The 55,675-nt window shown below is 71.9% G+C and carries 51 protein-coding genes, 9 tRNA genes, 1 other RNA gene and 1 pseudogene (2 of these 62 only partly in view); 24 read left to right on the plus strand and 38 right to left on the minus strand.

The annotated features are described in order from the left end of the window. Positions 1-260: the 3' portion of an AIPR family protein gene (locus SCK26_RS19450; protein WP_318202574.1), read on the plus strand. 1,894 nt of this gene lie to the left of the window's left edge; 260 of the gene's 2,154 nt are visible here — the last part of the coding sequence; its start codon lies beyond the left edge, outside the window; its stop codon occupies positions 258-260. A gap of 334 nt (positions 261-594) precedes the next feature. Here the strand turns inward: SCK26_RS19450 and SCK26_RS19455 are convergent. After that, positions 595-682 (minus strand) — tRNA-Ser (locus SCK26_RS19455). 119 nt (positions 683-801) lie between these two features. Between SCK26_RS19455 and ffs the strand changes: the two genes are divergently transcribed. From ffs to SCK26_RS19485, 6 genes are all read left to right on the plus strand, one after another. Then, positions 802-900, plus strand: an RNA gene (gene ffs, locus SCK26_RS19460) — signal recognition particle sRNA small type. Between the two features lie 67 nt (positions 901-967). Beyond that, a complete protein-coding gene (locus SCK26_RS19465) occupies positions 968-3,262 on the plus strand; it encodes a DNA polymerase III subunit gamma and tau (RefSeq protein WP_318202575.1) in 2,295 nt (764 codons plus the stop codon). 82 nt (positions 3,263-3,344) lie between these two features. Next, the gene (purD, locus tag SCK26_RS19470; RefSeq protein ID WP_318202576.1) at positions 3,345-4,604 is read left to right on the plus strand and encodes a phosphoribosylamine--glycine ligase; all 1,260 of its coding nucleotides are present in this window, start codon (positions 3,345-3,347) and stop codon (positions 4,602-4,604) included. A gap of 278 nt (positions 4,605-4,882) precedes the next feature. Continuing rightward, positions 4,883-7,108 (plus strand): hypothetical protein, encoded by a 2,226-nt coding sequence (locus SCK26_RS19475; protein WP_318202577.1) that lies wholly within the window; start codon positions 4,883-4,885, stop codon positions 7,106-7,108. A gap of 257 nt (positions 7,109-7,365) precedes the next feature. Beyond that, complete coding sequence (locus SCK26_RS19480; protein WP_318202578.1) at positions 7,366-8,862, plus strand: N,N-dimethylformamidase beta subunit family domain-containing protein; 1,497 nt, start codon at positions 7,366-7,368, stop codon at positions 8,860-8,862. Positions 8,863-8,932: 70 nt separating this feature from the next. Beyond that, positions 8,933-9,832 (plus strand): phosphoribosylaminoimidazolesuccinocarboxamide synthase, encoded by a 900-nt coding sequence (locus tag SCK26_RS19485; RefSeq protein WP_318202579.1) that lies wholly within the window; start codon positions 8,933-8,935, stop codon positions 9,830-9,832. Positions 9,833-9,897: 65 nt separating this feature from the next. Here the strand turns inward: SCK26_RS19485 and SCK26_RS19490 are convergent. The 8 genes from SCK26_RS19490 to SCK26_RS19525 all read right to left on the minus strand — a co-directional run bounded on the left by SCK26_RS19490 (position 9,898) and on the right by SCK26_RS19525 (position 14,438). Beyond that, a tRNA-Gly gene (locus SCK26_RS19490) sits at positions 9,898-9,973 on the minus strand. Positions 9,974-9,996: 23 nt separating this feature from the next. Further along, a complete protein-coding gene (locus SCK26_RS19495; protein ID WP_318202580.1) occupies positions 9,997-10,611 on the minus strand; it encodes a response regulator transcription factor in 615 nt (204 codons plus the stop codon). Next, positions 10,608-11,867 (minus strand): sensor histidine kinase, encoded by a 1,260-nt coding sequence (locus SCK26_RS19500; protein ID WP_318202581.1) that lies wholly within the window; start codon positions 11,865-11,867, stop codon positions 10,608-10,610. The genes SCK26_RS19495 and SCK26_RS19500 overlap by 4 nt, the downstream gene beginning before the upstream one ends. 16 nt (positions 11,868-11,883) lie before the next feature. Continuing rightward, positions 11,884-12,663 carry an ABC transporter permease gene (locus SCK26_RS19505; RefSeq protein WP_318202582.1) on the minus strand — a complete coding sequence of 260 codons (780 nt, stop codon included), beginning with the start codon at positions 12,661-12,663 and terminating at the stop codon, positions 11,884-11,886. Then, positions 12,660-13,604 (minus strand): ABC transporter ATP-binding protein, encoded by a 945-nt coding sequence (locus SCK26_RS19510; RefSeq protein ID WP_318202583.1) that lies wholly within the window; start codon positions 13,602-13,604, stop codon positions 12,660-12,662. Before SCK26_RS19510 ends, SCK26_RS19505 begins: the two co-directional genes overlap by 4 nt. A 126-nt stretch (positions 13,605-13,730) precedes the next feature. Beyond that, positions 13,731-13,803, minus strand: a tRNA-Gly gene (locus SCK26_RS19515). Between the two features lie 80 nt (positions 13,804-13,883). Further along, positions 13,884-13,955 (minus strand) — tRNA-Gly (locus SCK26_RS19520). A 165-nt stretch (positions 13,956-14,120) separates the two neighbouring features. Then, a complete protein-coding gene (locus tag SCK26_RS19525) occupies positions 14,121-14,438 on the minus strand; it encodes a histone-like nucleoid-structuring protein Lsr2 (protein ID WP_318202584.1) in 318 nt (105 codons plus the stop codon). 311 nt (positions 14,439-14,749) lie between these two features. On the opposite strand from SCK26_RS19525, the gene purS reads away from it, so the two are divergent. The 3 genes from purS to purL are packed head-to-tail and all read left to right on the plus strand — an operon-like array spanning position 14,750 to position 17,945. Further along, the gene (purS, locus tag SCK26_RS19530) at positions 14,750-15,013 is read left to right on the plus strand and encodes a phosphoribosylformylglycinamidine synthase subunit PurS (RefSeq protein WP_014673609.1); all 264 of its coding nucleotides are present in this window, start codon (positions 14,750-14,752) and stop codon (positions 15,011-15,013) included. After that, positions 15,010-15,690, plus strand: a complete 681-nt coding sequence (gene purQ / locus SCK26_RS19535; protein ID WP_318202585.1) for a phosphoribosylformylglycinamidine synthase subunit PurQ — start codon at positions 15,010-15,012, stop codon at positions 15,688-15,690. Before purS ends, purQ begins: the two co-directional genes overlap by 4 nt. Next, entirely contained in the window at positions 15,687-17,945 is a 2,259-nt protein-coding gene (purL, locus tag SCK26_RS19540) for a phosphoribosylformylglycinamidine synthase subunit PurL (protein ID WP_318202586.1), read from the plus strand. The genes purQ and purL overlap by 4 nt, the downstream gene beginning before the upstream one ends. Before the next feature lie 61 nt (positions 17,946-18,006). On the opposite strand, the pseudogene SCK26_RS19545 reads toward purL, so the two are convergent. Beyond that, positions 18,007-18,368: pseudogene (locus SCK26_RS19545) on the minus strand (Uma2 family endonuclease); the annotation flags it as partial. Between the two features lie 77 nt (positions 18,369-18,445). Here SCK26_RS19545 and SCK26_RS19550 point away from each other — a divergent pair. From SCK26_RS19550 to purM, 4 genes are all read left to right on the plus strand, one after another. After that, positions 18,446-19,243 (plus strand): maleylpyruvate isomerase family mycothiol-dependent enzyme, encoded by a 798-nt coding sequence (locus SCK26_RS19550; RefSeq protein ID WP_318202587.1) that lies wholly within the window; start codon positions 18,446-18,448, stop codon positions 19,241-19,243. Between the two features lie 35 nt (positions 19,244-19,278). Continuing rightward, the gene (locus SCK26_RS19555; protein WP_318202588.1) at positions 19,279-19,728 is read left to right on the plus strand and encodes an META domain-containing protein; all 450 of its coding nucleotides are present in this window, start codon (positions 19,279-19,281) and stop codon (positions 19,726-19,728) included. Between the two features lie 202 nt (positions 19,729-19,930). Beyond that, positions 19,931-21,460, plus strand: coding sequence for an amidophosphoribosyltransferase (purF, locus tag SCK26_RS19560; protein WP_318202589.1), 1,530 nt, complete (start codon positions 19,931-19,933; stop codon positions 21,458-21,460). Between the two features lie 42 nt (positions 21,461-21,502). Further along, on the plus strand, positions 21,503-22,567 hold the full coding sequence (gene purM / locus SCK26_RS19565) for a phosphoribosylformylglycinamidine cyclo-ligase (protein ID WP_318202590.1): 1,065 nt from the start codon (positions 21,503-21,505) through the stop codon (positions 22,565-22,567). A 99-nt stretch (positions 22,568-22,666) separates the two neighbouring features. On the opposite strand, the gene SCK26_RS19570 is transcribed toward purM, so the two are convergent. Further along, positions 22,667-22,912 carry a DUF3073 domain-containing protein gene (locus SCK26_RS19570; protein ID WP_318202591.1) on the minus strand — a complete coding sequence of 82 codons (246 nt, stop codon included), beginning with the start codon at positions 22,910-22,912 and terminating at the stop codon, positions 22,667-22,669. A 290-nt stretch (positions 22,913-23,202) separates the two neighbouring features. After that, positions 23,203-24,309 carry a Leu/Phe/Val dehydrogenase gene (locus SCK26_RS19575; RefSeq protein WP_318202592.1) on the minus strand — a complete coding sequence of 369 codons (1,107 nt, stop codon included), beginning with the start codon at positions 24,307-24,309 and terminating at the stop codon, positions 23,203-23,205. A 199-nt stretch (positions 24,310-24,508) separates the two neighbouring features. On the opposite strand from SCK26_RS19575, the gene SCK26_RS19580 reads away from it, so the two are divergent. Together SCK26_RS19580 and bldC are read left to right on the plus strand one after the other, a co-directional pair. Continuing rightward, on the plus strand, positions 24,509-25,351 hold the full coding sequence (locus SCK26_RS19580) for a hypothetical protein (protein WP_318202593.1): 843 nt from the start codon (positions 24,509-24,511) through the stop codon (positions 25,349-25,351). 519 nt (positions 25,352-25,870) lie between these two features. Beyond that, complete coding sequence (gene bldC / locus SCK26_RS19585; RefSeq protein WP_003949541.1) at positions 25,871-26,077, plus strand: developmental transcriptional regulator BldC; 207 nt, start codon at positions 25,871-25,873, stop codon at positions 26,075-26,077. Between the two features lie 460 nt (positions 26,078-26,537). Here the strand turns inward: bldC and SCK26_RS19590 are convergent, their stop codons facing one another. From SCK26_RS19590 to hrpA, 3 genes are all read right to left on the minus strand, one after another. Next, the gene (locus SCK26_RS19590; protein WP_318202594.1) at positions 26,538-26,729 is read right to left on the minus strand and encodes a DUF6274 family protein; all 192 of its coding nucleotides are present in this window, start codon (positions 26,727-26,729) and stop codon (positions 26,538-26,540) included. A 187-nt stretch (positions 26,730-26,916) separates the two neighbouring features. Beyond that, positions 26,917-26,991, minus strand: a tRNA-Asp gene (locus tag SCK26_RS19595). A 93-nt stretch (positions 26,992-27,084) separates the two neighbouring features. After that, complete coding sequence (gene hrpA / locus SCK26_RS19600) at positions 27,085-31,029, minus strand: ATP-dependent RNA helicase HrpA (RefSeq protein WP_318202595.1); 3,945 nt, start codon at positions 31,027-31,029, stop codon at positions 27,085-27,087. A 116-nt stretch (positions 31,030-31,145) separates the two neighbouring features. On the opposite strand from hrpA, the gene SCK26_RS19605 reads away from it, so the two are divergent. Beyond that, the gene (locus SCK26_RS19605; RefSeq protein WP_318202596.1) at positions 31,146-32,180 is read left to right on the plus strand and encodes an ABC transporter permease; all 1,035 of its coding nucleotides are present in this window, start codon (positions 31,146-31,148) and stop codon (positions 32,178-32,180) included. Here the strand turns inward: SCK26_RS19605 and SCK26_RS19610 are convergent. The 6 genes from SCK26_RS19610 to SCK26_RS19635 form a co-directional block, all read right to left on the minus strand. Further along, positions 32,177-32,497, minus strand: coding sequence for a hypothetical protein (locus tag SCK26_RS19610; RefSeq protein WP_318202597.1), 321 nt, complete (start codon positions 32,495-32,497; stop codon positions 32,177-32,179). The two genes, SCK26_RS19605 and SCK26_RS19610, sit on opposite strands and share 4 nt — an antisense overlap. Before the next feature lie 74 nt (positions 32,498-32,571). Next, positions 32,572-33,297, minus strand: coding sequence for a histone deacetylase (locus SCK26_RS19615; protein WP_318202598.1), 726 nt, complete (start codon positions 33,295-33,297; stop codon positions 32,572-32,574). A 97-nt stretch (positions 33,298-33,394) separates the two neighbouring features. Then, positions 33,395-33,468, minus strand: a tRNA-Phe gene (locus SCK26_RS19620). 24 nt (positions 33,469-33,492) lie between these two features. Beyond that, positions 33,493-33,567, minus strand: a tRNA-Asp gene (locus SCK26_RS19625). Positions 33,568-33,603: 36 nt separating this feature from the next. Next, positions 33,604-33,676, minus strand: a tRNA-Glu gene (locus SCK26_RS19630). Positions 33,677-33,756: 80 nt separating this feature from the next. Further along, on the minus strand, positions 33,757-35,307 hold the full coding sequence (locus tag SCK26_RS19635; RefSeq protein WP_318202599.1) for a metallophosphoesterase: 1,551 nt from the start codon (positions 35,305-35,307) through the stop codon (positions 33,757-33,759). 60 nt (positions 35,308-35,367) lie between these two features. On the opposite strand from SCK26_RS19635, the gene SCK26_RS19640 reads away from it, so the two are divergent. The 6 genes from SCK26_RS19640 to SCK26_RS19665 all read left to right on the plus strand — a co-directional run bounded on the left by SCK26_RS19640 (position 35,368) and on the right by SCK26_RS19665 (position 41,103). Further along, positions 35,368-35,718, plus strand: a complete 351-nt coding sequence (locus SCK26_RS19640) for a metallopeptidase family protein (RefSeq protein WP_318202600.1) — start codon at positions 35,368-35,370, stop codon at positions 35,716-35,718. A gap of 169 nt (positions 35,719-35,887) precedes the next feature. Further along, positions 35,888-36,424: a hypothetical protein gene (locus SCK26_RS19645; protein ID WP_318202601.1), complete on the plus strand. Its 537-nt coding sequence runs from the start codon at positions 35,888-35,890 to the stop codon at positions 36,422-36,424. Positions 36,425-36,670: 246 nt separating this feature from the next. Then, the gene (locus SCK26_RS19650) at positions 36,671-38,812 is read left to right on the plus strand and encodes a DEAD/DEAH box helicase (protein WP_318202602.1); all 2,142 of its coding nucleotides are present in this window, start codon (positions 36,671-36,673) and stop codon (positions 38,810-38,812) included. A 107-nt stretch (positions 38,813-38,919) separates the two neighbouring features. Then, on the plus strand, positions 38,920-40,437 hold the full coding sequence (locus SCK26_RS19655; RefSeq protein ID WP_318202603.1) for an amino acid permease: 1,518 nt from the start codon (positions 38,920-38,922) through the stop codon (positions 40,435-40,437). A gap of 99 nt (positions 40,438-40,536) precedes the next feature. Next, positions 40,537-40,609, plus strand: a tRNA-Lys gene (locus SCK26_RS19660). 308 nt (positions 40,610-40,917) lie between these two features. Next, complete coding sequence (locus SCK26_RS19665) at positions 40,918-41,103, plus strand: helix-turn-helix transcriptional regulator (RefSeq protein ID WP_318202604.1); 186 nt, start codon at positions 40,918-40,920, stop codon at positions 41,101-41,103. Positions 41,104-41,232: 129 nt separating this feature from the next. Here the strand turns inward: SCK26_RS19665 and SCK26_RS19670 are convergent, their stop codons facing one another. From SCK26_RS19670 to SCK26_RS19690, 5 genes are all read right to left on the minus strand, one after another. Beyond that, positions 41,233-41,931 carry a hypothetical protein gene (locus SCK26_RS19670; RefSeq protein ID WP_318202605.1) on the minus strand — a complete coding sequence of 233 codons (699 nt, stop codon included), beginning with the start codon at positions 41,929-41,931 and terminating at the stop codon, positions 41,233-41,235. Further along, the gene (locus SCK26_RS19675) at positions 41,928-42,401 is read right to left on the minus strand and encodes a hypothetical protein (RefSeq protein ID WP_318202606.1); all 474 of its coding nucleotides are present in this window, start codon (positions 42,399-42,401) and stop codon (positions 41,928-41,930) included. Before SCK26_RS19675 ends, SCK26_RS19670 begins: the two co-directional genes overlap by 4 nt. Further along, positions 42,398-42,736: a hypothetical protein gene (locus SCK26_RS19680; protein WP_318202607.1), complete on the minus strand. Its 339-nt coding sequence runs from the start codon at positions 42,734-42,736 to the stop codon at positions 42,398-42,400. Before SCK26_RS19680 ends, SCK26_RS19675 begins: the two co-directional genes overlap by 4 nt. Further along, entirely contained in the window at positions 42,733-43,143 is a 411-nt protein-coding gene (locus SCK26_RS19685) for an ATP-binding protein (RefSeq protein WP_318202608.1), read from the minus strand. The genes SCK26_RS19680 and SCK26_RS19685 overlap by 4 nt, the downstream gene beginning before the upstream one ends. Before the next feature lie 102 nt (positions 43,144-43,245). Beyond that, a complete protein-coding gene (locus SCK26_RS19690; RefSeq protein WP_318202609.1) occupies positions 43,246-44,448 on the minus strand; it encodes a helix-turn-helix domain-containing protein in 1,203 nt (400 codons plus the stop codon). Positions 44,449-44,529: 81 nt separating this feature from the next. Between SCK26_RS19690 and SCK26_RS19695 the strand changes: the two genes are divergently transcribed. Continuing rightward, positions 44,530-45,198 carry an HAD family hydrolase gene (locus tag SCK26_RS19695; RefSeq protein WP_318202610.1) on the plus strand — a complete coding sequence of 223 codons (669 nt, stop codon included), beginning with the start codon at positions 44,530-44,532 and terminating at the stop codon, positions 45,196-45,198. 42 nt (positions 45,199-45,240) lie between these two features. Here SCK26_RS19695 and SCK26_RS19700 read toward each other — a convergent pair whose 3' ends face one another. From SCK26_RS19700 to SCK26_RS19755, 12 genes are all read right to left on the minus strand, one after another. Beyond that, positions 45,241-45,615, minus strand: coding sequence for a hypothetical protein (locus SCK26_RS19700; RefSeq protein WP_268694011.1), 375 nt, complete (start codon positions 45,613-45,615; stop codon positions 45,241-45,243). After that, positions 45,612-46,043 carry a hypothetical protein gene (locus tag SCK26_RS19705; RefSeq protein ID WP_318202611.1) on the minus strand — a complete coding sequence of 144 codons (432 nt, stop codon included), beginning with the start codon at positions 46,041-46,043 and terminating at the stop codon, positions 45,612-45,614. The genes SCK26_RS19700 and SCK26_RS19705 overlap by 4 nt, the downstream gene beginning before the upstream one ends. Then, positions 46,043-46,309, minus strand: coding sequence for a hypothetical protein (locus SCK26_RS19710; protein WP_318202612.1), 267 nt, complete (start codon positions 46,307-46,309; stop codon positions 46,043-46,045). The genes SCK26_RS19705 and SCK26_RS19710 overlap by 1 nt, the downstream gene beginning before the upstream one ends. 20 nt (positions 46,310-46,329) lie before the next feature. Further along, entirely contained in the window at positions 46,330-47,136 is an 807-nt protein-coding gene (locus SCK26_RS19715) for a peptidoglycan-binding protein (protein WP_318202613.1), read from the minus strand. Beyond that, a complete protein-coding gene (locus tag SCK26_RS19720; protein WP_318202614.1) occupies positions 47,133-47,348 on the minus strand; it encodes a hypothetical protein in 216 nt (71 codons plus the stop codon). Before SCK26_RS19720 ends, SCK26_RS19715 begins: the two co-directional genes overlap by 4 nt. 62 nt (positions 47,349-47,410) lie before the next feature. Further along, positions 47,411-47,836, minus strand: a complete 426-nt coding sequence (locus SCK26_RS19725; RefSeq protein ID WP_318202615.1) for a hypothetical protein — start codon at positions 47,834-47,836, stop codon at positions 47,411-47,413. 10 nt (positions 47,837-47,846) lie between these two features. Next, positions 47,847-51,041 (minus strand): hypothetical protein, encoded by a 3,195-nt coding sequence (locus SCK26_RS19730; RefSeq protein WP_318202616.1) that lies wholly within the window; start codon positions 51,039-51,041, stop codon positions 47,847-47,849. Between the two features lie 16 nt (positions 51,042-51,057). Next, positions 51,058-53,991, minus strand: coding sequence for a phage tail tape measure protein (locus tag SCK26_RS19735; RefSeq protein WP_318202617.1), 2,934 nt, complete (start codon positions 53,989-53,991; stop codon positions 51,058-51,060). Positions 53,992-54,170: 179 nt separating this feature from the next. Next, entirely contained in the window at positions 54,171-54,581 is a 411-nt protein-coding gene (locus SCK26_RS19740) for a hypothetical protein (RefSeq protein WP_318202618.1), read from the minus strand. A gap of 8 nt (positions 54,582-54,589) precedes the next feature. Then, positions 54,590-55,099: a hypothetical protein gene (locus tag SCK26_RS19745; protein WP_318202619.1), complete on the minus strand. Its 510-nt coding sequence runs from the start codon at positions 55,097-55,099 to the stop codon at positions 54,590-54,592. Beyond that, positions 55,099-55,509: a phage tail tube protein gene (locus SCK26_RS19750; RefSeq protein WP_318202620.1), complete on the minus strand. Its 411-nt coding sequence runs from the start codon at positions 55,507-55,509 to the stop codon at positions 55,099-55,101. Before SCK26_RS19750 ends, SCK26_RS19745 begins: the two co-directional genes overlap by 1 nt. A 61-nt stretch (positions 55,510-55,570) precedes the next feature. After that, positions 55,571-55,675, minus strand: partial view of a hypothetical protein gene (locus tag SCK26_RS19755; RefSeq protein ID WP_318202621.1) — the 3' portion only. 633 nt of this gene lie beyond the right edge of the window; 105 of the gene's 738 nt are visible here — the last part of the coding sequence; its start codon lies off the right edge, out of view; its stop codon occupies positions 55,571-55,573.

Consider the following 55,675-nt stretch of genomic DNA (forward strand, 5'->3'; position numbering starts at 1 on the left):
TGGAGGAGGTCCCCGCCCGAGGCAGGGCACGGTGGACGAATCAACCACCGGCGGTGAACCCGCTCATCTGGGAGATCGACGGCGAACGCTACTCGCCGAGCAACCTGGTCACCACGATGATGATCGCCGCCGGCTACTCACCGCCGTCCGGCGTCCGCGGCACCACCCGGTGGTCGGTTGAGGATCGCGGCACCCTGTCCGACATCGCGGAGGAGATCGGCAACACACCGGACGAGCATTCCGACGGCCGTCTCTGGTGAAGCAGCGGATGGCGGTCCGGCACCGGCGGCAACGGTCAAGTCCGTTGTCGCCCGGGCCCTGGACCACGCTCCACGCCCGTTTCCGCGGATGGGCCTTCGACCGTGCCGCGGGGACCGATCGCGAGTGGGAACCGGGGGAGCGGTCCGGAGGCTCTCTCGGCACAGGGGTGTGACAGGGGTCACGTCCGCGAGGGCGTCCGGAGGGTCGGTGACGCGCTTCGAGTGCCGCGCCGTTTCGGTGCGGAAGCCCGCCGGAACGGCATCCGGGACGGGCAACGTCGAAGGGCCCCACCGCACGCGGTGGGGCCCTTCGACATCGTGCCCGGTGAGGCACTGGCGGAGGATACGAGATTCGAACTCGTGAGGGGTTGCCCCCAACACGCTTTCCAAGCGTGCGCCCTAGGCCTCTAGGCGAATCCTCCGCCGGAAACATTACATGACCGAGGGGAGTGCTCGCGAACTCGTTCCCGCAGGCCGTCCCCGGGTGCGAGGGGCCGGGCGATCGGGTTCGGTCCGGGGGCCGCCATCGGGTACTGTGGGGCACAGCCCCTCACGCGGCGCTATCTGACTGAACTCCCCCAGGGCCGGAAGGCAGCAAGGGTAGGTCGGCTCTGGCGGGTGCGTGGGGGGCGCTTGCGTTCCCGGGGCCGTGGGTCCGCTTCCGCGGGCGGAGCTTGTTGTCAGTGCGCCCCATTAACCTCGTATGCGTGTCGTCTCTCGCGCTGTACCGCCGCTATCGCCCGGAGACCTTTGCCGAGGTCATCGGGCAGGAGCATGTCACCGACCCGCTGCAGCAGGCGCTGCGGAACAACCGGGTCAATCACGCGTACCTGTTCAGCGGCCCCCGCGGATGCGGCAAGACGACGAGCGCGCGCATCCTCGCCCGCTGTCTGAACTGTGAGCAAGGTCCCACGCCGACCCCCTGCGGGGAGTGTCAGTCGTGCCGCGACCTGGCCCGCAACGGACCGGGTTCCATCGACGTCATCGAGATCGACGCGGCCTCTCACGGTGGTGTGGACGACGCCCGTGAGCTGCGCGAGAAGGCCTTCTTCGGCCCCGCGAGCAGCCGCTACAAGATCTACATCATCGACGAGGCCCACATGGTCACGTCGGCCGGCTTCAACGCGCTGCTGAAGGTCGTCGAGGAGCCGCCGGAGCACCTGAAGTTCATCTTCGCCACCACCGAGCCCGAGAAGGTCATCGGGACCATCCGGTCGCGCACCCACCACTACCCCTTCCGGCTCGTCCCCCCGGGCACCCTGCGCGAGTACCTCGGCGAGGTCTGCCAGAAGGAGGACATCCCGGTCGAGGACGGCGTGCTGCCGCTCGTCGTGCGCGCCGGTGCCGGTTCCGTGCGTGACTCCATGTCCGTCATGGACCAGCTCCTCGCCGGCGCCGGCGAGGACGGCGTGACGTACGCCATGGCGACCTCCCTCCTCGGCTACACCGACGGCTCCCTCCTCGACTCCGTCGTGGAGGCCTTCGCCACCGGTGACGGCGCCGCCGCCTTCGAGGTCGTCGACCGGGTCATCGAGGGGGGCAACGATCCGCGCCGGTTCGTCGCCGACCTGCTGGAGCGGCTGCGCGACCTGGTGATCCTCGCCGCCGTGCCGGACGCCGTGGAGAAGGGCCTCTTCGACGCCCCGGCCGACGTGCTGGAGCGGATGCGGGCCCAGGCCGAGACGTTCGGCGCCGCCGAGCTGAGCCGCGCCGCCGACCTCGTCAACGAGGGCCTGACCGAGATGCGCGGCGCCACCTCGCCCCGCCTCCAGCTGGAACTGATCTGCGCCCGCGTCCTGCTCCCCGCCGCCTACGGCGACGAGCGGTCCCTCATGGCCCGCCTCGACCGCCTGGAGCGCGGCATCGGCTTCTCCGGCGGGGCCGGCCTGCCCGCCATGGGGTACGTCCCCGGTCCCGAAACCCACGGAGGTGTCCCGGCGGCAGCGGCCGGCGCGGGCGCGGTGTCCGTGCCGGCCGGCGGAGGCCCGGCGGCGGCCCGCGCGGCCGTCCGGGGCCCCGGTGCCGGGACCGGTCCCGGTGCGCCCGGCGGTTCGGCCGAGGCCGTTCCCGCCGCCCCCGCCGCACCGGCGCCCCCGCCTGCCCCCGCCCCCGCTGCCCCGGCGGCGGCCCCCGCCCCGGCACCCCCGGCCCCCGCCCCCGCGGAGCAGAGCCCTGCCGCCCCGGCCGCTCCCGCCCCCGGCGCCTGGCCCACCGCCGCCCCCCTCGGCGGTGGCCGGCGCCCCGGCGGCTGGCCCACGGCCGCCGCCCCGGCGAGCGGGCGGCCCGGTCAGGGACAGGGCCCCGGTCAGCCGCAGCAACCCCAGCAGCAGCCGGGACCCGCGGCCCCCGCTCCCGCGCCCCAGGCCCCGGCGCCCGCCCCCGCCGGCGGTCTCGACCCCCGCGCGCTGTGGCCGAACATCCTGGAGGCCGTCAAGAACCGCCGTCGCTTCACCTGGATCCTGCTCAGCCAGAACGCCCAGGTGACCGGCTTCGACGGCACCACCCTCCAGCTCGGCTTCGTCAACGCCGGCGCCCGGGACAACTTCTCCGGAAGCGGCAGCGAGGACGTGCTGCGGCAGGCGCTGGCCGAGCAGTTCAACGTCCAGTGGAAGATCGAGGCGGTCGTCGACCCGTCCGGCGGCGGCACCCCGCAGTCCCCGGCCGCCGCGTCCGGCCCCGCCGGAGGCGGCGGCTACGGCGGCTCGCCCGCCGGCGGCTACGGCGGTGCTCCAGGCGGTGGCTACGGCGCCCCGGCCGCCCCCCGCCCGGCGGCGCCCCGGACCGCCCCGCAGGCCGCCACCGCCACCGGGCCCGGCGGCGCGGCCGCGTCCGGCCCCGCACCGGCGCCCCGGCCGGCCGCCCCGGAGCCGCCGCCCGTCGCCCTCGAGGACGACATCCCCGAGGACGACGACCCGGATCTGAACGAGTCGGCCCTCTCCGGTCACGAGCTGATCGTGCGGGAGCTGGGAGCCACGGTCGTGGAGGAGTTCTCCAACGAGTAGCCCGGGGACGGCGGGTCTTTTGGAGGAAGCTCCGACAAACCCGGCGCCCGGGCTTCGGCAACCTTGCCATTAGGCTGACCCCGTGAAGGTCCTCGTCATCGGCGGCGGCGCCCGCGAACACGCCCTGTGCCGCTCCCTGTCCCTCGACCCCGACGTCACCGCGCTGTACTGCGCTCCCGGCAACGCCGGCATCGCCGAGGTGGCCGAGCTGCACCAGGTCGACGCGCTCGACGGCGCGGCCGTGGCCGCGCTGGCCACCCGCCTCGGTGCCGAGCTGGTCGTCGTCGGCCCGGAGGCCCCGCTGGTCGCCGGCGTCGCCGACGCCGTCCGCGCGGCTGGCATCCCGGTGTTCGGCCCCTCCGGGGAGGCCGCCCGGCTGGAAGGGTCCAAGGCCTTCGCCAAGGACGTCATGGCCGCGGCCGGAGTGCCGACCGCCCGCTCCTACGTCTGCTCCGGTGCCGACGAGGTCGCCGAGGCCCTGGACGCCTTCGGCGCCCCCTACGTCGTCAAGGACGACGGCCTCGCCGCCGGCAAGGGCGTGGTCGTCACCTCCGACCGCGAGGCCGCCGAGGCGCACGCGGCCGGCTGCGGGCAGGTGGTGATCGAGGAGTTCCTCGACGGCCCCGAGGTGTCCCTCTTCGCCGTCACCGACGGAGAGACCGTCGTACCGCTCCAGCCCGCCCAGGACTTCAAGCGCGCCCTGGACGGCGACGAGGGCCCGAACACCGGTGGCATGGGCGCGTACTCGCCGCTGCCGTGGGCCGACCCGAAGCTGGTCGACGAGGTGCTCCAGACCGTGCTCCAGCCGACGGTGGACGAGATGCGCCGCCGGGGCACGCCCTTCTCCGGGCTGCTCTACGCCGGTCTCGCGATCACCTCGCGCGGGGTGAGGGTCATCGAGTTCAACGCCCGCTTCGGCGACCCGGAGACCCAGGTCGTGCTGGCCCGCCTGAAGACGCCGCTGGCCGGCGTGCTGATGGCCGCCGCCACCGGGAACCTGGCCGACCTGGCGCCGCTGCGCTGGAGCGAGGAGGCGGCGGTCACCGTCGTCGTCGCCTCGCACAACTACCCGGACACCCCGCGCACCGGCGACCCGATCACCGGGCTGGACGCGGTCGCCGCCGAGGACGCCCCGCACGCGTACGTGCTGCACGCCGGTACGAAGCGGGACGGCGACGCGGTCGTCAGCGCCGGCGGACGCGTGCTGTCCGTCACGGCCACCGGCAAGGACCTGACCGAGGCGCGCGAGCGGGCGTACCGGGCGGTGGGCCGGATCGGGCTGGACGGCTCGCAGCACCGCACGGACATCGCGGCGAAGGTGGCGCAGTCCGCTGGCGCCTGAGCCATTGACCTTCTGACCTGCACGTACGCGATCAGGCCCCGGATCTGTGATCCGGGGCCTGATCCTTGCTGTCCGTCACCCAGCTCTGACCAAAGCCATTCCATCGGGTGAGCAATCGGCTATCCGGCTGACGGGGACCCGGGCCCCAACTAGGGTGCCGCGCAAGCGTTCCGGCACTTGGCCCACCGGCATTGCGATGTCAGTGGCGGGTGCCACAGTGGGGGAGTGAGCACCACCAGGACAGCACGCGAGCGGCAGGGAGGGGGCGAGGTCGGCACGTGACCGGAATCGGTGTGGAGGCGGGCGCGCTGGCCGCGCGCTCCCGGGCCCTCGCCGTGCTGCGGGTCCGGGGCCGGGCGCTGGGCGTGGCGCTGCTGCCCGCGGGCGCCGCGGTGATCCTGCTGACCGGCGGCTCCACCGGCCATCTCGTCGGCCCGGGCTGGGACGCCGCCCGCTGGGCCGTGGGTGCGCTCGCGGTGCTGGTGCTGCCGGCCGCGGCGGGCGTCGGCCTGGTCGTGGCCCGGGCCCGCCCCGCCACCAGCCCCACGGTCCCGATCCCGGAGGAGTCCGCCCCGGATCTGTACCGGATGGTGCGCGACCTCGCCGACCGCCTGGACGTGCCGGCCCCGTCGGCCATAGCGCTCACCCCGGACTGCGACAGCTGGCTGGAGGACCGGGCGCACTCGGCGCACGGCCCGCCCCCGCGTCCGGCACCCGGCCGGCCGGGGGGCTCCCGGACCCCGGCGCCGCCGGTCCTCGTCATCGGCTCCCCGTTCCTGTGGTGGATGCGCGTGGGCGAACTGCGCGCGGTCCTCGCCCCGGTCATCGCGGGTACGGGCCCCTCGGCGCACCCCGACATAGCGGCCGCCCGCCGCTTCGTGCGCGGGCTGGACGCGGCCGTGGCGGTCGCCTCGGCACCGGGCCGCCTGCCGCCGGTCCGCGGTCTGTGCGCGGCCGTCGGCTGGGTGGCGCGGCTGCTGCTGCGCGGCTGCCGGGAGCACGCGACGCTGATGGAGCGCGGGGTCGCGGCGGCGGCGGCCGAACGCGCCCAGGCGGTCGACTACGGCCTGCGCATCGTCGCCCAGGAGCAGGTCGGGCTCGCCTACGCCGGCTGGGACCGGCTGCTGACCAGGGTGGCGCTGCCCGCCTGGCGCATGGGCCGCTGGCCGTCCCGGCTGGACGCGGGCGTGGTGGCGGCGCTCACCGAGCTGTCCCGCCGCGACCGGCTCGCCGAGGGCTTCGCCTCCCGGCTCGGCGAGCGGCCGGCCTGCGACCTGCTGGAGGAGCCCGGCACGGTGGACGAGGCCGCGTCCCTGCTCGCCGCCCGCCTCTTCCACGGCGGCCCCGCCGAGCCGTGTACCGACTGGGCGCCGGTCGACTGGCAGGCGTACCCGGAGGAGGTCGTGGACCGCACCTGGCGCGTCGACGCGGCCCGTCTGCACCGGGCCCTGGACTCCCTGGGCGTCCGCCCCGCCCCGGCCCCCGGCACCCGCGACCCGGGCGGCCCCACCCTGGCCCGGGTCCTGCACCACCTCACCACCGCCTCCGAAGCCGACGACGACCCGGCGCCACGGCCCGGAGCCGACGGAGAACCGGCGCAAGAGGCCACCCAGCCGAAGCCGACCAGCCCAGAGCCCCAGACCGCCCCGCAGACGGCCGACGACAGCCCAGAGCCCCAGACCGCCCCGCAGACGGCGGACGTCAGGCCGAGGCCCCAGAGCGGCCCACAGGCCCCCGACGGCAAGCCTTCCGCACCGTCCACGGCCGGCGAGGTCCCGGCCCGCACGGACACGACCCCGGCCCCCGCCACCACCGAAAGCCCTTCCGAGCACGCCATCCCGCAGACACCCGCCAACGGGCACCCAGCACAGGCACCCAACAGTGGGCCCCCGGCCCAGGCAGCCCACTGCGAGCCCCCTCCGCAGGGACCCGTAGTCGAGCCCCCCGAACCCCCCCTCCCGCAATCCGTCAACGACGAGGACTCCTCGCAAGGGCCGTCCGTCCTCGGCGACGTCACTCGCTCGGGTGGTACGGGTGAGCGCGAGGTAGACGTCGAGGTCGAGGGTGAGGCGGAGCCCGGCACCCCCCGCAGCGCCGCCCTGGCCGCCCTCCTCACCGCCGAGCTGGCCCGCGAGGAGGCCCGCGCGCAGCAGGCGCAGAAGGCCCGCAAAGGCGCCGCCGGCGCTCACCAGGGCCCCGACGGCGCCGGGTGGGCCCCCGGTGACTACGGCCTGCCCCCGTTCCCGCTCCAGCCCCACCGCACCGCCCGCGAACTCCTCGCCGACCACGTCACGGCGATGGTGTGCTGCGCCGCCGTGGACACCGCGGGCGCGGTCCCCGCCCTGGACTGGCTCGACGGCCCCTCCCTGCTGCTGGACGGCGAACGGGCCGCCGACCTCGCGCCCAAGGTGCTCACCCTGATCGAGGACGGCGACCCGCGCCCCCTGCGCGACTGGCTCACCGCGTTCGGGATACGCCCCGAGAAGCCCGTACGGCTCGTGTGATCCTGCTGCGGCCGGTCACCGCGGCCGCACCCCGGCAAGCCGCCTCCGTTCCCTCCCCCGTAGCGGAAACGCGACTTCCACTTCAGGTCAATTCGCAACGAGTAGTGACTAACCCCGTGCGTAATGTGATGTGCTGGGACCGACCACGCCTTTGGCAATGGCGCGCGACATACGACAGCGCGGCCGAGCACGGCGGAGTACCACCGCTCAGCGGACACCACCGAGACAGACACGGGGGATGAGGGAGGGGAGCGACCATGGCCTCGGACCACATTCGCCGCTGGGAGTCCGGAGCACTCGCGCATGGCGTCACGGATCCCTTCGGCCAGGGCCCGGTGCCCTGGCTGCGCGGCAGCGAGCCGTACATCGACGACTACGGCAAGGTGATGCCCTGGTACGTCGACGCCTGCCCGCAGGCCGCCGAGGGAACCGGCCGCCGCGCCCCCGCTCCCCGCACCTCCTCCTCCGGCCCCCGCTCGGCCGACGACGTGCACCGCCAGATCAAGGGCTTCACCTCCAGCGGCGCGGTCACGCCCGGCGAGGCGATCGACTTCCACATCACGGTCGACCCGCCGCAGGAGTTCTTCGTCGACATCTACCGCATCGGCCACTACGGCGGCGACGGCGCGGCGAAGATCACCACCAGCCCCCGCCTGTCCGGCATCGTCCAGCCCCCGCCGCTGACCGCCGACCGCACCGTCTCCTGCCACCACTGGTGGCTGTCCTGGCGCCTCCAGGTGCCCTCCTACTGGAGCATCGGCGCCTATGTGGCCGTCCTGACCACCGCCGACGGCTACCGCTCCCACGTGCCCTTCACGGTCCGCGACAGCCACCCCGCCGATCTGCTCCTGCTGCTGCCCGACGTCACCTGGCAGGCCTACAACCTCTATCCGGAGGACGGCCACACCGGCGCCAGCCTGTACCACGCCTGGGACGAGCACGGCCGGCTCCTCGGCGAGTCCGACGCGGCCACCACGGTCTCCTTCGACCGGCCGTACGCGGGCGCGGGCCTGCCCCTGCACGTCGGCCACGCCTACGACTTCATCCGCTGGGCCGAGCGCTACGGCTACGACCTCGCCTATGCCGACGCCCGCGATCTGCACGCCGGCCGGATCGACCCGACCCGTTACCGGGGCCTGGTCTTCCCGGGCCACGACGAGTACTGGTCGGTGCCGATGCGCCGGGCCGTCGAAGAGGCCCGCGACCGGGGCACCTCGCTGGTCTTCCTGTCCGCCAACACCATGTACTGGCAGGTGGAGCTGGGCCCGTCGCCGTCCGGTGTCCCGGACCGGCTGCTGACCTGCCGCAAACGCAAGGGGCCGGGCCGGCCGGTGCTCTGGCGCGAGATCGACCGGCCCGAACAGGAACTGGTCGGCATCCAGTACGCGGGCCAGGTGCCCGAGCCGCGCCCGCTGATCGTCCGCAACGGCGGCCACTGGCTGTGGGAGGCGACCGGCGCGCACGAGGGCGACGAGATCAAGGACCTGGTCGCCGGCGAGGCGGACCGCTACTTCCCGCGCACCGCGCTGCCCGAGCACGACGAGCGGATCCTGCTCGCCCACTCCCCCTACACCGACGCCGACGGCGTCCTGCGCCACCAGGAGACGTCCCTCTACCGCGCCCCTTCCGGCGCCTGGGTGTTCGCCTCCGGGACCTTCGCCTGGTCCCCGGCCCTGGACCGTCCGGGCCACGTGGACACCCGGGTCCAGCGCGCCACGGCGAACCTGCTGGACCGCATCTGCAAACGCGACTGACCCCCGGGCGCGCCCGGTCCGCCCCGTACGGGAGAATCGGGGGCATTGGACAGAGCCACGGGGAGGAACCGTGTCCGGATTCGTAGAAAAGCCCGAGCCGATCGAGGTTCCGGGCCTGGTGCACCTGCACACCGGAAAGGTGCGCGACCTGTACCAGAACGAGGCGGGCGACCTCGTGATGGTCGCCAGCGACCGCATGTCCGCCTACGACTGGGTGCTGCCCACCGAGATCCCCGACAAGGGCCGGGTCCTCACCCAGCTCTCCCTGTGGTGGTTCGACCAGCTGCGCGACCTGGCCGCGAACCACGTCATCGGCACCGAGGTGCCCGAGGGCGCCCCGGCCGACTGGGCGGGCCGGACGCTGGTGTGCAAGTCCCTGAAGATGGTCCCGGTGGAGTGCGTGGCCCGCGGCTACCTCACCGGTTCCGGCCTCGCCGAGTACCGGGAGTCCCGTACGGTCTGCGGCCTCGCCCTCCCCGAAGGCCTCGTGGACGGCTCCGAGCTGCCCGCCCCGATCTTCACCCCGGCCACCAAGGCCGCGGTGGGCGAGCACGACGAGAACGTCTCCTACGAGGAGGTGGCCCGCCAGGTCGGCGCGGAGACCGCCGCCCAGCTGCGCCAGGCCACGCTCGCCGTGTACGCGCGGGCCCGGGACATCGCCCGGGACCGGGGGATCATCCTGGCCGACACCAAGTTCGAGTTCGGCTTCGACGGCGACACGCTCGTCCTCGCCGACGAGGTCCTCACCCCGGACTCCTCCCGCTTCTGGCCGGCCGACACCTGGCAGCCGGGCCGCGCCCAGCCGTCGTACGACAAGCAGTTCGTGCGCGACTGGCTGACCTCGCCGGCCTCCGGCTGGGACCGCCGGAGCGAGCAGCCTCCGCCGCCGCTGCCGGACGAGGTCGTGGCCGCGACCCGGCAGAAGTACGTGGAGGCGTACGAGCGGCTGACCGGCACCGGCTGGTCGTAGCCGAAACCCCCGGCGAGAGCCGGGGGTACGCGAAAAGCCCCCGGCGGGAACCGGGGGCTTCTTCATGGAGCGGACGACGAGGCTCGAACTCGCGACCTCAACCTTGGCAAGGTTGCGCTCTACCAACTGAGCTACGTCCGCGTTGCGCCGTGGCGCGAGAGCAACTATACCCAACCTCGCTCGCGGGCGAGACGCACCGCCGCGTGGCGGTTCTCGGCACCGAGCTTGGTGACGGCCGAGGAGAGGTAGTTGCGCACGGTCCCCGGCGACAGCGCGGCCCGCTCGGCGATCTCCGCGACCGGTGCCCCGTCGGCGGCCAGCTCCAGGACCTCGGCCTCCCGCGCGGTCAGCGGGGAGTCCCCGGCGGAGATCGCGTCGGCGGCCAACTCGGGATCCACGTAACGGTTTCCCGCGTGCACGGTGCGGATGATCTCGGCGAGCCGCCGGGCGCTGACCGTCTTCGGGACGAACCCGCGCACACCGGCCGCGAGCGCCCGTTTCAGATGCCCGGGACGGCCGTGCCCGGTGACGATCAGCACCCGGCAGCCGGGCAGTTCGGTACGCAGCGATGTGGCGACCTTCACACCGTCGGCGCCCGGCATCTGCAGATCCAGGACGGCGACGTCGGGCGCGTGCGCCCGCGCCATGGCCAGGGCCTCCGGCCCGGTCGCCGCCTCCGCGACGACCAGCAGATCGTCCTCCAGGGACAGCAGCGCGGCCAGCGCGCCCCGGATCAGATGCTCGTCGTCGGCGAGCAACAGCCGTACCGGTGCGCTCATGAGGTGACTCCTTTCACAGTGGTCAGCGGTACGTCCGCGACCAGCCGGAACCGGTCCCGTCCGGAGCCGACGTGGCCCGCCTCCAAGGTCCCGCCCACGGCGGCCAGCCGCTCCCGCAGCCCGGCCAGTCCCGAGCCGCCGCCGCTGCCGCCGCCGCTTCCGCCGGCCGCCACGGCTCCGTCGTTCTCCACCGTCAGCACCGCCCGCCCCTCACGCACCGTCAGCCCCACCTCGCACCGGCCGGGGTCCCCGTGCCGGAGCACGTTGGTGGCCGCCTCGCGCACCACCCAGCCGAGCGCGGACTGCACCTCGGCGGGCAGTCCGCCGGTCTCCGCGCGGACCTCGCAGTCGATCCCGGCCGCCGCCAGCACGCCCTGCGCACCGGCGAGTTCGGCGCCGAGGTCGGCCTCCCGGTAGCCGCGTACGACGGCGCGCACCTCCCGCTGGGTCTCCTGCGCGATGCGCTGCACCTCGATCATCTGCTCCACCGCCTCCGGCCGGCCCCGCCGGGCCAGCTGGACGGCCAGCTCACTCTTGAGGGAGATCACCGACAGGTTCCGGCCCAGCACGTCGTGCAGGTCCCGGCCGAACCGCAGCCGTTCCTCGGCGACGGCGAGCCGGGCCTCCACCTCGCGGGCGCGCTCCGCCTCCCACAGCACGGACAGCGTCCAGGCCCCGCACCGGCAGGCGAGCTGGGCGAACAGCACCATGAAGGCGGTGACCAGAGCGGTCCCGAGCAGCCCGGCGGCGGAGCGGTCGGCGAGCCCGAGAGCGGCCACCAGCGGCACCGAGAGCACGGCCGCGCCGCGCAGGAAGACCCGTACCGGGACGGTGAGGCCGTACAGCAGCGCGAACGGCAGCAGGACCGCGCCGAGCGCCAGCCGGGCCGTCCCCCGGCCGGCCCCGCCCACCGCGGCGAGCGCCACGATCAGCGCCACGGCGAGGCCCAGCAGGACGGCCGGGACGCGGTGGGCGCCGGCCGGCAGCCGGGCACGCCCCAGGTAGTGGTCGAGGGCGGGCCGGGTGAGCCGGGTCGCGGCGGCGCACTGGAGGGCCGCCACCAGCATCAGCGGGACGCCGAGGAAGGCCGCGGGCCGGCGGTGGACGAGTTCGGCGGCCAGCGGCAGCACCAGCCAGCTCAGGACGAAGAACCAGGTGGTGACGTACCAGGTGACGACCGTGTACAGCTCCACCCGGTCCGCCTTGCCACGCTCCCGCCAGTGCCGCTGCTGCCACCGCCGTATCGGCCCCACCACGCACACCCCCCGTTCCTCAGCGCCGGGGCTCCCACCGGAACCACCGCCGTACGGCGACCACCGCCACCACGGTCCAGGCCAGCGCGGTCGCGAGCGCGCCGAACGCCTCGTAGGCGCTCAACTGGCCGGTCCAGCCGCCCCGGACGAGCCGGAGGGCGGCGGACAGCGGGAGCAGCTCGCAGACGGCGCCGAGCGGCTCCGGCATCACCTCGGTGGGGACCATGATCCCCGAGCCGATCATCGAGCCGAAGACCACGGGCAGCGCGGTGACCTGACCGCTCTCCACGGTCCGGGTGACGGACGCGGTGAGCGCGGCCAGCGCGGCGCTCAGCACCAGCCCGGCCAGCAGCCCCAGCAGGGTCAGGTACGGCGCCTTCGGCGCCCCGGCGCGCAGCAGCGCCGCGCACCCGGCGCACAGCACCAGCGCCTGCGCGAGGCCCACGGTCATGGCGGGCAGGGCGGTGCCGGTGAGGATCTCGGTGTCGGTCAACTCGCCGGTGCGCAGCCGCTTCAGGACCAGTTCCTCGCGGCGGGCCACGTAGGCGTTGACGAGCGAGCTGTAGACGGCGAAGAGGAACGAGAAGCCGATGCCGGCCGTGAGCAGGGCCGCGCCGACGCTGATGCCCTGCTTCTCCAGGTCCAGGTGGTCCAGGGCCGGCCGCACGCTGAACGGCAGCACCAGCGGCACGACGAGCGCGGTGAACACGACCCCGCGGTTGCGGCCGAGGAGGGACAGCTCGGCCCGGGCCAGCGCCCGCAGCCGCCGCACGGAGGGCGCGGTGAGGGACGTGCTCATGCCGCCGCCACCTCCGCCCGCTCCCGGGCGATCCCGAGGAATGCCTCCTCCAGCGAGGCCGAGCGCACGTCCAGCGCGCGCAGTTCGACACCGGCCCGCTCGGCCCAGGCGAGGACGGCGGTGGCGGTCCGCTGGAGTTCGCGGGTGCGCAGCCGGACGGTCCGGCCGTCGTACTCGTGGTCGCAGACGCCGAGGGCGGCCAGGGGCGGCAGATCGCCGGGGAGGTGGCCCGGCGGCAGTTCGAAGGACATCCGGGACGGGCGGCCGGCGGTGACCTCGGCCGGTGTCCCCGAGGCGGCGATCCGGCCCTCGTGCAGGATGGCGAGCCGGTCGGCCAGCTCCTCGGCCTCTTCCAGGTAGTGCGTGGTGAGCAGCACGGTGGTGCCCTGGTCCCGCAGCGCGCGCACCAGTGCCCAGGTGTCCCGGCGGCCCTCGGCGTCCAGTCCGGTGGTCGGCTCGTCGAGGAAGAGCACCTCCGGGTCGCCGAGCAGGGCGAGCGCCAGGTCGAGGCGCCGGCGCTCCCCGCCGGACAGCTGCTTGACCCGTACCGCGTGCTTGTCCTGGAGTCCCACCCGTTCCAGCACCTCGGCCGGGGGCCGGGCGCCGGTGGTGCAGTCGGCCCACATCCGGGCGGTCTCCGCGACGGTCAGTTCGGCGGGGAAGCCGCCTTCCTGGAGCATCACGCCGGTGCGCGGCCGTACGGCGGCCCGCTCGCGGCAGGGGTCGTGGCCGAGGACCCGGATCCGGCCGCCGGCCGGTGCGGCCAGTCCCTCCAGCAGCTCGACCGTCGATGTCTTCCCGGCGCCGTTGGTGCCCAGCAGGGCGAAGATCTCCCCGCGTGCCACGGAGAAGCTGATTCCGCGTACGGCTTCGAACCCGCCCCCGTAGACACGCCTGAGGTCGGTGACCTCGATCACGTGCTCGTGTCCGTCGATGTCCATGGCACCAGCGTCTTCGCGGCGCGCGGCCGGCGGCAGTGCGCGATGTCATCGCCGCGCATGACAAATGTCAGAACCGTGCCGGAGAACGAAAAGACCCCGGTCCGATGGACCGGGGTCTCATTCCCGAGCGGACGACGAGGCTCGAACTCGCGACCTCAACCTTGGCAAGGTTGCGCTCTACCAACTGAGCTACGTCCGCACTGCTCCCGATCGGCTCTCACCGACCGGTGCGGGCACCAGCCTACCCGATCCACAGCAGTGGTCGTGCCGGCGGTGCAGAGCGGGTGACAGGAATTGCACACTGCGCCTTCCCCCTGGAAGGGGGATGTTCTGCTACTGAACTACACCCGCGTGTCCTCGGGATCCGGCCTGTCGGCCTCGCCCCTCGGCGTGTCCCAGACATTAGCCGATCGGCGGGGGGGTTGCGCAAGTCGGCTCCCGCCCGGGTCCCGTATGTCCCAAGTGCACGGCTCCCAGGGGTCCCTGACGGTCCCTGGGAGCCGCCCCTTCGCGGGCTCACTGGGCGGCGGTGAACGCCTCGTAGACCTTCTTCGGGATGCGTCCGCGGGCCGGGACGTCCATCTTGTTGGCCTGGGCCCAGGCGCGGACGGCCGCCGGGTCGGGGGCGACCTCCGTCTGCTTGTACGCCTTGCCGGAGCGCGACCGCTTGCGGCCGGCCTCGACGTACGGTGCGAGCGCCTTGCGCAGTTTCTCGGCGTTGGTTTCGTTCAGGTCGATCTCGTACGACTTGCCGTCGAGTCCGAAGGCGATCGTTTCCGCCGCTTCCGAGCCGTCGATGTCGTCAAAGAGAGTGACCACGACCTTTTGCGCCACGAATATCGGTCCCTTCGTGCGGCACGTCGTTACAGCTCAACGCCGACGACGTGCCGAGTATCGGCTATTGCCAATTCATTTGTACAGTGCCCGGCAATGAAATGTGAAGCCCGACTAAATCCGCCCGCGTGTCCGGGTGCAATAGGCGTGGGCGGGGGGCCCGTGGAACTTTCCCAGATCTTTTCGCGGGCACGCGGCTTCGACACCCGATCGTGATGCGCCTCACGTACTTTCCTCCAACTCTACCCGCGTAGAAATTTTGTGCGGGTAGTCTGAAGGAACCTGCTCAGCACCACACACCGGGAGTGCCAGTGGCACGCGTCGTAGTCGACGTCATGCTCAAGCCGGAGATCCTCGACCCCCAGGGCCAGGCGGTCCAGCGTGCGCTGCCCCGCCTGGGATTCGAAGGGATCTCGGACGTACGTCAGGGAAAGCGTTTCGAACTGGAAGTCGACGGGCCGGTCGACGAGGCCGCCCTCGCCCGCATCCGTGATCTCGCGGAATCCTTCCTCGCCAACACCGTGATCGAGGACTTCACGGTCCGGGTCGACGAAGTCGCGGAGGCGGCCAAGTGACCGCTCGTATTGGCGTCGTCACTTTCCCGGGCAGCCTGGACGACCGGGACACCCAGCGCGCGATCCGCCTCGCGGGCGCCGAGCCGGTCGCCCTGTGGCACAAGGACAAGGACCTCAAGCAGGTCGACGCCGTGGTCCTGCCCGGCGGCTTCTCCTACGGCGACTATCTGCGGGCCGGTGCCATCTCCCGGTTCTCGCCGGTGATGGACTCCGTGATCGAGCAGGCGAAGGCCGGGCTGCCGGTCCTCGGCATCTGCAACGGCTTCCAGGTCCTCACCGAGGCCCACCTCCTCCCGGGCGGGATGCTCGGCAACGACCACCTCCACTTCATCTGCCGCGACCAGAAGCTGCGGGTGGAGAACGCGGAGACGGCCTGGACCGGCGACTACCGCGCCGGTCAGGAGATCCACATCCCGCTGAAGAACATGGACGGCCGGTACGTCGCCGACGAGTACACGCTCGACAAGCTGGAGGCCGAGGGCCGCGTCGTCTTCCGGTACCTCGACTTCAATCCGAACGGCTCGCTGCGGGACATCGCCGGCATCACCAACGAGGCCGGGAACGTCGTCGGCCTCATGCCGCACCCCGAGCACGCCGTCGAGCCGCTGATCGGTACCGGCCGTACCGACGGGCTCCCGTTCTTCACCTCGATCCTCAAGAAGCTGGTGGGCGCATGAGCCGGACGCCTCTGGACACGGTCGAGCACGCGGCCGCGACCCCCGACGTCGAGCTGCCCTGGGCCGAACTCGGCCTGAAGAAAGACGAGTACGAGCGGGTGGTGGAGATCCTCGGCCGCCGCCCGACCGGCGCCGAGCTGGCCATGTACTCGGTCATGTGGTCCGAGCACTGCTCGTACAAGTCCTCCAAGGTCCACCTGCGCCAGTTCGGCGAGAAGGCGCCGCAGAGCGACGCGCTGCTGGTGGGCATCGGCGAGAACGCCGGCGTGGTCGACGTCGGCCAGGGTTACGCCGTGACGTTCAAGGTCGAGTCGCACAACCACCCGTCGTACGTCGAGCCCTACCAGGGCGCGGCCACCGGCGTCGGCGGCATCGTCCGCGACATCATCGCGATGGGCGCCCGCCCGGTCGCGGTCGTGGACCCGCTGCGCTTCGGCGCCGCCGACCACCCCGACACCAAGCGCGTCCTGCCGGGCGTGGTCGCGGGCATCGGCGGCTACGGCAACTGCCTGGGCCTGCCCAACATCGGCGGCGAGGTCGTCTTCGACGCCTGCTACCAGGGCAACCCGCTGGTCAACGCCGGTGCCATCGGTGTGATGCGGCACGAGGACATCCACCTGGCCAAGGCGTCCGGCGCGGGCAACAAGGTCATCCTCTACGGCGCCCGGACCGGCGGCGACGGCATCGGCGGCGCCTCCATCCTGGCCTCCGAGACCTTCGACGACGCCAAGCCCTCCAAGCGTCCCGCCGTCCAGGTCGGCGACCCCTTCCAGGAGAAGCTGCTCATCGAGTGCACCCTGGAGGCGTTCCGGGAGAAGCTGGTCGTCGGCATCCAGGACCTCGGCGCGGCCGGCCTGTCCTGCGCGACGAGCGAGCTGGCGTCGAACGGCTCCGGCGGCATGCGCGTGACGCTGGACGACGTGCCGCTGCGCGACTCGACCCTGTCTCCTGAGGAGATCCTCATGAGCGAGTCGCAGGAGCGCATGTGCGCGGTCGTGGAGCCGGACAAGGTCGACCGCTTCCTGGAGATCTGCGAGAAGTGGGACGTCATCGCCACCGTCATCGGTGAGGTGACCGACGGCGACCGGCTGGAGATCTTCTGGCACGGCGAGAAGATCGTGGACGTCGACCCGCGCACGGTCGCGCACGACGGCCCGGTCTACGAACGTCCCTACGCCCGCCCCGACTGGCAGGACGCCCTCCAGGCGGACGACGCCAACAAGCTGCCCCGCCCGGAGACGAGCGAGGAGCTGAGGGACCAGGTCCTGAAGCTGGTGGCGTCGCCGAACCAGGCGTCGAAGAAGTGGGTCACGCAGCAGTACGACCACTTCGTGCAGGGCAACACCGTGCTGGCGCAGCCGGAGGACTCCGGCATGATCCGTGTCGACGACGAGACCGGTCTCGGTGTCGCGATCGCGACGGACGGCAACGGCCGGTACGCCAAGCTGGACCCGTACACGGGCGCGCAGCTGGCCCTCGCCGAGGCGTACCGGAACGTCGCCACCACGGGTGCCAAGCCGCTGGCGGTCTCCGACTGCCTGAACTTCGGCTCGCCCGAGGACCCGGCGGTGATGTGGCAGTTCGCCGAGGCGGTACGCGGTCTGGCGGACGGCTGCCGGCAGCTGGGCACCCCGGTGACCGGCGGCAACGTCTCGCTGTACAACCAGACCGGCGAGGCGGCGATCCACCCGACCCCGGTCGTCGCCGTCCTCGGCGTGATCGACGACGTGGCCCGCCGCACCCCGGTCGCCTTCCAGGAGGAGGGCCAGCTGATCTACCTCCTCGGCGACACCCGCGAGGAGTTCGGCGGCTCGGCCTGGTCCCAGGTGATCCACGACCACCTCGGCGGCCTGCCTCCGGCGGTGGACCTGGAGCGGGAGCGGCTGCTGGCCGAGATCCTGATCTCCGCCTCCCGCGACGGCATGATCGACTCCGCGCACGACCTGTCCGACGGCGGTCTGATCCAGGCGGTCGTGGAGTCGGCGCTGCTCGGCGGCATCGGCGCCCGCCTGGTCGTCCCCGACGGCCTGGACGCCTTCACCTTCCTCCTCTCGGAGTCGGCCGGCCGCGCCGTCGTCGCCGTCCCGCGCTCGGAGGAGATCCGCTTCACCGACATGTGCGGCGCCCGCGGCCTGCCGGCCACCCGCATCGGCGTGGTGGACGGCGACGCGGTGGAGATCCAGGGCGAGTTCTCCCTCTCCCTGGAGGACCTCCGCAGGGCCCACGAGGAGACGATCCCGGCGCTGCTGGCGTAAGCGGTCGTACGACAGGAGGGTCCCGGCCGGACGAGTGTGTCCGGGCGGGACCCTTGTGTTCTCAGCGCACGTAGTCCTCGAGGATCTCCGTGTCCAGTTCGATGCCCATCGCACGGGGCAGAACCACCGTCTCACCGAACTTCGCGGTGTGGACGTCCCGCCGGTCGGTGTCCGAGTCGTACGAGGTGACCTCGACGAGCATGAGCACACCGGCCGGGTCGGCCCACTCGCCGTGCCCCGCGAAGTGGGCCTCGGGAGCGATCACCGCGTCGGGCTTCGCCCTGCCTTCGCGGTACGCCTCCCCCGGAGTCCCTGGCCCTGATACAGGTCGAGGTCGGGCCTCGCCTGCATACAGCGTCGGGCGAGCCAGGACACGATGGTGTGGTGATCCCCCTTCCAGGCACAGGCCAGTGTTGTCCGGCCCCGGCGCCGCGAGGCGGGTTTCGGCGTCGGCCACCCGCACGAGTGATCGACGGCGGAGGTCCGCATAGGCTCGGCGCATGCCAACAGCCAGGAAGCGTGCGCGTGTTTACGACCCCGCCAGGACGCGGGCCGCCGTCTTCGCCCAGCTCGGCAACGTACGGGAGGCCGTGCGCGGGCTGGACGAGGAGCGGCTCGGGCTGCCCAGCCGGCTCGGGGAGTGGACCGTGCGGGAGCTGGTCGCGCACATCGGGATGGGCGTCACCGCCGTGCTGCGGGCCGCCGCCCTGCCGGCGCCGCCCAAGCAGGACGTCCAGGTGGTCGACTGGACCTTCGCCGCCTCCGCCAACGCCGCCGCGATCGACGGCTTCACGCGCAGGCTCGCCGGGGAGCACCCGGACCTCGACGCCTACCTCGCCGAGGCCGAGGACGGCCTGCGCGCCCTGCTCGGCGAACACCCCGCCGGCCGGCTGCTGGAGACCAGCGCGGGCGCCATGCCGCTGGACGACTACCTGGTCACCCGTGTCGTCGAACTCGTCGTCCACACCGACGACCTGAACGCAGCCGTCCCGGGCCTCGCCGTGCCGTACGACCGGCAGGCCCTGGCCGCTACCACCCGGCTGCTCGCCGACGCGCTCGCGGTCAAGGCGCCCGGCGGCTCCACCGAGGTGCGCGTGCCGCCGTATGCCGTCGTGCAGTGCGTGGCGGGCCCCCGGCACACCCGTGGCACCCCGCCCAACGTCGTGGAGACCGACCCGCTGACCTGGATCCGGCTCGCCACCGGCCGTCTGGCCTGGGCGGACGCGGTGGCCGGCGCGCGGGTCGCCGCCAGCGGGGAGCGGGCCGATCTCGGCGGGCTGCTGCCGCTGCTCGGATAGCGGAACCGGAGGCCGTCCGCCTTCGTCCAAACCGTATGAAACGGCACAAGAAGTGGCTCGGGCTGCTGATGGTTCCCCTGATGGCCGGCTGTGGTGCCGGGAAGGCGGACAGTGGTGCGATGGGCGTGAGCGCGTCGGTGACCGGCGTGGAGTGGCGGGTCGAGAGCGTCACGGCCGGCGGTGACACCCTCGGCGCCCCCGCCGGCGGCTCCCCGCGCCTGACGATCGGCACCGACGGCAGCGCGTCCGGCGACCTCGGCTGCAACCGGTTCAGCGCCCGCGTCAGCGTGCACGGGGACCGGATCACCTTCGGGGCGCTGCGCACCACCAAGATGGCCTGCGATCCCGCGCGGACGCGCTTCGAGCGCGCGCTCACCCGGGTGCTCGACCGGCAGACGGTCACCGGTACGGTCGAGCACGGCAAGCTCACCCTCACCAGCGGTCACGGTGACCTCGTGCGGCTCGGCCGCGGCGCGCCCGAATGATGTGCGACACCTCACTCATCGCGGCGGCGAATCGTTCGTATTCGCCTCGCGGCAGCCCGGCCCGGAAACCGCCCGATCGCCGAAAAACGCCAGGTGACCTGCGCAAACGTAGAAAGCACCAAGGTGATCGGAAGGGCCGGTCCGGTCGAGGGCACGTATCCCCAATTCGGACCAGTGGTCGACCTCGCCTACACTCGGTGGCGTGCCACGTGGTGACGGTCGACTCAATCACGATCTGCTTCCCGGCGAAAAGGGCCCCCAGGACGCTTGCGGCGTCTTCGGCGTCTGGGCTCCGGGTGAAGAGGTCGCAAAGCTCACGTACTTCGGGCTCTACGCCCTCCAGCACCGGGGTCAGGAATCCGCGGGAATCGCGGTCAGCAACGGCTCCCAGATCCTCGTCTTCAAGGACATGGGCCTGGTATCCCAGGTCTTCGACGAAACCTCGCTCGGTTCGCTCCAGGGTCACATCGCGGTCGGACACGCCCGCTACTCGACCACCGGCGCCTCCGTGTGGGAGAACGCCCAGCCGACGTTCCGTGCCACCGGGCACGGCTCGATCGCGCTCGGCCACAACGGCAACCTGGTCAACACGGCGCAGCTCGCCGAGATGGTCGCCGAACTACCCAACGACAACAACAGCCGCTCCACCCGGGTCGCGGCCACCAACGACACCGACCTGCTGACGGCCCTGCTGGCCGCCCAGGTCGACGAGGACGGCAAGCCGCTGACCATCGAGGAGGCGGCCCACACGGTCCTCCCGAAGGTGCGGGGCGCCTTCTCGCTCGTCTTCATGGACGAGCACACCCTCTACGCCGCCCGTGACCCGCAGGGCATCCGCCCGCTGGTCCTCGGCCGCCTGGAGCGCGGCTGGGTGGTCGCCTCCGAGTCCGCCGCCCTGGACATCTGCGGCGCGAGCTACGTGCGCGAGATCGAGCCGGGCGAGTTCGTCGCCATCGACGAGAACGGCCTGCGCAGCTCTCGATTCGCGGAAGCGAAGCCCAAGGGCTGTGTCTTCGAGTACGTGTACCTGGCCCGCCCGGACACCGACATCGCCGGCCGCAACGTGTACCTCTCCCGGGTGGAGATGGGCCGCCGGCTGGCCAAGGAGGCCCCGGCCGAGGCCGATCTCGTCATAGCGACCCCGGAATCCGGCACCCCGGCCGCCATCGGCTACGCGGAGGCCTCCGGCATCCCCTTCGGCGCCGGTCTGGTCAAGAACGCCTACGTCGGCCGGACCTTCATCCAGCCCTCGCAGACCATCCGCCAGCTGGGCATCCGGCTGAAGCTGAACCCGCTGAAGGAAGTCATCAAGGGCAAGCGCCTGGTCGTCGTCGACGACTCGATCGTGCGCGGCAACACCCAGCGCGCCCTGGTCCGCATGCTCCGCGAGGCGGGCGCCGCCGAGGTGCACATCCGCATCTCCTCGCCGCCCGTGAAGTGGCCCTGCTTCTTCGGCATCGACTTCGCCACCCGCGCGGAACTGATCGCCAACGGCATGAGCATCGAGGAGATCGGCACCAGCCTCGGCGCCGACTCCCTCGCCTACATCTCCATCGACGGCATGATCGAGGCGACCACGATCGCCAAGCCCAACCTGTGCCGCGCCTGCTTCGACGGCGAGTACCCGATGGAGCTGCCGGACCCCGAGCTGCTCGGCAAGCAGCTGCTGGAGACCGAGCTGGCCGCCGGTCCCGCCGCCACGGCCGCGGCCGACGCGATCCGTCGCCCGTAACACCCCCGCACCCCGCAGTACGACACGAAAGCTCTCACAGCCATGTCTGAGACAACCGGTGCCAGCTACGCAGCGGCGGGCGTCGACATCGAGGCGGGCGACCGCGCAGTCGAGCTCATGAAGGAGTGGGTGAAGAAGACCCGGCGCCCGGAGGTGCTGGGCGGCCTCGGCGGCTTCGCCGGGCTCTTCGACGCCTCCGCCCTCAAGCGCTACGAGCGCCCGCTGCTGGCCTCCGCCACGGACGGCGTCGGCACGAAGGTGGACATCGCCCGCCGCATGGGTGTCTACGACACCATCGGCCACGACCTGGTCGCCATGGTCATGGACGACATCGTGGTGTGCGGTGCCGAGCCGCTGTTCATGACCGACTACATCTGCGTCGGCAAGGTCCACCCCGAGCGGGTCGCGGCCATCGTCAAGGGCATCGCGGAAGGCTGTGTGCTGGCCGGCTGCGCCCTGGTGGGCGGCGAGACGGCCGAACACCCGGGTCTGCTGGGCGAGGACGACTTCGACGTCGCCGGGGCCGGTACGGGCGTCGTGGAGGCCGACCGGCTGCTCGGCGCCGATCGCATCCGCACGGGTGACACGGTGATCGCCATGGCGTCCTCCGGGCTTCACTCGAACGGGTACTCCCTGGTCCGCCACGTCCTGCTGGACCGCGCCGGGCTGGCCCTGGAGTCGGAGATCGCGGAGCTGGGCCGCAGCCTCGGCGAGGAACTGCTGGAGCCGACGAAGATCTACTCACTGGACTGCCTGGCGCTCACCCGCACCGCCGAGGTGCACGCGTTCAGCCACATCACCGGCGGCGGTCTCGCGGCGAACCTGGCCCGGGTGATCCCGGACGGCCTGCACGCGGTCGTCGACCGCTCCACCTGGACCCCGGGCGCGATCTTCGACCTGGTCGGCAAGACCGGCAGCGTCGAGCGCCTGGAGCTGGAGAAGACCCTCAACATGGGCGTCGGCATGATGGCGATCGTCCCGCAGGAGTCGGCCGAGGTGGCCCTCACGACCCTGGCCGACCGCGGGGTCGACGCCTGGGTGGCCGGCGAGATCACCGAGCGCGGCGACAAGACGACGGGCGCCGAACTGATCGGTGACTACGCGTAAGGCCGGGACGCGGGGCCCCGGCCCCGCGACGGCAGCACAAAACCCGGTCCGGTGCCAAGGCCCCGGACCGGGAAAGCGCAATAAAGCCCGCTGCAAGCGTTACGCGCCGCGACGGTGCTGCTGAGGACCGTCGTCCTCGTCGTCGTCGTCCTCATAGAGGTCGGCGTACCGTGCATACAGGTCGTCGTCGTGCTCATCGTCCTCGAATCGGTCGCCGTTCGGCGACTGGTTCGACGTCGATGCGCCCAGCTCCTCGGCCAGGCGTGAGAGGTCCGTCCCACCGCTGTTGTACTTCAGCTGGCGGGCGACCTTCGTCTGCTTGGCCTTGGCCCGGCCGCGCCCCATGGCTCGACCCCCTCAACGACGGGGCTCGACGGCCCCAGAGTCTGACACGCGTTCATGATCTGGAACGGACTCTCCATGGAGAGGCCGGTCCGTAGGGCTTCCACGGTACCTGAGCCCGCGCCCATACGGTACGTCGCCCGCAGCACGCGCGTGTGCCCAGGACCTTCGAGGCGCCCTGTCCTCGCTGGTCAGTGGCGATTTTAACCACTTATCGGGGAACGACCCGCCGGGGGAAGTGAGAGTTCTCTCGAAGTTCCCGCCGACGGGTACCGCTCATATGTGCGAACGACCTAGCGCGCGGCGCTGTTCGCGCGGGCGTCGGCCATCCGCTGTTCGGCGATCCGGTCGGCCGCGGCGGCCGGCGGGATCCCGTCTTCCTTCGCACGTGCGAATATGGCCAGCGTGGTGTCGAAGATCTCCGACGCCTTCGCCTTGCACCGGTCGAAGTCGAACCCGTGCAGCTCGTCGGCCACCTGGATGACCCCGCCGGCGTTCACCACGTAGTCCGGCGCGTAGAGGATCCCGCGGTCGGCGAGGTCCTTCTCCACACCCGGGTGGGCGAGCTGGTTGTTGGCCGCGCCGCACACCACCTTGGCGGTGATCAGCGGGACGGTGAGGTCGTTCAGCGCGCCGCCGAGGGCGCAGGGGGCGTAGATGTCCAGGCCCTCCACGCGGATCAGCTCCTCGGTGCCGGCCACGGCCGTCACGCCCTCCGGGTACTGGTCGAGGATCCGCCGCACGGCGTCCGGGCGCACGTCGGTGATCACGACCTCGGCGCCCTCCTCGCGCAGATGCCGCACCAGCTGGTGACCGACCTTGCCGACACCGGCGATGCCGACCTTGCGGCCGCGCAGCGAGGGGTCGCCCCACAGGTGCTGGGCGGAGGCGCGCATGCCTTGGTAGACACCGAAGGAGGTGAGCACCGAGGAGTCGCCGGCCCCGCCGTTCTCCGGGGAGCGGCCGGTGGTCCAGCGGCACTCGCGGGCCACGACGTCCATGTCGGTGACGTAGGTGCCGACATCGCAGGCGGTGACGTAGCGACCGCCGAGGGAGGCGACCATCCGCCCGTAGGCGAGCAGCAGCTCCTCGGTCTTGTCGCGCTCGGGGTCGCCGATGATCACGGCCTTGCCGCCGCCGTGGCCGAGACCGGCCATGGCGTTCTTGTACGACATCCCGCGCGCGAGGTTGAGGGCGTCGGCGACGGCCTCGGCCTCGGTCGCGTACGGGTAGAAGCGCGTGCCGCCGAGGGCGGGGCCGAGGGCGGAGGAGTGGATGGCGATCACGGCCTTGAGGCCGCTGGCGCGGTCCTGGCAGAGCACGACCTGCTCATGACCGCCCTGGTCCGAGTGGAACAGGGTGTGCAGCACATCGGCAGGCGCGCCGGTTACGTCGGTCACTGTGGTGACTCCTGTGTACTAGCGGCGAGTGGGGTCGGTCCCCGTACGGGTGGCGGGGAGTCGTGGCATGAGCGTAGAGCCTCGGCCCCGTCACCATCCGCTCAGTGTTCAGGATCACTCGCACGGAGCCCTGGCGCACGCATGACCGTGGCACGATTTGCAGTGGTTTCGAGCCGGGCCCGATGGGGAGGGAGCAGGCGTGCCCAAGGTGTCCTCCGTGGTCGTCCCCTATGCCGCCTACCTGCGTGTGTACGAGCCGCTGGGCGCCTTCCCGGAGCCCGAGCGCGACCACTGGGCGCGCTACGCCCGCCGCTCCGACCGCCCCTCCTACCAGGACGAACTGCGCCGATCGCTGGCCGACTTGGTGGCCGTCCCGCCGATCGCGGTGCCGGTGCACGAGAGCGGGGACGCCTTCGTGCTGGAGGTCGACGGGGTCGTCTGCGTCTGCCCGTGGCGGACCCGGCTGCGCGGCTGGCAGGCCCTGGACGGGCTCGCGGAGGAGCTGCCCCCGCCGGTGCTGGACGCGGTGCTGCCGCCGGTGGTGCGCCGGCAGGCGGCCCTGGACTACGAGCGCTGGCTCGCCCGCAACCCCGATGCCCGCCCGTGGATCCGCACGGCGACCTGGCAGGTGCCGCTGAACTGGTTCGTGCTGGTCGCGGACGACGAGCGGCGGTACGACAAGGGCACCGCCGACGTGCCGCCGGTGCTGCGCTACCGCACTCCGATGGTGCAGGCACGGCGCCGGGTCGCGCGGGCGCTGCGCACGCTGCGGGACACCGTGGAGGAGGGCCCGCTGGTCGAGGGGGTGGTGGACGTGGGCCGCTGGCTGGAGGAGTTCCATCCGCGCTCGCTGGTGGAGCTGGACTACGGCGGGCTGGTGCACGTGCTGCCGGCGGGCGAGCTGGAGGGCGACCACTCGGCGGCGGACGTGGCGGCCGGTATCGAGGCGCTGCGCCGGGGCGACGGCACGGCCGCCGGAGAGGCGTACGGGCGGCTGGTGGAGCGCTGGCGGGCGGTCCGGGACCGGCGCTCCGCGAACTGAGTGACGTGCGTCACGGTCAAAGGGGCACCGGAGGACGTACGTTCTACCTCGCTTGACCACCTGACGGGACGTTGGACTCGATCTGGACTTTTGTCCCAAGGGTGATGGACAGCACTTACAAGGCCCTTGCCCTGGAAGCCACCCCTCGTGCCAAAATAGGACAAGGAGTCCGGGGAGGGCTCCCTCCGTCCAACTATGCTCCACTGTGGCCGGAATCTCAGCATTGCACGCTTTGGGGGGTCCGGTGACTCCTGAACGCCACTGTGACTGATCGTCACAGTGGCGTGACTGTCCGCTATGGCATGGTCCATCGGCTTCCGTCGCTGATGAACACCTGGGAGGGCAATTCCATCGGTTTGGCCGACGCGGCTGGACAGATGGTGTAGTTGTAGTGCCGAGGACAAGCCGTTCGTCCTATAACCGACTCGACTCGCGTCCGCCATTTCGGGCAACGCGGGTCAAGGTGCAGAATTTAGAGGAAAGAACCGAGAAGGTTCGGTTCTCCCGAGGAGGCCGCTCATGACCGCTCGCACCCCTGATGCCGAGCCGCTGCTGACCCCCGCTGAGGTCGCCACCATGTTCCGCGTCGACCCCAAGACGGTCACGCGGTGGGCGAAGGCCGGCAAGCTCACGTCCATCCGCACGCTCGGTGGGCACCGCCGCTACCGCGAGGCGGAGGTCCGGGCGTTGCTGGCGGGCATCCCGCAGCAGCGCAGCGAGGCCTGAACACCGCGTAACCGGGCAAGACGGACGGTCCCCCAACCGTCCGAGGCGCCCGAAACCTTGGCTCCACACGACGCGGGACCTGCCCCAACAGGTCCCATGCCCAAGCCGAAGAGAACGTCATAGGCACACAGCACAGGGTGCGTCGTCGATCGCGCTGGACTCCGCCGGGTCCAGCGCGATCTTTTTTGTGCGCGGAGCGCGAGCGGGAACGGGCGCTGTGAGCGTCCTTGTCGGAGTCTGGGGAGGCCTGTCGGAACGGCCGGGTGCGACCCCGGGTCATAGTGCAATTGCACATATTAAATTGACCCGTTGTAGGCAGGGGGTAAGTTCCCCCGTTTCCCCAACTCGTGCGGTGACTCCCGTCACACGACAAGCCGCTTGCCGCTCGCGGCACGCATGGGTTAAAGAGCCGCGCCGACTCCAGGGGCCCATGCACGCAAGGGTGTTGGGCCCGACGGGGTCACGCGCGCCGGCGGCCGTCGCCCTCGGCGGCCTCCTGCTCGCCTGCCTGGCCCCGCGGGCCGGCGGCCATCGCCAGCCGCAGCAGGTGGTGGCAGACGGGACAGTGGCGGGTGAGATGCCGGTAGGACGTGGCAGCCGCCAGATGGGCCCTCAGAAGCGCCCGCGTCTCGTGCCTGACCGACGTCGTCATACGCCACCTCCGGGGGCCGCACAGGAGGAACGGGCCCTGCTCCCTGGGTACCGGTGGAAAGAGGTGCCGTCAAGGCCGCACGCCGCCGCCGGAAGAGTGAAGAGCCGTTCGGCGCAGGGCACTTGAAGGCGGGTGCAGGCATGAGAAAGGCCCGCGTCCCTTGCGGGACGCGGGCCTCGACTCGATGCGGTCCTGACGGGATTTGAACCCGCGGCCTCCACCTTGACAGGGTGGCGAGCACTCCAAACTGCTCCACAGGACCTTGCTCGCGGCGCTTGTTCGTGCGTTGCGCTGCGAGAAGGACTGTACAGGAGGGTGAGGGTCCCGGTCGAACTCACCCTCCGTGCCCGGTCGGCTACGGCACTGCCGCGTCGATCGCCTTCACGATCCGCTTGTCCGACACCGGGTACGCCGTGCCCAGCGCGTGGGCGAAATAGCTGACCCGCAGCTCCTCGATCATCCAGCGGATGTCCAGCACCTGCTGCGGCACCGGCCGGCCCTGGGGCAACTGCTCCAGCAGCCAGGCGTACTCGTCCTGCATCTCGTGGACCTTCTCCATGCGCGTGGTGTCCCGCTGCACGTTGGCCGGCATCTGCTGCAGGCGCCGGTCGGCGGCCACCAGATAGCGCATCAGGTCGGGCAGGCGGCGTATCCCCGCCCAGGTGACGAAGCCGGGCTTCACGAGGGCGTCCAGCTGCTTGCGGACGTCCGTCAGGTTGGCGAGCAGGGCGGGGCTGCGTACGGCCTTCAGGCGCCGTTCACAGGCCTGCCAGGCGGCCAGCACCTGCTGCACCTGGGCGACCGTGCGGACCGTGGTGTCCACGATCTCCGCGCGCACCTTGTCGTACAGCTTCCGGTACGACTCCTCGTCCCACGCCGGACCGCCGAAGTCCGCGATCAGCTTGTCCGCCGCCGCCATCGCGCAGTCGTCGAACAGGGCCTGGATGGAGCCGTGCGGATTCGCGGACAGGGCCAGCTTCTGCTGGTTCGTCAGCTTCTCGGACGCGAACTTCGCCGGGTTGACCGGGATGTTGCGCAGGATCAGCCGGCGGGTGCCCTTCCACATGGCCTCCGCCTGCTCCGCCTCGGTGTCGAAGAGCCGGACCGAGACCGTGTCGCCGTCGTCCACCAGCGCCGGGTACGCCCGCACCGGCTGCCCGGCCCGGCGCGTCTCGAAGACCCGGGTCAGCGCGCCGATGGTCCAGTCGGTGAGGCCCTTGCGCTCCAGGGACTCGCCGCCCTCGCGGGACGCGGTCGCCGCGGCGGCCTGGGACAGGGCCTTGCGCGCCTTCGGCTTCAGCCGGAGCTTCAGCGCCTCGAGGTCCTTGTCCTCGGCGAGCTTGCGGCGCCGCTCGTCGACGATCCGGAAGGTGATCTTCAGGTGGTCGGGGAGCTTCGTCCAGTCGAAGTCGTCCGCCTCGAAGGGCACGCCGACCATGCGCTTCAGCTCGCGGGCCATGGTGACGGTCAGCGGCTCCTGGAGGGGCACCGCCTTGTCCAGGAACGCCCTGGCGTAGTTCGGCGCCGGGACGTAGTTGCGGCGGATCGGCTTGGGCAGCGAGCGGATCAGCTCCGTCACCACCTCCTCGCGCAGGCCCGGGATCTGCCAGTCAAAGCCCTCGTCCGTGACCTGGTTGAGCACCTGGAGCGGGATGTGCACCGTCACGCCGTCGGCGTCCGCGCCGGGCTCGAACTGGTAGGTGACCCGGAACTTCAGGTTGCCCTGGCGCCAGGTGTCCGGGTAGTCGGACTTGGTGACCGCCTCCGCGGACTCCCGGATGAGCATCTCCCGCTCGAAGTCCAGGAAGTCGGGCTGCTCGTGCCGCTTGTGCTTCCACCAGGAGTCGAAGTGGGCGCCGGAGACGACGTGTTCGGGCACCCGCTGGTCGTAGAAGTCGAACAGCGTCTCGTCGTCCACGACGATGTCCCGCCGCCGGGCGCGGTGCTCCAGCTCCTCGACCTCGCTGAGCAGCCTGCGGTTGTCGGCGAAGAACTTGTGGTGCGTGCGCCAGTCGCCCTCCACCAGCGCGTTGCGGATGAACAGCTCGCGGGAGACCGCGGGGTCGATCCGGCCGTAGTTCACCTTGCGCTGGGCGACGATCGGGACGCCGTACAGCGTGACCTTCTCGTACGCCATCACGGCCGCCTGGTCCTTCTCCCAGTGCGGTTCGCTGTACGTGCGCTTCAGCAGGTGTCCGGCCAGCGGTTCGACCCACTCGGGCTCGATCCTGGCGTTGACCCGGGCCCAGAGCCTGGACGTCTCCACCAGCTCGGCCGACATCAGGAACCGGGGCTGCTTCTTGAACAGCGCCGAGCCCGGGAAGATGGCGAACTTGGCGCTGCGGGCGCCCAGGTACTCGTTCTTGTTGCCGTCCTTGACGTCCTTCATCCCGATGTGGGAGAGCAGGCCGGCGAGGAGGGAGACATGGACGCGGTCGGCCGGTGCGTCCTCCTCGGCGAGGTGGATGCCCATCTGCTTGGCGACCGTGCGCAGCTGGGTGTAGATGTCCTGCCATTCGCGGATGCGCAGGAAGTTCAGGTACTCCTGCTTGCACATCCGGCGGAAGGACGACGAACCCCGCTCCTTCTGCTGCTCGCGGATGTACCGCCACAGGTTCAGATAGGCCAGGAAGTCGCTGGTCTCGTCCTTGAAGCGGGCGTGCTGCTGGTCGGCCTGGGCCTGCTTGTCGGCCGGGCGTTCGCGCGGGTCCTGGATGGACAGCGCGGCGGCGATGACCATGACCTCGCGGGCACAGCCGTTCTTGTCGGCCTCCAGGACCATCCGGGCCAGCCGCGGGTCGACCGGCAGCTGGGCCAGCTTGCGGCCGGTGTCCGTGAGCCGCTTGCGGGGGTCCTTCCGGTCCGGGTCCAGCGCGCCCAGCTCCTGGAGCAGCTGCACGCCGTCGCGGATGTTGCGGTGGTCCGGCGGGTCGATGAAGGGGAACTTCTCGATGTCGCCGAGGCCGGCCGCGGTCATCTGCAGGATGACGGAGGCGAGGTTCGTCCGCAGGATCTCCGCGTCCGTGAACTCCGGGCGGGCGAGGAAGTCCTCCTCGGAGTACAGGCGGATGCAGATGCCGTCGGAGGTACGGCCGCAGCGGCCCTTGCGCTGGTTGGCGCTGGCCTGGGAGACCGGCTCGATGGGCAGTCGCTGGACCTTGGTGCGGTGGCTGTAGCGGCTGATCCGGGCGAAGCCGGGGTCGATGACGTACTTGATGCCCGGGACGGTCAGGGAGGTCTCGGCGACGTTGGTGGCCAGAACGATCCTGCGCCCGGTGTGCTGCTGGAAGACGCGGTGCTGCTCGGCGTGCGAGAGCCGGGCGTAGAGGGGGAGCACCTCCGTGGATCTGTACTTCTTCTTCTCCAGCGCGTCCGCGGTGTCCCGGATCTCCCGCTCGCCGGAGAGGAAGACGAGGATGTCGCCCGGCCCCTCGGCCATCAGTTCCTCGACGGCGTCGGTGATGGCGGTGATCTGGTCGCGGTCGGCGTCGTCGGAGTCCTCCTCCAGGAGGGGCCGGTAGCGCACCTCCACGGGATACGTCCGCCCGCTCACCTCGATGATCGGGGCGTCGCCGAAGTGCCGGGAGAAGCGCTCGGGGTCGATGGTCGCCGAGGTGATGACGACCTTCAGGTCCGGGCGCTTGGGCAGCAGCTGGGCCAGGTAGCCCAGCAGGAAGTCGATGTTCAGGGACCGCTCGTGGGCCTCGTCGATGATGATCGTGTCGTAGGCGCGCAGCTCGCGGTCGGTCTGGATCTCGGCGAGCAGGATGCCGTCCGTCATCAGCTTGACGAAGGTGGCCTCCGGGTCGACCTGGTCGGTGAAGCGGACCTTCCAGCCGACGGCCTCGCCGAGCGGGGTCCTCAGCTCCTCCGCGACCCGCTCCGCGACGGTCCGGGCGGCGATCCGGCGCGGCTGGGTGTGCCCGATCATGCCGCGCACGCCCCGGCCCAGCTCCATGCAGATCTTGGGGATCTGCGTGGTCTTGCCGGAGCCGGTCTCACCGGCCACGATGACGACCTGGTGCTCGCGGATGGCGTCCGCGATCGCGTCCTTCTTCTGGCTGACCGGCAGCTGCTCGGGGTAGGTGACGGCCGGCACGCGGGAGCGGCGCTCGGCCATCCGGTCCGCGGCGCGGTCGATCTCGGTCTCGATCTCGGCGAGCACGGCGGCGCGGGCCTCCGGCTTGCGGATCTTGCGCGCGCCCTCCAGCCGCCGGCCGATCCGGTGCGCGTCGCGCAGCGTCAGCTCGGTCAGGCGGGGGGCGAGGGTGCCGAGGGCGGGGGCGGGATGCGTAGACATACGCGATCCAGGATCTCACCTAGGGCGAAAAACACGCGAACGATTTGACCGCGGGCGGCCCGGCGCCCGCGGTCACCGACGGGCACCCCTCACGACGAGATGCCAAAGTAACCGTTATGCCCGATATGCAACGCTGGGCGGCGTTCAAGGCATCCCCCTTCCTGCCCGCCACGGTCCTCGTCCTCATCCTCGCCGCCGCGGCCGGTCTCTTCGCCGGCTCGTACACGTACGCCATGGCCAACCCGACCCCGCACGGCATTCCGACGGCGGTCACCGGCCACTACGACGAGCCGGCCGCCCGGCGCTTCATCGACGGCATGGAGGAGGCGCTGGACGCCTCGATGCGGCTGCGCCCCTACGGCAGCCGTCAGGACGCGGTACGGGCCGTGGACGAGCAGAGGGTGTTCGCGGTGCTCGACGCGCCCGCCGGCGGCCGGACGATCTCCCTGGACGTGTCCGGGGCGTCCGGTGCGACGGTCGCCCAGGTGCTCGGGCAGGCGGCGGAGCAGGTGGGCAGGGCCACCGGCACCACCGTGGTGGTCCGCGACCTCAAGCCGCTGCAGCGGGGCGACCCGCGGGGACTGGCCATCTTCTACATCACCCTGGCCGCCGTGATCATCGGCTTCGTCGGCGCCATCCAGCTCAGCGTGCACGCCCGGGAGCTGAACCCGCTGGAGCGGATCGCCTACACCGTCGCCTACTCCGTGCTGGGCGGGTTCACGATCGCCGCGGTGGTCGACTGGTGGCTGGGCGCGGTCAGGCTGCCGTTCGTCGAGTCGTGGGCCATCCTCGCCTTCACGATGTTCACGTCCGGCATGGTGTTCACGATGTTCAACACCCTGTTCGGCCGGTGGGCCATGCTGCCGACGTGGGGCCTGATGGTGCTGCTGGGCAACCCGTCGTCCGGCGGTGCCGTCTCCTGGCCGCTGCTGCCGTCCCTGCTCGGCACGATCGGCCGCTGGCTGCCGCCCGGCGCCTCGGTGAACGCCCAGCACACCGCGGTGTACTTCCGGGGCCACCAGCACGCCGTCCCGTTCCTGGTGCTGGCGGGCTGGGCGGTCGTCTCCTGCGCGGTCTTCCTGATCTGGCGCCACCGCCACCCGGGCGGGCGTCCGGTCCGGCCGGCCGAGGAGGACCTGGAGACGGCCTAGGAGGCACCCTGGACGGGCGGGGCCGCCGGGGCGGCCTCGGCGTGCCTGCGGGCCATGCCGTCGCCGAGCGCGATCGACCTGGCGGTGTTGGAGACGGCCTTGATCCCCAGGTAGGCCGTGGTCATGCCGCTGACGGCGGTGAACGCGGCGGTGAGGACGCCGACGATCACCGCCTTGTCCCCGTCGAGCCGCCACACGCCGATGATCGCGACCGCGGCGATCGCGAGATTGCTGAAGACGACCGCGAACAGCCCGTACCGGGCCCGGACCTTCTCCAGGTCGGTGTCCCGCCCGGCTCTGTCCTCGTTCCGGCTCACGTTCTCCCCCCGTCCCCGCGCACCACGCGCGGCGAGGCCGAACGTAGCGCCGACCGGGCGCGGTGCCAAGGCGGTCACCGCGCGTCCGGCCGGTCCGGTCCGGGCCGGTGGCTCCCGGGCGGCCGGTGCGCGTCCGGGCCGCCGGCGAGGAGGGCGGCGACGGCCCCGGGCGACCAGTGGCCGTCGGCGCCGGGGCAGGAGGCGACGTAGGAGGCGACCGCGTCGGTGTCCCAGGCCCCGGCGGAGAGCAGGCCCGTGGCCAGGAAGCGGACGTAGGCGGCGGAGGGGACGACCCACGGCACGTCGTTCACGCCCCACGGCGCGGTGAAGGTCAGCACCGGCAGGCCTTCCACCTGACCGGCGCACACCAGGGTCTCGTAGCGCCCCTCGCCGAGGACGGCACGTCCTCGCGTGAGCACCTCCACCAGGTCCAGGTTGCCGTCCGGCGCCCGGTACATCTCCTGCGCCGCGATGTCGGCGAACTGCCCGCTGGTCACCAGATGCGCCCGGGCCAGCACCCGCCCGTCCGCCTCCGGGTCGTAGAAGGCGCGCCCGCCTCCCCAGACGGCGGACTCGGTGGCGAAGTACATCGCGCCGGTCAGCTCCACCGGGATCGACCGGGCCGGCATGGCCGGATCGCGGCATCCGGGGTACTCCCGGCCCGCGCCGGGCGGCCGGCCGCCCTTGATGTAGGCGGCGAGACGGTCCAGATGGGTGTTGGAGCCGTAGGAGGTGTACCAGACCCGCTCGGGATGCCGGTCGAGCGGCGGCGTCGGATCGATGCTCGGTAAGGCCTTCACCGTGGCGGGCTCCGTTGGCGTACCGGGTGGGCAGGACGGGTACGAAAGAGCCCCTCTTCGTGAACGAAGAGGGGCTCTGCCCTGGTCAGGGCGGCTGTGGCTGGGGCCGGGGTCGAACCGGCGACCTTCCGCTTTTCAGGCGGACGCTCGTACCAACTGAGCTACCCAGCCACGGTGTTTCACGTGAAACACCAGCGGTCCTGACGGGATTTGAACCCGCGGCCTCCACCTTGACAGGGTGGCGAGCACTCCAAACTGCTCCACAGGACCAAGCGTGTGTGCAACAGTGTCGCACACGGTAATGCGTGCCCCCAACGGGATTCGAACCCGTGCTACCGCCTTGAAAGGGCGGCGTCCTAGGCCGCTAGACGATGAGGGCTATCGGCCCGCCTGGGCGCTTCTCAGCGCGTCGGGGACGTGAGAAGCATATGGGATGGCGAGGGGTATCGCCAAAACGGTTTACGGCAGGGCGCCGGGAGGGGCGGGCGAGGGGGACCGCGAGGCACCGGCGGCGGGCTTGTTCTCGTCCACCAGATGGCGGCTGACCTCGGCCGTCGTCAGGCCCAGTCCTCCCAGTTCGATGGCGTCCCAGGCCTGGAGCCGGCGGCTGTCCCGGTCGAAGTAGAGGACCGAGGCCTGGATCGGGGCGGGGTGCTCGTGCTCCACGGCTCGCAGCCCGCCGCCGCCGGTCGAGCCCTCCCGCCGCAACCGGGTGCCGTACGGCAGCAGCCGCGTTCCCTCGTGGTGCAGATGCCCGCAGAGCGCCAGGGGCACCACGCCGTCCGTCTCCTCGGCGGCCGTCGGCTCGTGCGCGACCGCCACGTCCACGGGGGTGCCGGCCGCCTGCTGGTCGCGCAGCGCGCTGGCCAGCCGGGCACCCGCCAGCCGCTCGGCCGCCTCGCCGCCGGGCACCGCCGAGCGGTCGGGGGTGAACTGCGGATCGCCGGTGCCCGCGAACCGCAGGCCCCCCACCGTCACGGCCCGGCCCTCGTCCAGGACGCGCACGTTGCGCATGCGCTCCAGATAGCGCTGGGTGGTCCGGGAGTCGTGGTTGCCGCGCACCCAGACGTACGGCACGCCCAGGTCCCCGACCGGGTCCAGGAAGCCGTTCTCCGCCGCCGTGCCGTGGTCCATCGTGTCGCCGGAGTCGACGATCACGTTCACCTGGTACTGCTTCACCAGCGAGCCGATGATCTTCCAGCTCGCCGGGTTCAGATGGATGTCCGACACGTGCAGGACCCGGATGGTGGACGGGTCGGGGCGGTAGGCCGGGAGGGTGGACGTGGCGTCGTACAGCTTCGTCACGTTCGTCACCAGGCGCGCCAGCTCCTTCTGGTAGACGTCGAACTCCGTGACGATGCTGCGGGCGTTGCCGACCACGGACGGCGCCGAGGCGAGCAGGCCGGAGAACCTCGGCTCCAGGACCGACTTCGGGTTCCAGGTGGCGTACGCCGACGCGCCCGAGGCGGCCAGCAGCACCAGGGCCAGTCCGCCGGCCGCCAGGGCCGGGCGCGGGCGGCGGTAGACGGCGAGACCGAGGGCGGTGGCGCCGCAGACCACGGCGACGCAGGAACGCACGCCCAGGTCCCGTGTGCCGTGCCCGACGTCCCGGACGACCTCGTCCTGGAGCCCGGAGATCCGTTCCGGGTGGTCGACCAGCGCCTGGGAGCGCGGCGGGTCCAGCCGCTCGACGTTCACGTCCAGGCGGACCGGGGCCGCGTGGCTGTCCAGGGAGAGCGAGCCCAGCGGGGACACGTCGATCCTCGTGCCGCCGGTGAGGGAGGGCCGGAGCGCCATCGTCGTGTCCATCGGGCCGACCGGGACCCGGACCGTGCCGGCGATCAGCAGGCCCAGCCAGGCGCCGGCGAGCACCACGGCGGTCAGACCGAGGGCGCGCGTCCAGGGGCGGGGACGGGCGGCGAGTTCGTCAGAGGGGAGCGGGCGGGGGCGTGCGCGGTGCGGGGTCCGGTGGCGCATGGTGCTCAGGGCTGCGAGGGGGACGCGGGCCATTGGTGCCGTATGCCCACGTCAAGGGGTGGATATGCGACGCCGTTCGCGGACAATGGCCGTGTGCTGGAGATGACGCGCGAGGAGTTCGAGGAACTGGTCGCCGAGGCGCTGGACCGTATTCCGCCGGAGCTGACGCGGCTGATGGACAACGTCGCGGTGTTCGTCGAGGACGAACCGCCCGCCGACGATCCCGAGCTGCTCGGGCTCTACGAGGGGACACCGCTGACCGAACGGGGCGAGTGGTACGCGGGCGTCCTGCCGGACCGGATCACGATCTATCGCGGGCCGACGCTCAGGATGTGCGCCAGCCGGGAGGACGTGATCGCGGAGACCGAGGTGACGGTGGTGCACGAGATCGCCCACCACTTCGGCATCGACGACAACCGGCTGCACGCGCTCGGGTACGGGTGAGCGGGGCGGCTGCCGCGAGCGGCACGGCTGGCGCGGCCGGGCGGGGCGCCCGACGCGGGTGAACGGGGGGTGGTGGGTGCCGCCGTGCGCCCGGGGCGTGCGCGTGTCCTCTTGTGGGCGGCGGGAGTTGGGGAGGTTGACTCCGTCCCCGCCCCCGGAGGTGGCCGCTGTGCGCCCCTTGTACGTACCCGTCCGTCTGGCCGCCGCGGTACTGGCCGTCACCGCCGCCGCCGGCTGTGTGAACGTGGGCGACGGCGCGGACCGGGCCCGCCCCTCCCGCTCGGCGGGACAGCCCGGCGGCGAGGCACCCGACGGCGGCCCGGCCCCGGGCGTGGCCGCTCCCGCCGAGGCGGGCAGGGCGGCCGACGGCACCCATGGCCACGGCGGCAAGGCGAGGCCGGGTGAGTCCGGCTCGGCGTCGCCCGCCGCGTCGGGCGGGAACAGCCCCTCGGACGCGCCCGGGAAGCCGGGGAAGCGGGGCGAGCCGGAGGAGCCCGGGGAGACCGACGTGCCCGGCGGCCCGGCGCCGACCAAGGCCCCGCCCACGCCCCCGGCCAGCTCCGTCCCGCCCGCCCCGCCGGCCACCACGGAGCCGCCGCCCGTCACCGAGCCGCAGTCGGCCGAGCCGTCCTCCTCGGCGCACGAGGAGCCCGGGCCCCAGCTCGTCCAGCGCGAACCGGCGCCCGCGGCGGGCGCGGCGGTGTGACCCCTTCCACTTCTCCGGCGCCGACAGACCCACTGTGACGTGGGTCTATGCCACTCGGTTTGCCTTCAGGGGTGGTAGGTGCGTATGGTGGTAGATCGTTTGATCCCATTTGCCCGGCGCCACCACAGAGCGCGCCGTGTGGCGCGTACTCTCCTTTGCCGTGGCGGACCGCATCGAGGCGGTCGTGAGCGAATCACGGAGTTGACGGGCGCGTGCCGACGAGACTCCGGAAGGTTTCGCATTCGCATGTCCGTGTCCAGTACCGACCAGATCGTCATGTCCGAGAACGAGAACGAACTCGACGTGACGAACGAGGTCATCGAGGCCCCCGAGGCCGCTGACACCACCCCCCAGACCACCTTCGCCGACCTCGGCCTCCCCGAGGGCATCGTGCGCAAGCTCGCGCAGAACGGCGTGACGACCCCCTTCCCGATCCAGGCCGCGACCATCCCGGACGCCCTGGACGGCAAGGACATCCTCGGCCGCGGCCGCACCGGCTCCGGCAAGACCCTCTCCTTCGGTCTGCCAACCCTGGCCCTGCTGGCCGACGGCCGCACCGAGAAGAAGCGGCCCCGCGCGGTCATCCTCACCCCGACCCGCGAGCTGGCCATGCAGGTCGCCGACGCCCTCCAGCCCTACGGCGACGTCCTCGGCCTGAAGATGAAGGTCGTCTGCGGCGGCACCTCGATGGGCAATCAGATCTACGCCCTGGAGCGCGGCGTCGACATCCTCGTCGCCACCCCGGGCCGCCTGCGCGACATCATCAACCGCGGCGCCTGCTCGCTGGAGGACGTGCGGATCGCCGTTCTCGACGAGGCCGACCAGATGTCCGACCTGGGCTTCCTGCCCGAGGTCACCGAGCTGCTCGACCAGGTGCCGGCCGGCGGCCAGCGCATGCTCTTCTCCGCCACGATGGAGAACGAGATCAAGACCCTGGTCGACCGCTACCTGAACGAGCCCGTCCTGCACGAGGTGGACGCGGCCCAGGGCGCGGTGACGACCATGTCGCACCACATCCTCATCGTGAAGCCCAAGGACAAGGCGCCGGTCACCGCCGCGATCGCCTCCCGCAAGGGCCGCACGATCATCTTCGTCCGCACCCAGCTCGGCGCCGACCGCGTCGCCGAGCAGCTGCGCGACGCCGGGGTGAAGGCCGACGCGCTGCACGGCGGCATGACCCAGGGCGCCCGGACCCGGACCCTCGCGGACTTCAAGGACGGGTACGTGAACGTGCTCGTCGCCACCGACGTCGCCGCCCGCGGCATCCACGTCGACGGCATCGACCTGGTCCTGAACGTGGACCCGGCCGGCGACCACAAGGACTACCTGCACCGGGCCGGCCGTACCGCCCGCGCGGGCCGTACCGGCACGGTCGTCTCGCTCTCCCTGCCGCACCAGCGGCGCCAGATCTTCCGCCTGATGGAGGACGCCGGCGTCGACGCGGCCCGCCACATCATCCAGGGCGGCGCCGCCTTCGACCCGGAGGTCGCCGAGATCACCGGCGCCCGCTCCATGACCGAGGTCCAGTCCGAGTCCGCCGCCAACGCCGCCCAGCAGGCCGAGCGCGAGGTCGCCCAGCTCGCCAAGCAGCTGGAGCGCGCCCAGCGCCGCGCGGCCGAGCTGCGCGAGGAGGCCGACCGGCTGGTCGCCCGGGTCGCCCGCGAGCGCGGCGAGGACCCGGAGACGGCGGTGGCCGAGGCCCAGGCGACGGCGGCGGAGCAGCTCGCCGTGGCCGAGGAGCCGGCCGAGCGCGAGACCGAGCGCGAGGAGCGCCCGGCGGCGGCGCCGTACGAGCGCCGGGAGCGGCGCGGCTTCGAGCGCCGTGACGACCGCCGCGACGACCGCCGCGACGACCGTGGCGAGCGCCGTCCGTTCGACCGGGACCGTGACCGCGGTTTCGAGCGCCGTGACGACCGTGGTGGCCGTGGTTTCGAGCGTCGTGACGACCGTCGTGACGACCGCGGTGGCCGTGGCTTCGAGCGTCGCGACGACCGTGGTGGCCGTGGTTTCGAGCGTCGTGACGACCGTCGTGACGACCGTGGTGGCCGTGGCTTCGAGCGTCGTGACGAGCGCCGCGACGACCGTGGCGAGCGCCGTCCGTTCGAGCGCCGCGACGACCGTGGTGGCCGTGGTTTCGAGCGTCGTGACGACCGTCGTGACGACCGGGGCGGCTTCCGCCGGGAGGAGCGCGGTGGCTTCCGCCGTGACGAGCGCAGCGGCCACCGGGGCAGCGACCGTCCGTTCAACCGCGACCGCCGCGACGACCGCCCGGGCTTCCGCTCCGGCGGCCACGACCGCCCCTACGGCCGTCGTGACGACCACCGCGGCGGCACCGGCGGCTCCTTCGGCCGCCGCGAGGACAAGCCGCGCTGGAAGCGCAACGGCTGACAGCCAGTGAGCTGAGGAAGGGCCCGTACGACACCGGTCGTACGGGCCCTTCCGTGTCCCTGCCCAGTGGCGCATATCACACCGCCGGGCAGGGAATTGCTGGAGGCATGACAGATGACGCGCGGGTGACCGGACAGCGGGCGGCTTCCGGCCCGTCGGACGAGGAGCGGCTGGCACAGCTCGGCTACACCCAGGTCCTCGCGCGCCGGATGTCGGCGTTCTCGAACTACGCCGTCTCCTTCACGATCATCTCGGTCCTCTCCGGCTGTCTGACCCTCTACCTCTTCGGCATGACCACGGGCGGCCCGGCCGTGATCACCTGGGGCTGGGTCGCGGTCGGCCTGATGACGCTGTTCGTGGGCCTGTCGATGGCCGAGATCTGCTCGGCGTACCCGACCTCGGCGGGCCTGTACTTCTGGGCCCACCGGCTGGCGCCGCCGCGTTCGGCGGCGGCCTGGGCGTGGTTCACGGGCTGGTTCAACGTGCTGGGCCAGGTGGCGGTGACCGCGGGCGTCGACTTCGGCGCGGCCTCCTTCCTGGGCGCCTATCTGAACCTCCAGACCGGCTTCGAGGTGACCCCGGGCCGTACGGTGGCGCTGTTCGCGGCGATCCTCGTCCTGCACGGCCTGCTGAACACCTTCGGCGTGCGGATCGTGGCGTTCCTGAACGGCGTGAGCGTGTGGTGGCATGTCCTCGGCGTCGCGGTGATCACCGGCGCGCTCGCGCTGGTCCCCGACCACCACCAGCCGGCGTCCTTCGTCTTCACCCGCTTCGTCAACGAGACGGGCTGGGGCAGCGGCCCGTACGTGGTCCTGCTGGGGCTGCTGATGGCCCAGTACACCTTCACCGGCTACGACGCCTCCGCGCATATGACCGAGGAGACCCGGGACGCCGCCACCGCGGGCCCGAAGGGCATCGTCCGCTCGATCTGGACGTCCTGGATCGCCGGCTTCGTGCTCCTGCTGGGCTTCACCTTCGCCATCCAGTCCTACGACGCCTCACTCGCCTCCCCCACCGGCGCCCCGCCCGCCCAGATCCTCCTGGACGCCCTCGGCGCCACGGCCGGCAAACTGCTCCTGCTGGTGGTGATCGGCGCCCAGCTCTTCTGCGGCATGGCCTCCGTCACCGCCAACAGCCGTATGATCTACGCCTTTTCCCGGGACGGCGCGCTGCCGTTCTCCCGCCTCTGGCGCACGGTCGGCCCGCGCACCCGCACCCCCGTGGCGGCGGTCTGGCTGGCCGCCCTCGGCGCGCTGGTCCTCGGCCTGCCCTACCTGATCAACACGACGGCCTACGCGGCGGTGACCTCGATTGCGGTGATCGGCCTGTACATCGCCTACGTCATCCCGACCTTCCTGCGGGTCCGCAGGGGTGCCGCGTTCGACCGCGGCCCCTGGCACCTGGGCCGCTGGTCCGGCGTGGTCGGAGTGGTCGCGGTGACGTGGGTGCTGGTGATCACTGTCCTGTTCATGCTGCCGCAGGTCTCCCCGGTCACCTGGCGGACCTTCAACTACGCCCCGGTGGCCGTCCTGGCCGTCCTCGGCTTCGCGGCGGTGTGGTGGCTGGCCTCGGCCCGCCACTGGTTCCTGTCCGTCGACCCGGCCCCCACACCGGCCGAAAAGTGACCATCAGCCCCCTCCCGCCCCCCGCGACGCGGCCGTGTCCCCGATACCCGATCGGCGACACGCCCCCGTCCGGCTATGCTCGGACAAGCAACATCGCCCGGGCCCTTAGCTCAATTGGCAGAGCAGTGGACTTTTAATCCATTGGTTGTGGGTTCGAGTCCCACAGGGCCTACCGCATCGCCCCCAGCTCAGAGCAGGATCGAGCTGGGGGCGAGTCCGTTTTAGGGGGGTTTCATGATCGCATGCTGGCCCGCTGCTGGCCCGAGGGGTCGCGGCAAACGAGACCGGGCGGCCACCCGCGAGGGTGGCCGCCCGGCTCCGCCTCGGCGTCCTCTCCGGGCCGTAGCCCAACGCCTCGGCGGTCTGAGGGGGCAGAGATTTAGGGTCGACCCTAATCACAGGTGATCACGCGGTCGAGAACGTGGACCCGTGCCACGCCCCACCCCGCCCGACGCCCGGGTCCTCGCCCGCCGTCGCGCCGTGGGTGATCAGATCCGCCGCGTGCGCTTGGCACACCACCTGAGCCAGCGTGATGTCTGCGAGCGGACCGGGATCGACATGGCGTCATACAGCCGCATCGAGCAGGGCCACGCCTCACCTCTGCTGGACACCTTGATCCGGATCGCCGATGCCATCGGTGTTCCTCTGGGTGATCTCGTTGGATGACGGCCGTCCCTGACGGGGGGCAGGGACGGCCGCTCGTCTCCAGCGCGGGGCCCGCGCCGTCGTCCGAGGCATCGCGCTGGAGATCTGACCGTGCCCGGCGGCGGCTGGCAGTGCTGCTGGGCACGGGGCTCATCTCATCGCTCGGATCATCGCGGTCTCCTCGTCGGCCAGGGCGTCGAGGTCAGTCACGGGGGTGACGCCTTCCAAGGTGATCACTAGGCGGGCGGCGAGGGTCCAGCGGATGCGTCTCGTGTCCGTGAACGCGACGCGGTGCAGGCCCTCACCGTCCTCGGGCCCGGGGACTCGTTCAAGGGTGAGCGGGTCGTAGACCGTACCGGCCACCCCCCAGACCGGCGTGCGCTCCACCAGCGCAGCCGCCCAGCCGCGGCGGTGGAGCGGTGGGCAGTGTTCGACGGCGAGCCGGGCGCAGACGGCGTGCACCGGTGGAGACGCCGTCGGCTCACCGGCGTAGAGGGCCTGGCGGGCGCCGGCGGCGAGGAAGAGCGTGCGCGCGTCCTTCCGGGTCCCGACCGTGGGCCCGCCGCAGAGCTGGCAGAGCAGGCGGCTCATCGCCTGCCGCTGCCGCAGCGCGTGAACGAGTCCGTGCCGCGGCCGGCCGCCCCGGGTGGCCGGCATCCGCATCCACGGCACGCCGTAGTGCCGCTCGACCTCCGTCTCGCCTCGGAGGCCGAGTTCCGTTCCTCCGAGGCGCCGGACCTTGGCCAGAGGCTGGGGCGGGATCTGCTCCTTGGACCAGGTCGTGATGAAGGGAACGGGGGTGCCGTCCCAGTACCGGACGGGCCGGATCGGGCTGGTGGCTGTGGTCATCGGGTGCTCGCCCTCCCGGTCAGGCACCGCAGGTGGGCGTACCCGATGCTGTGCCTGGTGGTGCCCTCCCACTTCACGGGGCCCACCAGCTCCGTCGGCAGCAGCGGTGCGGGGCAGACGACGCACTCGGGCTTCTTCCCGATGGCCTGCGCAGTCCGCTCGTGCAGGAGACGGCGGCCGTGACCGACGTAGCAGGTCTGACGCTGCCGGCAGGCCGTGCAGACGGTGTAGTGGGTGTGCCAGTCCGCCCAGGTGAGGTACCAGGCGAGCCGGGCCGAGTAGCAGCGCTGGCAGGCCAGGCGGCGGAGCGCGGCTGAGGGGGCCAGTTCTACGGCGGTGGCGTCCGCCGGACGGGTGCACCAGACGCATGCCTCGCCGGCCGCGGCCGTCGCGGGTAGGCGCCGGGGTACCTCGTACCAGGAGAGGCACTCGTGCACGTCGTAGAGCACTGCGGGGATCTGCACGGTCATCGGGGCAGCTCCAGAAGCAGAGTCCGCAGAGCCTGCATGACCGGGCAGGGCTTCAGGTCGTAGACGCACTGCGGGCAGGGGCCGGGGTGGGCGATGTACGCCTGGGCCGCGGCCCGCAGGGTGCACCGGTGGCAGCCGCGGAGGAAGAGCGTGATGCCGCCCTGGGCCGGGCGCTCCCCGAGGTCCACGGCGGTGGCGATGGACAGCCGCGTGGCGCACCAGGTGCACTCAGCTCCGCGCGCCTTGGCGGCGGGGAGGTCGTCCAGGGCTGGCAGGGGGAGCAGGGGGCGTAGATCTGCGGGGATGCGGGACAGGGTCCTCGGGGTGGACGTCATGCCCGCTCCTCAACGGTGGACAGGTCGGCCCACACCTGCTTCTCCCAGGGCCAGCGGGTGTAGCCCCAGCTCTTGGTGATGGCGTCCACCACCGCCAGCCCGCGCCCGGCGGTGGCGAGGGGGCCTGCGGTCCGGATGTCGGGACAGGCCTCAGGGTGCCTGTCGATGACGATGACCCGGACGGCGTCCGACGGCAGCCGGCGAACGATGACCCGGACGGTCGGTGTCTCGGTGTGCTGGACCGCGTTGGTCACCAGCTCGGTCACGACGAGCGCGGCATCGGCCAGCACGTCGAGCAGGCCCCAGTCCTTGAGGACGTCGATGACGAAGTGCCGCGCGTCCGGCGCGGCAGATGTCTGCCGGGGTAGTACGCGGACCTGCGGCAGGTGCCTGCGCTCCACGGCCATAGCGGCACGCCTCCACGGTCTAGTGATCCAACTCACAAGACGACTGTATGGAGGCGTACAACCTGTCATCCGAGCTGTCAGCTCGGGTGAACCACAGGCTCGTCAGACCAGGCCGATCCTCTCCGCCAGCTGCTCGGCCTGGCGTGCGTGCATCGCCCGGGCCCGCCGGATCACCGTCAGCACCAGCTGGCGCGCGAGCGCGGTCCGCGCGAGATCTTCTGGTGCGATCGCCTCAAGGCCGATCAGGGCCAACAGGGTTGCGGCGTCATCTCGCCGCTGGCTGTGGCACGCTGCCACCTCAAGACCGAACGTGAACTCCCGTTCCAGACTCGGCAGACCGCTGGTGTCGATGGCATCGGCGGTGTGCAGCGCCTCGCCCGTCTCGCCGGCCTCCATCTCGATGGACAGCGCATGAAGTGCCACGTTGGTGGGACCGAACACGGTCCAGCCGACGTTGCTGTGGTCAGGTACCGCACGAGCCGCCCGCGCCGCGTGCTCCCGCAATCGGTGTCGGGCTTCCCACCAGCGCCGTTGACGTGCCGCGCCCACCACGGCAACAAGATGAAGCGCGCCGCTCATCGCGGTCCGCTCGACCTCAGGCAGCCGTACGCCGGCCACCTGCTCGGCTGCTCGCAGCGCCAGTTCCTCTGCTTCACCAGGCTGGTCGGCGGCGAGGAGTACGTGCCCCAAGTTCCACTGGGCGGCGGCGATGCGCAGCGGGTCGTCGGCGTCCTCTGCGGCACGCATGGCACGGTCGGCGGCGATGGTGGCAAGGTCGACACGGCCGGTACGCCGGAGATATGAGCGGAGGAGACAGTAGAGATCGACGGAGGCGCGGAGCACTGCGCGCCGCTCGGCCGCGTCCGTTCCAGCGCGTGCGGCACGTACGGCGTGCTCCATGTCGGCGACCAAACCGGGCAGTGTCTCGGCGGCCTTGGTGAAGCGATCGCCGTCGCTCTGCCAGCTCCTCCAAGCGGCCTCGACCCGGTCCCGTAGTACGGCCGAAGACACGGGCGCCGTACTGCGGGCTGGTCCGTATCCGAGGAGGGCACGGCCGACGGCGACTTCCGCCGTGTCCGTGGGCTGCTGTTCGGCCGGTGGTCGATCGGACAGCAGTGCGGCGGCGGGCACGCCCAGCTCCTGGGCGAGCGCGTACAGGATCGGCAACGAGGGCACCTTCAATCCGCGTTCGATCTGGGACAGGTAGTCCGGAGAGATCCCGACCAGCCCCGCGACTGCGTCCTGCCGGCGCCCTCCGCGGTAGTGCCGGATCCGGTCCCCGATGGGGAGGTCTGCTGCAACCATGCGCCCACTCCTCGCTCCGTGTTCCGAGCGTAGGGTGCCGGATGCGCGGGGACCCTGCTGTTCCGAAGAGAGGAGGCCCCGGTGCTGGAACTGGTGCTGTGGGACATCGACCACACGCTGATGGCGACGGGCGGGTTCGGCCGAGAGCTGTGGGCCGAGGCATTCAAGCAGGTGACAGGGCTGGAGCTGCGAGAACAGGCGTCGGTGACGGGATCGACGGAGCGGGTGATCCTGCGCGAGACCGCCCGGCTGCACGGCGTCCCTTTCAGCGAGGCCCTGTTCGTCCGTTTCGCTGACGCACTGGGCGCTGTGCACGTCCGGCGGGCGGCCGAACTGCGGGAGCGGGGGCACGCACTGGCCGGCGCAGCGGGCGTTCTGGCGGCCCTCGCCGAGCGAGGCGTACGGCAGTCGGTGGTGACGGGCAACGTTCGCCTGGCGGCCGAGGTCAAGCTGGCGACGTTCGGACTGGACTCGTACCTGAACCTGGACCACGGGGCGTACGGCGAGGACGGAGAAGGGCGGCCGGAACTGCTGCGCGAGGCCCTGGCGCGCGCGGACGTAGGGGCACCAGCGGCGGTGTTCCTCGGGGACACCCCGGCCGACGTGACGGGTGGCCGCGACGCCGGCGTACGTGTGGTGGCGGTCGCGACAGGGAAGACACCAGCGGCCGAGCTGAGGGAAGCGGGCGCCGACGTCGTGCTGAGCGGCCTAGCCGACACCGAGCAGGTCCTCGACGTGATTGTGGCATGACGAAAGGGCCCCCTCCCGCCCGAAGGCGAGAAGGGGCCATGGTCAGACGCCCGTACGGTCGTACTCCTCCACCCGGGGCGGCGGGGCCGGCGGCTCGATACCGCGCTGCCGCATCAACCCGGTCAGCTCCGCAACGTACCCGGCGTACGCCCGCACCAGAGAGGTCAGCCCCTCGATCCGCCGCTCGCTCCGGTCCACCCGCCGTTCCAACGTCTCCCGGATCTCCCGGAAGGCCGCGAGGTCGGCCTGCCGCTGCGCGGGCTCGGCTGCGGCCTCGGCCGCCGTACGCTGCGCCTCAGCCGTGGTGCGGGCCGCCGCCCGCGTCGCCCGCGCCGCGAACAACCCCGAGCCCAGCAGGGCGACGGCGCCGAGCACCGACCCGATGATGCCGGCGACGACCCCCCACGCTCCGCTCACGGTGCCTCCCGACCTACGGTGTGGGGCACCTCGTACTCAGGCACGCTCGCGGCCCACAGGATGATGCCGACGTGGCTGGTGGCGTACCAGCCGAAGATGGCCAGGCCGCGCGGGAAGTCGCCGGCGGCCGACGCCCAGAGGAACGCGGCCCCCCACACGAACGGCGGGACCAGGGCGGCGATGAACCCGAACCGGTCGCGGCCGATCCGCAGCCAGGCCGAGCCGAACGTGACCGCGCCGCACACCACCCAGACCATCGCCCACCACCGGATGCTCCCGTGGTTGGTGAGCAGCTCCAGGCCGCGCGTCTCGGGCTGCGGGGTGAGGATGTAGCCCGCCCCGTAGCAGCACTTGCCGATGCCGAGGAGCGCGAGTGCGTGCCCGCGGCGGCCCAGCTTCTTGCGGAGCCGCCGGGCCGCCGCGCGCATCAGACGCCCGGTGCCGTGGACGCGCTGTTCTTCGGGCCGATGAGCCGGGCCGCGATTCCCTTGACGAGGGTCACGACGGCGGCCAGGCCGGCGGTGCCGGCGCCCTCCCAGAAGGAGACGGACAGCATGTCGGCCGGGCCGCCCGCGAGCGCGACGGCCCCGGCGGCGCCGAGGAATGTCCAGATGACGCGCTCGGCGAGGTCGCGTGTGTAGGTCTTCGCCGTCTTCACGACCATCTCGTTGCTGGGCAGGTGGAGCTGGGACATGGTGGATCGGTCCTCTCAGGTCAGACGTTGGGGACGTGGAGCTTGGCCCAGGACGTGGGGCCGGGTGGCCACCGGGCGTCCGCGCCGCTGTAGCCGAGGGACCGCTGGTACGCCTCGTACGCCTTGACGTCGGCCTCGCCGAGCGTGGGCCCGGCACCGACCCGGTAGTACCGACCGAAGCCGCGCGCGATGAGCCGCTTGCCCATCGCGGTGAAGATCTTCGAGGACCGGCCGATGGCGGGCTTGCTACCGGCCATGAACAGCTGCGCGCCTGGGAACGGCTCGTACTTCGGCCCGTTGGGGGCGGGGCCGCCGCCGGTCCCGGCCGGACGGGGCGCGCCCTTCTTCACCCACGCGTACAGCGGCCCGCCCGGGCACGCGGTCGGGTAGCCGTCCTTGTGCCCCAGGATCTCGTCCTCGGCGCCGTGTGCGCGCAGCAGCTCGATGCCGTCGCGGATCGCGCCCAGCATCTCGTCGGTCGGCTCGGTCAGGCCCTCGTCGCCGACCAGGCCGACGATCGCGTAGTGCGAGATGTTCAGCGGCTGGTTGCCGTTGGCGCCGGTCCGCCGGCCGATGCCGCGGCCCTCGAGGAGGTAGCCGTGCGGGCAGGCCCCGTAGTTGTAGGCGATGTCGGAGTAGTTCTCCTTGGTGTTCGCCAGGTGGGAGCGGCGGATCGCCTGCCACTCCGCGATGCACGCGGCGTGGTCGGTCAGCAGGTTCCGGCTGACCGGCGTGCCCTCGTAGTGGACCTTCACGCCGCGGGTGGTCGCCTGTAGCGGGGCGGCCGACGCCGGCCAGCCCAGCGCCTTGCGGGTGACGAGTCTCATCGGCTGGCCTCCTGCTCGTCGTCGGCGGCGGCCTGGTCGTCGGCGGTGTGCGCGGCGACGGCCGCCGCCGCGGCGATCCAGGCGCCCTGGACGGTGTCGCCGAGGTCGTCCCACGCGGGCATCGGCCGGCCGTCGTGGGTGAGGCCGCCGGTCGCCTCGCTGTAGGCGAGGTACGCGACCTGGCCGAGGTCGCTCGGGGAGTGCTGGGGCATGGGCCCTCCAGGGCGTGAAGAAAGCCCCGGCCGGACGGCGCGGGGCTTGGGGTGGGGTGGGGTCAGACGAGGATGAAGTCGGCGTGCATCCGCAGGTTGGAGCCCTGGCCGGTGGGGGATGTGGCGTCGCCGCGGATGAGGGACCCGTTCGACGTCCGCAGGGTGCAGATGCCGTCGTTACCGATGACGAACCCGCCCTGCGCGGTGCCGTCGTCCCAGCTGCCGTTGACGGTGCCGTTGTTGGGGCGGAAGCCTGCCGGCACGGTGCAGGTCTGGGTGTCGGTGATGTTGCCGCCGGTCACGGTGATGTCGGCCCCGGTGCGGTGCAAGTAGATGTCGACGGTGACGGACTTTCCGGATCGGGTGCCGCGGAAGTCGTTGAGGGAGAACCCGGACGCGACGACGAGCCCGCTCGCCGTGGTGACCGCGTCCGGACCGTCGTTCAGCCGGGCGGCCGTGATGAGCATGCCGGGTTGCCACAGGGTCACGTAGATCTCCTCACAGGGCGACGAACGAGGGGTCGGCGAGCTGGACCGGCGTGCCGGCCGTCTGCGCCTTGCTGACGCCGTTCACGCTGCGGACGACGGTGAACGCCTGCGGGGAGGTGGAGCCGGTGATGCTGGTGACCCGCATGCGCTCGCCGCCGACCGTGACGTCGAAAGGGAAGTCGGCCGGGTAGGCCGCGTCCGTGATCCACAGCGGCCCGGTGGTGACCGCCACGGACAGCGTGGTGTCACTCGTCCCCGCGCCGGCGGCGAGCTGACTGCCGTCGGTGGCCGCCCGCATCGGCGCCGGCCCCTTGAAGAGCAGGTCATCGATCCAGGCGGCGTCCTCACCGGCCGAGCTGCTGTTGTCCTTGGCGTACCGGAAGGTGACAGCGGTTCGGCCGGTGACGTCGATGGTCGTCCGCGTCCACCCGACCTCCCCTTGGGCGCGCAGCACTTGGGTTCCGTCGACCAGGACCACGAGCCGGTCGCCCTCGAAACCGGGCCCCGCCGGCTCGGAGGACACGCGGTACCAGAACGTCAGCTCCGTGGCGCCGTCCGGCACGGTCACGATGGCGTCCGACGTCTGGGCGTTGGCGATCGCGCCGGACTGCAGCGACCAGGTGCCGGTGTTGTAGCGGGTCTGCGACCGGTCCCACGGTGCGTTCCCGCCGCTGGTGATCGTGACCGCGTAGGTGCTGTCCTCGAAGTCCTCGTAGACGGCGGTCGCCGCCACGGTCCACGGGGTGGCCGGCGTGCAGGTCAGCTGGACGTCCCAGTCGTTGGGGTGGCCGATGACCTCGGTGTAGCCCTGCACGATCAGGTCGATGGGGCCCGGGGGGAGCCAGGCGGGCGGGTTCGCGATCTGGATGCGGTCGCCGGAGTCCAGCGCGGTGACCGCGTCCACCAGAGCAGGGGCGGCGGCCAGGTCCACGTTGACGACCGGGTAGCGGGCCTCGTCCACGGTGCCCATGTGCAGACGCCACGCGGCGTGCTGCGCGGGCTGGTCGTCGTCGTACAGGTTCAGGGTGACCGACTCGTCGTAGACACCGACCCCGTTGGGGGGTGCCTGCGTGGACAGCGGGCCCGTGTCGAGGGTGACCCGCGCCGAGGCGCCGCCGTCCCGGGTGACGGTGACGTCGTTGCGGACGGCCTGGTCGTCGTCCACCGGTTCCAGCGGCGGGGCCACGTGCCCGTCGACGGTGTAGTCCAGGCGCAGTGCCGGGGCCTGGCTGTACAGGGAGGCACGGTCGCGGTAGGCGAGCCCGAGCCGGTCGCGCCGCTCGTAGAGGATGCCGCCCTCGACGTCGGCGGCCTCCTCCAGCAGGGCGAGCAGGGTCTCGACGCGCTGGGGTCCCATCGGTTCCTGGCTGTTCACCGCCCCGTACACGGTGAGCGGGAAGCTCTCCTCGGAGGCCAGCCGGGTCAGGCGGACCCCGGCCGGTTCCTGCCGGAACCCGTCGTCGGCGTCGTTGTAGACGGTGACGCCCGCCGCGGGGGCGGTGGTGCCGCCGATGTCCCACGCGGCGAGGTGGCCGATCGCCATGCCCTGGAAGTCGGACCCCCAACTGCCCTTGATGCCGGTGAGCGTGCCGGGCGTGCCCACCCAGGTGGTCCGCGCGTTCCACCAGGTGTTCGCCACGACATCGCGCCACGAGCAGTTGAGGTAGGCGTTGGACCCGCTGGTGGCGGAGTAGATCTGCAGCCGGTTCCACACGCCGGCGAAGTCGCCGATGGCGTCCGCGTCGCTGAAGACGAAGAAGGCCAGCACGGTGCCGTCGCCGTCGAGGGCCTGGACCCGGATCCCGGCGGCCGAGACACGGCACAGCACCTGTGCCACACCGCCGGTGCCGGGGTTGAGGGTCAGGGACAGCATGGTCTGCTCGACCGAGGGGAGCGTCGGCAGCTTGTAGACCATCTCGACGTGCCAGCCGCCGGCCGTGGCGCCGGGCACCCGCCCCTCCAGCGAGGCGCTCTGGCCGAGCGTGGGCAGCGGGCTGGACCCGGCCGGGTAGTCGCTGCCGCCGAACGAGAGCCCGGACACGCGCAGCGGCCTGCCACCGCTGACGGCGGATGCTGCCTGGGTGGCCTCGGCCCCGTCCTCCATCGGCCAGTACGCCAGCGGGTTCCCGGAGGGGATCCGGCGCCGCAGGGTGGAGTCCAGCGCCTTGGTGCCCTGCCCGTAGCGGCGCAGGACACCGGCGGCCTCGACCGGCACGCGGACGTCCTTGCCGGAGACGTCCCACCGGGCGGGCCACGCGGAGACCTCGCCGACGAACCGGGTGCGCCGGTTGCTGATCGCCGCCTGGCCCGCGAGCGTCCACGGCAGGCCCACGCCGTCGCTGAAGGCTGTGGTGCCCGGTGCCTGGGCGGTGAAGTCAGGCGCGGCGACCAGGAGGCCGTCGATGCCGTTGCGGACCTCGGCCCGGTAGACCCGCCCGGTGACCGGGTACCGCAGCGGGGTGGCGGAGATGAGGTCGGCGGGCGCGATGCGCAGGGGGGCGGTGCTGGCGAAGGTGGTGCCGGTGCCGGTCACGCTGCCCCCGCCGAACTGCCGCCAGGGCGCGGTAAGGGTGGGGGCCCAGTAGAAGGTCGCGGTGCGGCCGCCCGATCCGTTGTCGACGTCCAGCGTGGCCCGCAGCGCGGCGCGGCGGGGCAGCGCGGGCAGACGCCAGCGCAGCAGAGCGCCGTTGGTGCCGTCGGTGCTGTGGTGGATGACGAGGTAGCCGTCCTCCAGGCGCAGCATGTAGGCCTTCTGTCCGGCGGCGTCCCACTTGCCGATGAGGATCTGGGCGCCGAGCCGGTTCCAGTTGGCCTCTCCCTCCCAGCGCAGGTCGAGGTCGCCGGTGATGTCGAGTGCCGCGGTGTCGGGGGTGGTGGCGTAGTTGGCCGGGTCGCCGTCCAGCTCCAGGTACGACGTCGGCCCGGGTACGGACACCCGCAGCGGTGTGTTGCGGCCGATGCGCCCGTACAGGTCGCTGCGGGGGTTGCGCGGCGAGTACCGGCCGAAGACGCCGGGGACGACCTTGGAGGCGCCGTTGTTGAAGGTGAGCGCGCACTTGCCGGGGTCAGTGCGGGCGCCCTCGTCCGCCCGCCCCCGCGAGATGCTGATCTGCTCGGCGGCATAGACGTCCTTCGTGACGTCCGTCCAGCTGCCGTCGATGAGCAGCTCTACCCGCACGTCCAGCGGAGTCTGCGGCCACGCCACGACAGCCTCCCTTCTGCTACTGCCCGAAGGCGACTTGTACGTTGCCGCGTCCCTTGACGCGGGTCAGCTTGCGCATCAGGCGGTGGAAGTCGTCCTGGGCGCCGCCCATCTCGAACCGGACCACCACGACCCCGCCGCCGGCGGGTCCGCCGACGAGCGGGGCCATGCCCGTGGTGAGCGGGGCCCCCGGCTGGCCTGCCAGCTCCGGCCGGACGAGCCGGCGCATCACGGCGTCGAGCTGGGGGCTGGTCTGCTTGATGCCCTCGACCACGCCGGGCGGGATGAACCGGCCCACGGTGTCCGCCATCAGGGCCGACGGGGACCGGATGCCGAGAGCTTTCTTGATCGCCTTCTGCATGCCCTGGGCGATCTTCAGCATCTGCTTCTCGATCGCCGCCTGTTCCTTCTGCAGGCCCTTGACGATGCCCTGGGCGGCCTGGATACCAGCGCCGTACATCGCGTTCCCGGCGACGGATCCGGCCTGGCCAGCGGCGGTGACGAGCTGGCCCTGGGTCGCGTTGATCTGCTGGATGGTGCCCTTGTCCGCGATCGCCAGCGCGGTCGCGGCCGCCGACCCCTGCTCGACGCCGGCCTGGGCGATCTGGGCGATGAGGTCCGCGCGGACGCCCTTCTTGCGCAGCCGGGCCAGGTCGGCGGCGAACTGCTTGGCCTGCTGGAGCTTGTTCTGCAGGCCGGTCAGGATGCTGTCGGCGGTGACTGCGCCACCAGTGGGGTTCTGGGTGATGTTGGCCGCGTCCAGCACGCCCTTCTTCACGTCCGCGGCGAGTTTGTCCCGGGCCTTGATCAGGTCGGCGAGCCGCGTGTTGGCGGTCTTCAGCCGTGCGGCGACGGAGGCCTCGCGGTTCGCCAGCCTCACCAGCTGCGCGGAGCCGGTGCTGATGTTGCCGAGGGCCTTGGACCTCTTCTTCCCCGGGGCCATGGCGTCGCGAACAATGTCCGCGAGCTTGGTCGAGGCCGCCCTGACCTGTTTGGCCGACCCGGTCAGACCGGCGACCAGGCCGCGGGCGATCCACCGGCCCTGGGCGGTCGTGACCTTCGACGGCGACGCGATGCCGAGGGCCTTGGCGATCGGCCCCGGGATCATGGACCGCGCCCAGCTGATCAGCTGGGACCTGATCCAGCCGCCCATGGACTTGATGCCGTTCCACAAGCCCTGTACGACCGCGACGCCCTTGGAGTACAGCAGGCTGCCCAGCGAGCCGATACCCCGACTGATCTGCCCGGGCAGGCCCTGCATCCACACGACCAGGGCTACGGCCCTCTGGATCGCGGCGATCTTCATTCGGTTGAAGTAGCCCGCTACCTGCCCAGGGATCCGGGCGATCCAGCCGACGGCGGCGAGGACACCGGACACCGCCCCCCGGACCTTGCCCCAGACCCAGTTCCAGGCCATGCCGGTGTACTGCTTGACCAGGTCCCACTTGGCGACGATCAGCACGACCAGGCCGACGAGAATGGCGATGACCCAGCCGACCGGGCCCATGGCGATCAGCCACTGGGCGGCCATCGTCGCGGCCCAGGCGATCGCGCGGGCGGCCATCATGGCGAACTGCACGCCGGAGACGACAGCGGCCCGGATGACGGCGAGGACCCAGGTCCCGATGGACACCAGCGCGGACCCTGCCCAGGCCGCTGCGGTGGTCAGTGCGGAGGCCACGGCGCCGGCGGCGATCCGCGCGTACGCCATCAGGCCGACCGCGTTCATGCGCAGCCAGTTCCCGATCACGCCCCAGGCCGAGGCGGAGATGATGGCGTTGGCGCCGGCCACCAGGGTGGAGACGGCCGAGTAGGTGGCCATCGCGCCCCGGACGACGAGCACCGTGGCGGCCAGCCCCATCAGGGTGTACGTGAGCGGCAGGAACACGCCCTGGTTGGTCATGGCGAACTGGACGAAGCCGCCGCTGACCTCGGCAAGCCGGGTCATCGCCTTGCGCTTGAACTCCTCCAGCGCCTTCGCGCCGCTGCCGCCCATCGTGTCGACGAGCCGGTCCGTCGACCCGGCCGCCTTGTCCATCCCGGATGCGGCGGCAGCACCGGCGGGGTCCATCGCGAATAGCGCGTCACCCATCACGGTGCCGGGGTCGCCGAACAGCGCGGTGGCGGCGTTGAGCCGGAGTTGCTCGTCCTTGGTTCCGCGCAGGGCATCGAGCGTCATCTGCAAGGCCTGCTGGCCCGCCTTGCCGCCCTGCTGAAGCTTGGCCTTGATGGTGTCCGCGTTGAGCCCGATCGACGTGAACGCGGTCTCGACTGCCGAGCCGCCGGCGAGAGCCAGCTCGCCGAACTGCCCGATGGCGTCGGCGACCTGGTCACCGTCCCGGGCACCCGCGTCGACGGCCTGGTCGATCAGCCCGATCGCTGTCCTGCCGTCCAGGCCGACGCGCTTGAACTGCACGGAGTACTCGTTGATCACGTCGAGGAAGTCGTCGGCCTTGTTCGCGGACGTCCCGAACCCGGCGGAGATGATGTCGAACGCATCGTTCGCGTTCTTCGCCAGCCCGGTGCGCATCAGCTGGCCGACGGCCGCCGTGGTCGGCCCGACCTCCTGGTCGAACGTCTCGGCGAGCGCGAGGGCCTTGGTGGTGACTCCCTCCAGGCCGCCCTCGACCTGCGAGACGTCGCCGATGTTCTGGTAGACGCCCCTGATGGCCTCGTTGACGGTCTGGATCGAATCGCCCCAGGCGCCCTCGTAAACCGACGCTGCGACCTTCGCCAAGTCGGCGGCCTTCTCCGGCCCGACGCCGAGCTGGGCGGCGAGCTTGTTGCTGGCGGCCGACATGTCGAGGCTGGCCGCCACGCCCACGCCGAGGGCGGTGGCGACGCCCGCGCCGATGCCGGCCGCCGCGGTGTCGAACCGCTCCCGCACCTTGGAGAGGCCCTCCCCGGTGCGGTCCCGGGCCACGAGGTTGAAGACGAGCGAGGTGTCGCTCACCGCCGTCCCCCCTTCAGCCGGGGGGCGTCAGCGGCCCCTGTTCAGGTCTTCATGCGCCTTGCGCTGGGCTTCCTCGTAGGCATCGAGCCAGTCGAGCAGCGCGTCGGTCTCCTCGACAGTGCAGGCGTCCCAGTCGCGGGGGCGCATGCCGAGCAGGTGGGCGGCGTCGCCCAGCCTGCTCAGTCGGCGACGGGCAGCTGGGCTTTTCCCTCGTCCTCCGGGTCCTCGAAGGCCTCCGAGATCTCCTCGTCCAACTTGGCGAGGATGGTGGCACGCTCGTCGCCGGTCGCGGACTCGGCGACGGACTTGCGCAGCTCGGCCAGCTCGCCACGGCTGTACTCCAGGGACAGCTCGTCCCAGGCGAAATCGACGTCGTCCAGCTTCAGCGTGGGGTGCTCGCGCTTGAGGTACGTGTACAGCAGGGCGCGGCGGCACAGCGACGAGCCGGCCACGACGTCCTTGGTGAACTCGCTCCAGTTGCGGCTGGTGATCCGCTCGATGTTCTCCCGCTCGGCGGACATGATCTTGCGCGGGTTGTACTTCCAGCGCTTCGGCTCGTCGCTGCCCTCGGGGCTGTAGACCAGGTACATCGCTCTCCCTATCGGGCCCGGGCGGCGAGGCGCCGGGCCATGTTCTCCATCGCCGTCTCCACGGCGGCCCTGTAGACGCCCTCACGTCCCTCGAAGCTGCGGTCGAACCACTGGATCTTGCCGGTCTGCTGCACCCAGACCTCGCGGCTGCCCCAGACGGGGTGCCGCCAGCCGCCGGCCCTGTTTGTCCTCTTGGGCGCGTTGGGGAAGCCACGGACGTTCTTCGTCTTGAACGCCTTCACACGGGCGCCGGACCAGCGCCCGCCGAGCTTGACCTCGGGCCGGATCTTCCGCGCGATGGACGACCGCAGAGCGGGCGCGGTGGGCAGGCCGGCCGATGACATCGACATAATCTGGGACTTCGCCTCGGCGGCCGCGGGCTTGAGGGCCTCGCGCATGTTCCGCGCCAGCTCCTTGCGCAGGGCCTTGCCGTCCTCCTCGGCCCGGATCGCGCGGGCCAGTGCGTCCAGGCCCTCGATGTTCTCGACGCCCAGGCCGAACGGCGGTCCGCCGGCCATCAGGTCGTTCCGCGGGCCACGGCGCCGGACGTGGGGAAGGTGATCCCCACGGTGGCCTCGTCGCCGACCGAGCCCTCGATCGGGTTCCAGCCCTTGATCAGGATGTTGCCGCTGTACTTCGGGTTCGTGGTGCTGACCGCGGACTGGTCGGCGCGGACCTCGAACGGCACCACGGTGCCGAGCAGCGGCCACATGATGGCGTCGAGCTGGCTGGCGGCGAAGTCCTGGAGGAACTCCACCGCGAGTTCAGCGGACTTCAGGCCGCCGATGACTTCCTTCCAGCCGAGGCTGCCGTAGGTCGTGACGTCCTTGTCCTCGACCTCGACAGACAACTCCGCCTTCTTGGTAAAGGTGTTCAGGGTCTGGCCGTTGATGCTCAGGTACTGGGCGAGCAGGACCATCTTGGGCATGGTGGGGCCCCCTTCCAGGGCATGGCGAACGGGCCCGGGAGGGCCTGGGCGGGTGTGGTGGCTACTGGACGCCGAGCGAGGCGACGAACAGGAAGCTGGGCGTGGTGCCGGTGACGGTCCAGGCGACGCGCCACCAGGGATCGGCGATCGCGCTGCCCGAGGTCCG

The organism is Streptomyces sp. SCL15-4, assembly GCF_033366695.1.
GTDB lineage: Bacteria > Actinomycetota > Actinomycetes > Streptomycetales > Streptomycetaceae > Streptomyces.

What these genes read in the sequence shown, in the direction of transcription:
- SCK26_RS19745 (WP_318202619.1), bottom strand. Translation starts at nt 55,099, where the DNA reads ATGGCCGGCGGACCGCCGTTCGGCCTGGGCGTCGAGAACATCGAGGGC.
- SCK26_RS19650 (WP_318202602.1), top strand. Translation starts at nt 36,671, where the DNA reads ATGTCCGTGTCCAGTACCGACCAGATCGTCATGTCCGAGAACGAGAAC.
- bldC (WP_003949541.1), top strand. Translation starts at nt 25,871, where the DNA reads ATGACCGCTCGCACCCCTGATGCCGAGCCGCTGCTGACCCCCGCTGAG.
- SCK26_RS19605 (WP_318202596.1), top strand. Translation starts at nt 31,146, where the DNA reads ATGCCCGATATGCAACGCTGGGCGGCGTTCAAGGCATCCCCCTTCCTG.
- SCK26_RS19715 (WP_318202613.1), bottom strand. Translation starts at nt 47,136, where the DNA reads ATGAGACTCGTCACCCGCAAGGCGCTGGGCTGGCCGGCGTCGGCCGCC.
- purL (WP_318202586.1), top strand. Translation starts at nt 15,687, where the DNA reads ATGAGCCGGACGCCTCTGGACACGGTCGAGCACGCGGCCGCGACCCCC.
- SCK26_RS19670 (WP_318202605.1), bottom strand. Translation starts at nt 41,931, where the DNA reads ATGACCACAGCCACCAGCCCGATCCGGCCCGTCCGGTACTGGGACGGC.
- SCK26_RS19495 (WP_318202580.1), bottom strand. Translation starts at nt 10,611, where the DNA reads ATGAGCGCACCGGTACGGCTGTTGCTCGCCGACGACGAGCATCTGATC.
- SCK26_RS19570 (WP_318202591.1), bottom strand. Translation starts at nt 22,912, where the DNA reads ATGGGGCGCGGCCGGGCCAAGGCCAAGCAGACGAAGGTCGCCCGCCAG.
- SCK26_RS19685 (WP_318202608.1), bottom strand. Translation starts at nt 43,143, where the DNA reads ATGGCCGTGGAGCGCAGGCACCTGCCGCAGGTCCGCGTACTACCCCGG.
- SCK26_RS19505 (WP_318202582.1), bottom strand. Translation starts at nt 12,663, where the DNA reads ATGAGCACGTCCCTCACCGCGCCCTCCGTGCGGCGGCTGCGGGCGCTG.
- SCK26_RS19740 (WP_318202618.1), bottom strand. Translation starts at nt 54,581, where the DNA reads ATGTACCTGGTCTACAGCCCCGAGGGCAGCGACGAGCCGAAGCGCTGG.
- hrpA (WP_318202595.1), bottom strand. Translation starts at nt 31,029, where the DNA reads ATGTCTACGCATCCCGCCCCCGCCCTCGGCACCCTCGCCCCCCGCCTG.
- SCK26_RS19680 (WP_318202607.1), bottom strand. Translation starts at nt 42,736, where the DNA reads ATGACGTCCACCCCGAGGACCCTGTCCCGCATCCCCGCAGATCTACGC.
- SCK26_RS19555 (WP_318202588.1), top strand. Translation starts at nt 19,279, where the DNA reads ATGAAACGGCACAAGAAGTGGCTCGGGCTGCTGATGGTTCCCCTGATG.
- purM (WP_318202590.1), top strand. Translation starts at nt 21,503, where the DNA reads ATGTCTGAGACAACCGGTGCCAGCTACGCAGCGGCGGGCGTCGACATC.
- SCK26_RS19675 (WP_318202606.1), bottom strand. Translation starts at nt 42,401, where the DNA reads ATGACCGTGCAGATCCCCGCAGTGCTCTACGACGTGCACGAGTGCCTC.
- SCK26_RS19480 (WP_318202578.1), top strand. Translation starts at nt 7,366, where the DNA reads ATGGCCTCGGACCACATTCGCCGCTGGGAGTCCGGAGCACTCGCGCAT.
- SCK26_RS19690 (WP_318202609.1), bottom strand. Translation starts at nt 44,448, where the DNA reads ATGGTTGCAGCAGACCTCCCCATCGGGGACCGGATCCGGCACTACCGC.
- SCK26_RS19710 (WP_318202612.1), bottom strand. Translation starts at nt 46,309, where the DNA reads ATGTCCCAGCTCCACCTGCCCAGCAACGAGATGGTCGTGAAGACGGCG.
- SCK26_RS19510 (WP_318202583.1), bottom strand. Translation starts at nt 13,604, where the DNA reads ATGGACATCGACGGACACGAGCACGTGATCGAGGTCACCGACCTCAGG.
- SCK26_RS19590 (WP_318202594.1), bottom strand. Translation starts at nt 26,729, where the DNA reads ATGACGACGTCGGTCAGGCACGAGACGCGGGCGCTTCTGAGGGCCCAT.
- SCK26_RS19705 (WP_318202611.1), bottom strand. Translation starts at nt 46,043, where the DNA reads ATGCGCGCGGCGGCCCGGCGGCTCCGCAAGAAGCTGGGCCGCCGCGGG.
- SCK26_RS19655 (WP_318202603.1), top strand. Translation starts at nt 38,920, where the DNA reads ATGACAGATGACGCGCGGGTGACCGGACAGCGGGCGGCTTCCGGCCCG.
- SCK26_RS19635 (WP_318202599.1), bottom strand. Translation starts at nt 35,307, where the DNA reads ATGGCCCGCGTCCCCCTCGCAGCCCTGAGCACCATGCGCCACCGGACC.
- SCK26_RS19550 (WP_318202587.1), top strand. Translation starts at nt 18,446, where the DNA reads ATGCCAACAGCCAGGAAGCGTGCGCGTGTTTACGACCCCGCCAGGACG.
- SCK26_RS19720 (WP_318202614.1), bottom strand. Translation starts at nt 47,348, where the DNA reads ATGCCCCAGCACTCCCCGAGCGACCTCGGCCAGGTCGCGTACCTCGCC.
- SCK26_RS19750 (WP_318202620.1), bottom strand. Translation starts at nt 55,509, where the DNA reads ATGCCCAAGATGGTCCTGCTCGCCCAGTACCTGAGCATCAACGGCCAG.